The organism is Arthrobacter sp. CJL-S3 (assembly GCF_056711635.1).
Genome location: NZ_CM160046.1, coordinates 2,113,633 through 2,169,758 on the forward strand (window position 1 = coordinate 2,113,633; position 56,126 = coordinate 2,169,758).

The 56,126-nt window shown below is 68.8% G+C and carries 55 protein-coding genes (2 of these 55 only partly in view); 32 read left to right on the forward strand and 23 right to left on the reverse strand.

Annotated elements, in window-relative coordinates:
* The 10 genes from uvrC to AC06G6_RS09590 all read left to right on the forward strand — a co-directional run.
* Positions 1–1,707: the 3' portion of an excinuclease ABC subunit UvrC gene (uvrC, locus tag AC06G6_RS09545; RefSeq protein WP_479828448.1), read on the forward strand. Its footprint begins 324 nt before the window's first position; 1,707 of the gene's 2,031 nt are visible here — the last part of the coding sequence; its start codon lies off the left edge, out of view; its stop codon occupies positions 1,705–1,707.
* A 121-nt stretch (positions 1,708–1,828) separates the two neighbouring features.
* A complete protein-coding gene (gene rapZ / locus AC06G6_RS09550) occupies positions 1,829–2,752 on the forward strand; it encodes an RNase adapter RapZ (protein WP_479828449.1) in 924 nt (307 codons plus the stop codon).
* Positions 2,752–3,771, forward strand: coding sequence for a gluconeogenesis factor YvcK family protein (locus tag AC06G6_RS09555; RefSeq protein WP_479828450.1), 1,020 nt, complete (start codon positions 2,752–2,754; stop codon positions 3,769–3,771). The genes rapZ and AC06G6_RS09555 overlap by 1 nt, the downstream gene beginning before the upstream one ends.
* A 10-nt stretch (positions 3,772–3,781) precedes the next feature.
* Positions 3,782–4,762 carry a DNA-binding protein WhiA gene (whiA, locus tag AC06G6_RS09560; RefSeq protein WP_066438143.1) on the forward strand — a complete coding sequence of 327 codons (981 nt, stop codon included), beginning with the start codon at positions 3,782–3,784 and terminating at the stop codon, positions 4,760–4,762.
* Between the two features lie 172 nt (positions 4,763–4,934).
* Positions 4,935–5,558, forward strand: coding sequence for a superoxide dismutase (locus AC06G6_RS09565; protein ID WP_282379198.1), 624 nt, complete (start codon positions 4,935–4,937; stop codon positions 5,556–5,558).
* A 281-nt stretch (positions 5,559–5,839) separates the two neighbouring features.
* Positions 5,840–6,850 carry a type I glyceraldehyde-3-phosphate dehydrogenase gene (gene gap, locus AC06G6_RS09570; RefSeq protein WP_354170520.1) on the forward strand — a complete coding sequence of 337 codons (1,011 nt, stop codon included), beginning with the start codon at positions 5,840–5,842 and terminating at the stop codon, positions 6,848–6,850.
* A 10-nt stretch (positions 6,851–6,860) separates the two neighbouring features.
* A complete protein-coding gene (locus tag AC06G6_RS09575; RefSeq protein WP_479828451.1) occupies positions 6,861–8,087 on the forward strand; it encodes a phosphoglycerate kinase in 1,227 nt (408 codons plus the stop codon).
* Between the two features lie 80 nt (positions 8,088–8,167).
* The gene (gene tpiA / locus AC06G6_RS09580) at positions 8,168–8,983 is read left to right on the forward strand and encodes a triose-phosphate isomerase (protein WP_479828452.1); all 816 of its coding nucleotides are present in this window, start codon (positions 8,168–8,170) and stop codon (positions 8,981–8,983) included.
* Between the two features lie 49 nt (positions 8,984–9,032).
* Positions 9,033–9,287: a preprotein translocase subunit SecG gene (gene secG / locus AC06G6_RS09585; protein WP_307464003.1), complete on the forward strand. Its 255-nt coding sequence runs from the start codon at positions 9,033–9,035 to the stop codon at positions 9,285–9,287.
* Between the two features lie 117 nt (positions 9,288–9,404).
* A complete protein-coding gene (locus AC06G6_RS09590) occupies positions 9,405–9,785 on the forward strand; it encodes an RNA polymerase-binding protein RbpA (protein ID WP_307464002.1) in 381 nt (126 codons plus the stop codon).
* A gap of 36 nt (positions 9,786–9,821) precedes the next feature.
* Here AC06G6_RS09590 and pgl read toward each other — a convergent pair whose 3' ends face one another.
* The 6 genes from pgl to tkt form a co-directional block, all read right to left on the reverse strand.
* A complete protein-coding gene (gene pgl / locus AC06G6_RS09595) occupies positions 9,822–10,628 on the reverse strand; it encodes a 6-phosphogluconolactonase (protein WP_479828453.1) in 807 nt (268 codons plus the stop codon).
* Positions 10,618–11,559 (reverse strand): glucose-6-phosphate dehydrogenase assembly protein OpcA, encoded by a 942-nt coding sequence (locus AC06G6_RS09600; protein ID WP_479828454.1) that lies wholly within the window; start codon positions 11,557–11,559, stop codon positions 10,618–10,620. Before AC06G6_RS09600 ends, pgl begins: the two co-directional genes overlap by 11 nt.
* Positions 11,556–13,130 (reverse strand): glucose-6-phosphate dehydrogenase, encoded by a 1,575-nt coding sequence (gene zwf / locus AC06G6_RS09605; RefSeq protein WP_479828455.1) that lies wholly within the window; start codon positions 13,128–13,130, stop codon positions 11,556–11,558. The genes AC06G6_RS09600 and zwf overlap by 4 nt, the downstream gene beginning before the upstream one ends.
* Positions 13,131–13,145: 15 nt before the next feature.
* Entirely contained in the window at positions 13,146–14,780 is a 1,635-nt protein-coding gene (locus AC06G6_RS09610; RefSeq protein WP_479828456.1) for a glucose-6-phosphate isomerase, read from the reverse strand.
* A 4-nt stretch (positions 14,781–14,784) separates the two neighbouring features.
* Positions 14,785–15,915 (reverse strand): transaldolase, encoded by a 1,131-nt coding sequence (gene tal, locus AC06G6_RS09615; protein WP_479828457.1) that lies wholly within the window; start codon positions 15,913–15,915, stop codon positions 14,785–14,787.
* 69 nt (positions 15,916–15,984) lie between these two features.
* Entirely contained in the window at positions 15,985–18,102 is a 2,118-nt protein-coding gene (gene tkt / locus AC06G6_RS09620) for a transketolase (protein WP_479828615.1), read from the reverse strand.
* A gap of 518 nt (positions 18,103–18,620) precedes the next feature.
* Between tkt and AC06G6_RS09625 the strand changes: the two genes are divergently transcribed.
* Complete coding sequence (locus tag AC06G6_RS09625; protein WP_479828458.1) at positions 18,621–19,580, forward strand: heme o synthase; 960 nt, start codon at positions 18,621–18,623, stop codon at positions 19,578–19,580.
* Between the two features lie 70 nt (positions 19,581–19,650).
* Here the strand turns inward: AC06G6_RS09625 and AC06G6_RS09630 are convergent, their stop codons facing one another.
* From AC06G6_RS09630 to AC06G6_RS09640, 3 genes are read right to left on the reverse strand one after another with little or no spacing between them, the layout of a single operon-like run.
* Positions 19,651–20,595 (reverse strand): COX15/CtaA family protein, encoded by a 945-nt coding sequence (locus AC06G6_RS09630; protein ID WP_479828459.1) that lies wholly within the window; start codon positions 20,593–20,595, stop codon positions 19,651–19,653.
* A 7-nt stretch (positions 20,596–20,602) separates the two neighbouring features.
* Positions 20,603–21,427 (reverse strand): ABC transporter permease, encoded by an 825-nt coding sequence (locus tag AC06G6_RS09635; RefSeq protein WP_479828460.1) that lies wholly within the window; start codon positions 21,425–21,427, stop codon positions 20,603–20,605.
* Entirely contained in the window at positions 21,424–22,392 is a 969-nt protein-coding gene (locus AC06G6_RS09640; RefSeq protein ID WP_479828461.1) for an ABC transporter ATP-binding protein, read from the reverse strand. Before AC06G6_RS09640 ends, AC06G6_RS09635 begins: the two co-directional genes overlap by 4 nt.
* 160 nt (positions 22,393–22,552) lie before the next feature.
* Between AC06G6_RS09640 and AC06G6_RS09645 the strand changes: the two genes are divergently transcribed.
* From AC06G6_RS09645 to AC06G6_RS09670, 6 genes are all read left to right on the forward strand, one after another.
* A complete protein-coding gene (locus tag AC06G6_RS09645) occupies positions 22,553–23,452 on the forward strand; it encodes a helix-turn-helix transcriptional regulator (protein WP_479828462.1) in 900 nt (299 codons plus the stop codon).
* Positions 23,452–24,915 (forward strand): Fe-S cluster assembly protein SufB, encoded by a 1,464-nt coding sequence (sufB, locus tag AC06G6_RS09650; protein WP_282379218.1) that lies wholly within the window; start codon positions 23,452–23,454, stop codon positions 24,913–24,915. The genes AC06G6_RS09645 and sufB overlap by 1 nt, the downstream gene beginning before the upstream one ends.
* Positions 24,915–26,201: a Fe-S cluster assembly protein SufD gene (sufD, locus tag AC06G6_RS09655; protein ID WP_479828463.1), complete on the forward strand. Its 1,287-nt coding sequence runs from the start codon at positions 24,915–24,917 to the stop codon at positions 26,199–26,201. Before sufB ends, sufD begins: the two co-directional genes overlap by 1 nt.
* Positions 26,202–26,233: 32 nt before the next feature.
* On the forward strand, positions 26,234–26,593 hold the full coding sequence (locus AC06G6_RS09660; RefSeq protein ID WP_479828464.1) for a non-heme iron oxygenase ferredoxin subunit: 360 nt from the start codon (positions 26,234–26,236) through the stop codon (positions 26,591–26,593).
* 89 nt (positions 26,594–26,682) lie between these two features.
* Positions 26,683–27,480, forward strand: coding sequence for a Fe-S cluster assembly ATPase SufC (gene sufC / locus AC06G6_RS09665; protein WP_307463976.1), 798 nt, complete (start codon positions 26,683–26,685; stop codon positions 27,478–27,480).
* 12 nt (positions 27,481–27,492) lie between these two features.
* Positions 27,493–27,825, forward strand: a complete 333-nt coding sequence (locus tag AC06G6_RS09670) for a metal-sulfur cluster assembly factor (RefSeq protein WP_056434018.1) — start codon at positions 27,493–27,495, stop codon at positions 27,823–27,825.
* A 188-nt stretch (positions 27,826–28,013) separates the two neighbouring features.
* Here AC06G6_RS09670 and ypfJ read toward each other — a convergent pair whose 3' ends face one another.
* On the reverse strand, positions 28,014–28,901 hold the full coding sequence (ypfJ, locus tag AC06G6_RS09675) for a KPN_02809 family neutral zinc metallopeptidase (protein ID WP_479828465.1): 888 nt from the start codon (positions 28,899–28,901) through the stop codon (positions 28,014–28,016).
* A gap of 58 nt (positions 28,902–28,959) precedes the next feature.
* Between ypfJ and AC06G6_RS09680 the strand changes: the two genes are divergently transcribed.
* Positions 28,960–30,402, forward strand: a complete 1,443-nt coding sequence (locus AC06G6_RS09680) for an AMP-binding protein (protein ID WP_479828466.1) — start codon at positions 28,960–28,962, stop codon at positions 30,400–30,402.
* Positions 30,395–31,600: a thiolase family protein gene (locus tag AC06G6_RS09685; RefSeq protein WP_479828467.1), complete on the forward strand. Its 1,206-nt coding sequence runs from the start codon at positions 30,395–30,397 to the stop codon at positions 31,598–31,600. The genes AC06G6_RS09680 and AC06G6_RS09685 overlap by 8 nt, the downstream gene beginning before the upstream one ends.
* Before the next feature lie 246 nt (positions 31,601–31,846).
* Here the strand turns inward: AC06G6_RS09685 and AC06G6_RS09690 are convergent, their stop codons facing one another.
* From AC06G6_RS09690 to AC06G6_RS09700, 3 genes are read right to left on the reverse strand one after another with little or no spacing between them, the layout of a single operon-like run.
* On the reverse strand, positions 31,847–32,518 hold the full coding sequence (locus tag AC06G6_RS09690) for an energy-coupling factor transporter transmembrane component T family protein (RefSeq protein ID WP_479828468.1): 672 nt from the start codon (positions 32,516–32,518) through the stop codon (positions 31,847–31,849).
* Positions 32,515–33,315, reverse strand: a complete 801-nt coding sequence (locus AC06G6_RS09695) for an energy-coupling factor ABC transporter ATP-binding protein (RefSeq protein ID WP_479828469.1) — start codon at positions 33,313–33,315, stop codon at positions 32,515–32,517. Before AC06G6_RS09695 ends, AC06G6_RS09690 begins: the two co-directional genes overlap by 4 nt.
* On the reverse strand, positions 33,312–34,001 hold the full coding sequence (locus AC06G6_RS09700) for a biotin transporter BioY (protein WP_479828470.1): 690 nt from the start codon (positions 33,999–34,001) through the stop codon (positions 33,312–33,314). Before AC06G6_RS09700 ends, AC06G6_RS09695 begins: the two co-directional genes overlap by 4 nt.
* A 323-nt stretch (positions 34,002–34,324) precedes the next feature.
* On the opposite strand from AC06G6_RS09700, the gene AC06G6_RS09705 reads away from it, so the two are divergent.
* The gene (locus tag AC06G6_RS09705) at positions 34,325–35,923 is read left to right on the forward strand and encodes an ABC-F family ATP-binding cassette domain-containing protein (protein ID WP_282379235.1); all 1,599 of its coding nucleotides are present in this window, start codon (positions 34,325–34,327) and stop codon (positions 35,921–35,923) included.
* 70 nt (positions 35,924–35,993) lie between these two features.
* Here AC06G6_RS09705 and AC06G6_RS09710 read toward each other — a convergent pair whose 3' ends face one another.
* From AC06G6_RS09710 to AC06G6_RS09725, 4 genes are read right to left on the reverse strand one after another with little or no spacing between them, the layout of a single operon-like run.
* Positions 35,994–36,461 (reverse strand): YbaK/EbsC family protein, encoded by a 468-nt coding sequence (locus AC06G6_RS09710; protein WP_479828471.1) that lies wholly within the window; start codon positions 36,459–36,461, stop codon positions 35,994–35,996.
* A 12-nt stretch (positions 36,462–36,473) separates the two neighbouring features.
* Entirely contained in the window at positions 36,474–37,358 is an 885-nt protein-coding gene (locus AC06G6_RS09715; RefSeq protein ID WP_479828472.1) for an SURF1 family cytochrome oxidase biogenesis protein, read from the reverse strand.
* Complete coding sequence (locus AC06G6_RS09720; RefSeq protein ID WP_479828473.1) at positions 37,359–37,607, reverse strand: hypothetical protein; 249 nt, start codon at positions 37,605–37,607, stop codon at positions 37,359–37,361.
* Complete coding sequence (locus tag AC06G6_RS09725) at positions 37,604–38,101, reverse strand: DUF3099 domain-containing protein (RefSeq protein ID WP_479828474.1); 498 nt, start codon at positions 38,099–38,101, stop codon at positions 37,604–37,606. The genes AC06G6_RS09720 and AC06G6_RS09725 overlap by 4 nt, the downstream gene beginning before the upstream one ends.
* A 182-nt stretch (positions 38,102–38,283) precedes the next feature.
* Between AC06G6_RS09725 and fabG the strand changes: the two genes are divergently transcribed.
* On the forward strand, positions 38,284–39,009 hold the full coding sequence (fabG, locus tag AC06G6_RS09730) for a 3-oxoacyl-ACP reductase FabG (protein WP_479828475.1): 726 nt from the start codon (positions 38,284–38,286) through the stop codon (positions 39,007–39,009).
* Positions 39,010–39,105: 96 nt separating this feature from the next.
* Entirely contained in the window at positions 39,106–39,525 is a 420-nt protein-coding gene (locus AC06G6_RS09735; RefSeq protein WP_479828476.1) for an Hsp20/alpha crystallin family protein, read from the forward strand.
* A 125-nt stretch (positions 39,526–39,650) separates the two neighbouring features.
* Here AC06G6_RS09735 and AC06G6_RS09740 read toward each other — a convergent pair whose 3' ends face one another.
* Positions 39,651–40,016 carry a DUF5655 domain-containing protein gene (locus tag AC06G6_RS09740; protein WP_479828477.1) on the reverse strand — a complete coding sequence of 122 codons (366 nt, stop codon included), beginning with the start codon at positions 40,014–40,016 and terminating at the stop codon, positions 39,651–39,653.
* Positions 40,017–40,235: 219 nt separating this feature from the next.
* Here AC06G6_RS09740 and AC06G6_RS09745 point away from each other — a divergent pair, with 219 nt between their 5' ends.
* A complete protein-coding gene (locus AC06G6_RS09745) occupies positions 40,236–40,988 on the forward strand; it encodes an SDR family oxidoreductase (protein ID WP_479828478.1) in 753 nt (250 codons plus the stop codon).
* A 112-nt stretch (positions 40,989–41,100) separates the two neighbouring features.
* Here the strand turns inward: AC06G6_RS09745 and serB are convergent, their stop codons facing one another.
* On the reverse strand, positions 41,101–42,009 hold the full coding sequence (gene serB / locus AC06G6_RS09750; RefSeq protein ID WP_479828479.1) for a phosphoserine phosphatase SerB: 909 nt from the start codon (positions 42,007–42,009) through the stop codon (positions 41,101–41,103).
* A 155-nt stretch (positions 42,010–42,164) separates the two neighbouring features.
* Between serB and AC06G6_RS09755 the strand changes: the two genes are divergently transcribed.
* The 5 genes from AC06G6_RS09755 (at position 42,165) to lplAB (ending at position 46,233) form a co-directional block, all read left to right on the forward strand.
* Positions 42,165–42,950: an ABC transporter ATP-binding protein gene (locus AC06G6_RS09755; protein ID WP_479828480.1), complete on the forward strand. Its 786-nt coding sequence runs from the start codon at positions 42,165–42,167 to the stop codon at positions 42,948–42,950.
* An 18-nt stretch (positions 42,951–42,968) separates the two neighbouring features.
* The gene (locus AC06G6_RS09760) at positions 42,969–43,754 is read left to right on the forward strand and encodes a sulfite exporter TauE/SafE family protein (protein WP_479828481.1); all 786 of its coding nucleotides are present in this window, start codon (positions 42,969–42,971) and stop codon (positions 43,752–43,754) included.
* Between the two features lie 44 nt (positions 43,755–43,798).
* A complete protein-coding gene (locus AC06G6_RS09765) occupies positions 43,799–44,620 on the forward strand; it encodes a TrmH family RNA methyltransferase (protein ID WP_479828482.1) in 822 nt (273 codons plus the stop codon).
* Positions 44,621–44,769: 149 nt separating this feature from the next.
* Positions 44,770–45,027, forward strand: a complete 258-nt coding sequence (locus AC06G6_RS09770) for a type B 50S ribosomal protein L31 (RefSeq protein WP_282379259.1) — start codon at positions 44,770–44,772, stop codon at positions 45,025–45,027.
* Between the two features lie 93 nt (positions 45,028–45,120).
* On the forward strand, positions 45,121–46,233 hold the full coding sequence (gene lplAB, locus AC06G6_RS09775; RefSeq protein WP_479828483.1) for a lipoate-protein ligase LplAB: 1,113 nt from the start codon (positions 45,121–45,123) through the stop codon (positions 46,231–46,233).
* Between the two features lie 58 nt (positions 46,234–46,291).
* Here the strand turns inward: lplAB and pepN are convergent, their stop codons facing one another.
* Together pepN and AC06G6_RS09785 are read right to left on the reverse strand one after the other, a co-directional pair.
* A complete protein-coding gene (pepN, locus tag AC06G6_RS09780) occupies positions 46,292–48,919 on the reverse strand; it encodes an aminopeptidase N (protein WP_479828484.1) in 2,628 nt (875 codons plus the stop codon).
* Positions 48,920–48,923: 4 nt separating this feature from the next.
* Complete coding sequence (locus tag AC06G6_RS09785) at positions 48,924–49,955, reverse strand: YeiH family protein (RefSeq protein ID WP_479828485.1); 1,032 nt, start codon at positions 49,953–49,955, stop codon at positions 48,924–48,926.
* Between the two features lie 106 nt (positions 49,956–50,061).
* On the opposite strand from AC06G6_RS09785, the gene AC06G6_RS09790 reads away from it, so the two are divergent.
* The 3 genes from AC06G6_RS09790 (at position 50,062) to AC06G6_RS09800 (ending at position 53,465) form a co-directional block, all read left to right on the forward strand.
* Positions 50,062–51,618: a circularly permuted type 2 ATP-grasp protein gene (locus AC06G6_RS09790; RefSeq protein ID WP_307464945.1), complete on the forward strand. Its 1,557-nt coding sequence runs from the start codon at positions 50,062–50,064 to the stop codon at positions 51,616–51,618.
* A 72-nt stretch (positions 51,619–51,690) separates the two neighbouring features.
* The gene (locus tag AC06G6_RS09795) at positions 51,691–52,617 is read left to right on the forward strand and encodes an alpha-E domain-containing protein (RefSeq protein WP_226762129.1); all 927 of its coding nucleotides are present in this window, start codon (positions 51,691–51,693) and stop codon (positions 52,615–52,617) included.
* Positions 52,614–53,465, forward strand: coding sequence for a transglutaminase family protein (locus AC06G6_RS09800; RefSeq protein ID WP_479828486.1), 852 nt, complete (start codon positions 52,614–52,616; stop codon positions 53,463–53,465). Before AC06G6_RS09795 ends, AC06G6_RS09800 begins: the two co-directional genes overlap by 4 nt.
* An 82-nt stretch (positions 53,466–53,547) precedes the next feature.
* On the opposite strand, the gene AC06G6_RS09805 is transcribed toward AC06G6_RS09800, so the two are convergent.
* Positions 53,548–54,036 carry a pyridoxamine 5'-phosphate oxidase family protein gene (locus AC06G6_RS09805; protein ID WP_479828487.1) on the reverse strand — a complete coding sequence of 163 codons (489 nt, stop codon included), beginning with the start codon at positions 54,034–54,036 and terminating at the stop codon, positions 53,548–53,550.
* A 179-nt stretch (positions 54,037–54,215) separates the two neighbouring features.
* On the opposite strand from AC06G6_RS09805, the gene AC06G6_RS09810 reads away from it, so the two are divergent.
* Positions 54,216–55,907 (forward strand): GAF domain-containing sensor histidine kinase, encoded by a 1,692-nt coding sequence (locus tag AC06G6_RS09810; RefSeq protein ID WP_479828617.1) that lies wholly within the window; start codon positions 54,216–54,218, stop codon positions 55,905–55,907.
* A gap of 103 nt (positions 55,908–56,010) precedes the next feature.
* Here AC06G6_RS09810 and AC06G6_RS09815 read toward each other — a convergent pair whose 3' ends face one another.
* Positions 56,011–56,126, reverse strand: the 3' end of a protein-coding gene (locus AC06G6_RS09815) for a response regulator (protein WP_479828488.1). 613 nt of this gene lie beyond the right edge of the window; the window shows 116 of its 729 coding nt (coding positions 614–729); the start codon falls outside the window, past its right edge; the stop codon is at positions 56,011–56,013.

Consider the following 56,126-nt stretch of genomic DNA (forward strand, 5'->3'; position numbering starts at 1 on the left):
TCCATGGCGGAGAAGTTCCCCCGCGTCCAGGTCCTGCGCGGCGAACGCCGCAAGGGCACCCGCTACTTCGGCCCCTATACCGCCGGTGCGATCCGCGACACGATGGACACCCTGCTGCGTGTCTTCCCCGTCCGCAGCTGCAGCCCCGGCGTCCTGAAACGGGCCCAAGCCAGCGGCAGGCCCTGCCTGCTCGGTTACATCGACAAGTGCGCGGCCCCCTGCGTCGGCCGCATCTCCGCCGAGGACCACCGCGCCCTGGCCGAGGACTTCTGCACCTTCATGGGCGGCGAGGCCAAGCCGTTCGTCACGCGGCTGGAAAAGGACATGGCCGCCGCCGTGGCGGAACTGGACTACGAGCGGGCCGCGCGGATCCGCGACGACATTGTCGCGCTCAAGAAGGTGTTCGAGCGCAACGCCGTCGTCCTCGCCGAGGGCACCGACGCCGATGTCTTTGCCCTGCACGAGGATGAACTCGAAGCCGCCGTGCAGGTCTTCCACGTCCGCGGCGGCCGGATCCGCGGCCAGCGCGGCTGGGTCGTCGAAAAGGTCGAGGACTCCACCACGCCCGACCTTGTTGAGCACCTGCTCCAGCAGGTGTACGGCGAGGAGGCCGGCCTGCAGGGCAGGCTGCCCCGCGAGGTCCTCGTCCCGACGGAGCCCAGCAACGCCGCCGAATTGGCGCAGTGGCTCAGCGGGCTGCGCGGGGCGAGGGTCGATGTCCGCGTGCCGCAGCGCGGGGACAAGGCCGCCCTGCTGTCCACCGTCCGGGAAAATGCCGAGCACGCCCTCAAGCTGCACAAATCCCGCCGCGCCGGCGATCTGACCCTGCGGTCCCAGGCGCTGCAGGAACTGCAGGAGGCCCTCGAACTGCCGGTCGCGCTGATGCGAATCGAATGCTTCGACATCTCGCACGTCCAGGGCACCAATGTGGTCGGGTCCATGGTGGTGGTCGAGGACGGGCTGCCGAAGAAGTCCGAGTACCGGAAGTTCTCCGTCACCGGCGCCGCCGCCACGGACGACACCGCGGCCATGCATGACGTCCTGACCCGGCGGTTCCGGAACTACCTCCAGGAGAAGACCGCACTGGCGGACGCCGCCCGGCAGCCGGGCCATCAGGCCCTGCTCAACGCCACGGCCGACGCCGCCGTCGCGGCTCCCTCCGCGGTGGCCGTCGCCGACACAACGACCCCCGCGCCGCGGACCAGGTTCGCCTACCCGCCCAACCTCGTGGTGGTCGACGGCGGCAAGCCGCAGGTCAACGCGGCCGCCCGCGCCCTGGCCGAACTGGGCATCGACGATGTCTACGTCGTCGGGCTCGCCAAACGGCTCGAGGAGGTCTGGCTGCCGGACAGCGACTTCCCGGTGATCCTGCCGCGCGCCTCGGCCGGGCTGTACCTGCTGCAGCGCGTCCGCGACGAGGCCCACCGCTTCGCGATTTCCTTCCACCGGCAGAAGCGCGGCAAGGCGATGACCGTGTCCGCGCTCGACGGCGTGCCCGGCCTCGGCGAGTCCAAGCGCAAGGCCCTGCTCGCCCAGTTCGGCTCGGTCAAGAGCATCAGGACGGCCAGCGTCGAGGAACTCACCGGCGCCAAGGGGATCGGCCCGTCGCTGGCTGCGGCGATCGTCCGGCACTTCAGCGACGACGACGGCGGTTCCGCCACCGTCCCCGCCATCAACATGACCACCGGCGAAATCCTGGAAACTTAGCTAGCCCCGGCAAACTTAGCTAGGGTAGGGACTTGGGAAACGGCGCGCTGCGGTTCATCGCACCGCGGGCCGCGCCCGGCAGAAATCGCGAACAACAGCACAGCAGAACGGGGCTTCACTGATGGCAGAGTCGACGGCAGGATCCGGAACGGAGCCGGACGGCATGACGCCGGTCAAACCCGTCGAGGCCGAACTGCTCGTGGTGACGGGCATGTCGGGAGCCGGCCGGAGCACTGCCGCGGACGCGTTGGAGGACCACGGCTGGTACGTCGTGGAAAACCTCCCCCCGCAGATGCTCGGCACGCTCGCGGAAATCGTGTCCCACGCGCCGGGTTCCATTTCCAAGCTCGCGGTCGTGATGGACGTGCGCAGCAAGGAGCTGTTCGCTGACATCCGCACCGCCCTGCGCAACCTGGAAGCCAGCGGCGTCGGGTTCCGGGTGCTGTTCCTCGACGCGAACGACGACGTCCTCGTCCGCCGCTTCGAGCAGGGCCGGCGCCCCCACCCGCTGCAGGGCGGCGGCAGGATCCTGGAAGGCATCGCCGCCGAACGCGAACTGCTGCACGAACTCCGCACCTCCGCCGACATCGTGCTGGACACCTCCACCCTGAACGTCCACGGCCTCGCCACCGCGATCACCGAACTGTTCAGCGAAACCGGGCCCGTGGCCCTCCGCCTGAACGTGATGAGCTTCGGCTTCAAATACGGGCTCCCTGTCGACGCCAACTTCGTCGCCGACGCCCGCTTCATCCCCAACCCGCACTGGGTGCCGGCGCTGCGCCCGCACACCGGGCTGGACCCGGACGTTAGCGACTACGTGCTGGAGGCTCAGGGCGTCAGCAACTTCGTGGAACGCTATGTGCTGGCCCTCGAACCGGTCCTCGACGGCTACCGCCGGGAGAACAAGCACTACGCCACCATCGCCGTCGGCTGCACCGGCGGCAAGCACCGCTCCGTGGCCGTCGCGGTCGAGCTGTCCCGCCGGCTCGCGCAGTACCCGCGGGTCACCGTGACCACCACCCACCGGGACCTGGGCCGCGAATAATGGCGCTGCTTACCGGGCCACTGCCGCTCGTCCCTCCGGCCAGCGCCGCCTTCGCCAGCCAGCAGGACAAGGGTCCCTCCGTCGTGGCGCTCGGCGGCGGCCACGGCCTTGCCGCCTCGCTGTCCGCGCTGCGCCTGCTCACGTCCGAGCTGACCGCCGTCGTCACCGTCGCGGACGACGGCGGGTCCTCGGGCAGGCTGCGCGAGGAGTACGGCGTCCTGCCGCCCGGCGACCTCCGGATGGCGCTGTCGGCGCTCTGTGACGACACCGACTGGGGCCGCACGTGGCGCGACGTCATGCAGCACCGCTTCGCGCCCGGCAAGGGCCGCGGCGGTTCCCTCGATGAACACGCCATGGGCAACCTCCTGATCGTGACCCTGTGGGAGCTCCTGGGCGACACCGTGGCGGGCCTCAAATGGGCCGGCGCGCTGCTGGGCGCCCGCGGGGAGGTCCTGCCGATGTCCAGTGTCCCGCTGACCATCGAGGGACAGGTCCGGGTCACCGCGCCGGACGGCAGCCAGGCGCTGCAGACCCTGACCGGCCAGGCGAAGTGCGCCGTCGCCGGGTCGCTGGAACGCGTCCGGCTGCTGCCGGAGAACGCCCCCGCCTGCATCGAGGCGCTCACCGCGATCGAACTGGCCGACTGGGTCATCCTGGGCCCCGGCTCCTGGTACACCTCCGTGCTCCCGCATTTGCTGCTGCCGGAAATGCGCGATGCCCTCTGCAGCACGGCCGCCCGCCGGTGCCTCACCATGAACCTCGCCACGGACACCAAGGAAACCCTCGGCATGTCCGCCGCCGACCATTTGCGGGTGCTCCGGGACTACGCCCCGGACTTCACGATCGACGTCGTCCTGGCCGATCCGGCCTCCGTGACGGACCGCGCCGATTTCGAACGGGCGGCCGGGATGCTCGGCGCGGAGGTGGTGTTGGGTAAAGTGGGGGCGTCGAGCCGCCGGCCGATCCACGACCCGCTGCGTCTGGCAACGGCGTACCACGACATTTTCGGGAACAGGTAGGAAAAGTGCCATGGCACTGACAGCATCAGTCAAGGAAGAACTTTCCCGGCTGGACATCAAGAAGTCCTCGGTCCGCAAGGCTGAAGTGTCCGCCATGCTTCGCTTCGCCGGCGGACTCCACATCATCTCCGGCCGGATCGTGATCGAGGCCGAAGTGGACCTCGCCTCGACCGCGCGGCGGCTGCGCGCCGCCATCGCCGAGGTTTACGGGCACCAGAGCGAGATCATTGTCGTCTCCGGCGGCGGGCTGCGCCGCGGCAGCCGCTACGTCGTCCGGGTGGTGCGCGACGGCGAGGCCCTCGCGCGCCAGACAGGCCTGCTGGACGCCAGGGGCCGCCCGGTCCGGGGGCTGCCCTCGGTTGTGGTGAACGGATCCGCCGCCGACGCCGAGGCCGTCTGGCGCGGCGCCTTCCTGGCCCACGGCTCCCTCACCGAACCCGGCCGGTCCTCCGCCATGGAGGTCACCTGCCCCGGCCCCGAATCGGCCCTGGCCCTCGTGGGCGCGGCCCGCCGGCTGGGCATCCAGGCCAAGGCCCGCGAGGTCAGGGGAGTGGACCGCGTCGTGATCCGCGACGGCGACACGATCGCGGCGCTGCTGACCCGGATGGGCGCCCACGACGCGCTGATGGTGTGGGAGGAACGGCGGATGCGCAAGGAAGTCCGGGCCACCGCCAACCGACTCGCCAACTTCGACGACGCCAACCTGCGGCGGTCGGCGCAGGCTGCAGTCGCAGCAGGCGCCCGCGTGGACCGTGCCCTGGAGATCCTCGGCGACGACGTCCCGGACCACCTGAAGTACGCCGGTGAACTCCGCGTGGCGCACAAACAGGCCAGCCTCGACGAACTCGGCCGGCTCGCGGACCCCGTCATGACCAAGGACGCCATCGCCGGACGGATCCGCCGCCTGCTGGCCATGGCGGACAAACGCGCCCAGGACCTCGGCATCCCCGGCACGGAAGCCAATGTGACGCCGGAAATGCTCGACGAGTAGCCTCACCGGAGAAACATCTGCAGAATCGGATCGGGCCGGCGGGAATACCTCAGCGAGACCGGAGGCTATGCCCACTGGATTCCGATCCAGAGACTTCCGGGTGCCACAACATCCGGATGCACAATCCGAGAGTTACCCAACGGACAACCAGTCCACGACATTGGAGGATTTTGTGACCGAGTACGTACTGCCCGAACTCAGCTATGACTACGCAGCGCTGGAGCCCCACATTTCCGCGCGGATCATGGAGCTGCACCACAGCAAGCACCACGCCGCCTACGTGGCCGGCGCCAACAACGCCCTCGCCCAGCTGGCCGAGGCACGCGACAAGGGCGACTTCGCCAACATCAACCGCCTCTCCAAGGACCTCGCGTTCCACACCGGCGGCCACATCAACCACTCGGTGTTCTGGAACAACCTCTCCCCGGACGGCGGCGACAAGCCCGAGGGTGAGCTGGCAGCCGCGATCGACGACGCGTTCGGCTCCTTCGACGCGTTCCGCGCCCAGTTCAGCGCCGCGGCGCTGGGCCTGCAGGGATCCGGCTGGGGCTTCCTGGCCTACGAGCCCATCGGCGGCAACCTTGTCATCGAGCAGCTCTACGACCAGCAGGGCAACGTCGCACTCGGCACCACCCCGCTGCTGATGCTGGACATGTGGGAGCACGCCTTCTACCTGGACTACGTCAACGTCAAGGCCGATTACGTCAAGGCCTTCTGGAACATCGTGAACTGGGCCGACGTCGCCAAGCGCTTTGACGCCGCCCGCAAGAACGCCACCGGGCTGATCACGCTCTAACACGCCGTGACCTAATCCGTGTGACGGAGTTCACGCGCCTGTAACAAACTTCACAATTCGGGCCGGTTGGCTCAAATCGTGGACGGCCTGCCCCCGCACTTGCGGGGGCAGGCCAAGTTAAACGTAAGATGGGTCACGGAAGGCGGTTAGCCTTCAGCAATGTGGCTGGTCGCCCTCCGATCTGTTAATCATCTCTGCCCAATGGCGTGCGGGATCTGTTAGTTGGCTTGAGCGCCTTCTCAACTAGTCGTGCTTGCAAAAGCACCAAGGAGACTGAAAACGTGACCACCCGTATTGGTATTAACGGCTTCGGCCGTATTGGCCGCAACTACTTCCGCGCCGCACTTGCCCAGGGGGCAGACCTCGAGATCGTGGCCGTGAACGACCTCACCAGCCCGGAAGCCCTGGCCCACCTCTTCAAGTACGACTCCGTGGGCGGCCGCCTGCAGGAGACGATCGAGGTCAAGGACGGCAACATCGTCGTCGACGGCAAGACCGTCAAGGTCCTCGCCGAGCGCGATCCGGCCAAGCTGCCCTGGGGCGAGCTCGGCGTTGACATTGTGATCGAATCGACCGGTTTCTTCACCAAGGCCGCCGACGCGCAGAAGCACATCGACGCCGGCGCCAAGAAGGTCCTGATCTCCGCCCCCGCCTCGGACGAGGACATCACGATCGTGATGGGCGTCAACGACGGGCTCTACGACCCCGCCGCGCACCACATCATCTCCAACGCCTCCTGCACCACCAACTGCCTCGGCCCGCTGGCCAAGGTGGTCAACGACGCCTTCGGCATCGAGCGCGGCCTGATGACCACCATCCACGCCTACACCGCCGACCAGAACCTGCAGGACGGCCCGCACAAGGACCTCCGCCGCGCCCGCGCCGCCGCCATCAACATGGTCCCCACCTCCACGGGTGCAGCCAAGGCAATCGGCCTGGTCCTGCCGGAACTCAAGGGCAAGCTCGACGGCTACGCCATCCGCGTTCCCGTTCCGACCGGCTCCGCCACTGACCTGACCGTCGTCGTCTCCCGCGAAACCACCGTCGAGGAAGTCAACGCAGCCCTCAAGGCCGCCTCCGAGACCCCGGAACTCAAGGGCCTGCTGACCTACACCGACGAACCGATCGTCTCCTCGGACATCGTCGGCGATCCGGCGTCCTCCATCTTCGACTCCGGCCTGACCAAGGTGATCGGCAACCAGGTCAAGGTTGTTTCCTGGTATGACAACGAATGGGGCTACTCCAACCGCCTCGTGGACCTCACGGAGCTCGTCGCAGCCAAGCTGGGCTAGGGTAAGACTCATGACATTCCACACCCTCAACGAACTGATCGCTGATGGTGTCCGCGGGCGGTACGTTCTGGTCAGAAGTGACCTGAACGTGCCGCTCGACGGCTCTACAGTGACTGACGACGGCCGTATCAAGGCCTCCCTGCCAGTGCTGGCGAAGCTCACGGACGCCGGTGCCCGCGTGCTGGTCACAGCACACCTTGGCCGCCCCAAGGGCGCACCCGAGGACAAGTACTCGCTCAAGCCCGCCGCGGCGCGGCTGGCCGAGCTTGCCGGCTTCAAGGTTTCCCTGGCGGAGGACACCGTCGGGGAGTCCGCCAAGGCATCCGCCGCGGCGCTGCAGGACGGCGAAGCCCTGATCCTCGAAAATGTCCGCTTCGACGCCCGCGAGACGTCCAAGGACGACGCCGAACGCGGCGCGTTCGCGGACGAGCTGGTGGCCCTCACCGGTGCCAACGGCGCCTTCGTGGACGATGCCTTCGGCGCCGTGCACCGCAAGCATGCCAGCGTGTACGACGTCGCCACCCGGCTGCCGTCCTACCAGGGCGACCTGGTCCGCACCGAGGTCGAGGTGCTGCGCAAGCTCACCACGGACACGCAGCGCCCCTACGTCGTCGTGCTGGGCGGTTCCAAGGTCTCGGACAAGCTCGCCGTGATCGACAACCTGATCGGGAAGGCTGACACCATCCTGGTCGGCGGCGGCATGCTGTTCACCTTCCTCGCCGCCGCGGGCCACAAGGTGGCCGGCAGCCTGCTGGAAGAGGACCAGATCCCGGTCGTGCAGGACTACCTCAAGCGCGCCGCGGACGCCGGCACCGAGTTCGTGGTTCCCACCGACGTCGTCGTGGCCAGCAAGTTCGCCGCCGACGCCGACCACGAGACTGTGCGGGCCGACGCGATTGAAGGCAGCAGCTTCGGAGCCCAGGGCATCGGCCTGGACATCGGACCGGAATCAGCGGCAGCCTTCGCCGAAAGGATCAAGGGCGCCAGGACGGTGTTCTGGAACGGCCCCATGGGCGTGTTCGAGTTCGCGGCCTTCGCCGCGGGCACCCGGGCCATCGCCCAGGCGCTGACCGAGACCGGGGCGTTCACCGTGGTCGGCGGCGGCGATTCCGCCGCCGCAGTCCGGACCCTCGGATTCGCCGACGACCAGTTCGGTCACATCTCCACCGGCGGCGGCGCCAGCCTCGAGTACCTTGAAGGCAAGGAACTCCCCGGCCTGAGCGTCCTGGACCGCTAGACCCTCCAGCCGGCAGGACGCCCATCCCAGGACGGGCGCCCTGCCGGCTGTTCCACTGCTACGACCTTTTGGGAGACCACGTGACTACTTCAACCAACGGCACCTTCGACCGCACGCCCTTCATCGCGGGCAACTGGAAGATGAACATGGACCACGTCCAGGGCATCACCCTCCTGCAGAAACTGGCCTGGACCCTGTCCGACGCCAAGCACGACTACAGCCGGGTGGAGGTCGCCGTATTCCCGCCGTTCACCGACCTCCGCGGCGTCCAGACCCTGGTCCAGGGCGACGAGTTGAAGATTGTCTACGGCGGCCAGGATCTCTCCCCGGCCGACTCCGGCGCCTACACGGGCGACATCTCCGGGCAGTTCCTCGCCAAGCTCGGCTGCAGCTACGTCCTCGTCGGCCACAGCGAACGCCGGACCATCCACCACGAGTCGGACGAGGTGCTGAACGCCAAGACCAAGGCCGCCTTCCGTCACGGCATCACCCCGGTGCTCTGCGTCGGTGAAGGTCTGGAAATCCGGCAGGCCGGAACACACGTCGATCACACGCTTGCGCAGCTCCGCGCCGGCGTCGAGGGCCTCACCCCCGAGCAGGCCGCCGAACTCGTCGTCGCCTACGAGCCGGTCTGGGCCATCGGCACCGGTGAAGTTGCCGGGCCGGACGACGCCCAGGAAATGTGCGCCGCCATCCGCGCCGAGCTCGCCACGCTCTTCGGCGCGGACGTCGCCGCCAAGACCCGGCTGCTCTACGGCGGCTCGGTCAAGGCCAACAACGCCGCCTCGATCCTCAAGGAACGCGACGTGGACGGACTGCTGGTCGGCGGTGCCAGCCTGGACGCCGCCGAGTTTGCTAATATTGTCAGGTTCGAGAGTCACCTGCTGACGGATTAGTCCGGACACCGTAGTGGCCCCCGCAATCCAAATCTTCTGAAAGGCCGTCGTGGACGTTCTTCATGTCATTCTGCAGGTCCTCCTGGGCATCACCAGCCTCCTGCTGACCCTGCTCATCCTGCTCCACAAGGGTCGTGGTGGCGGTCTGTCCGACATGTTCGGCGGCGGCATGAGCTCCGGCCTTAGCTCCTCCGGGGTGGCCGAGCGGAACCTGAACCGCTTCACGGTCATTCTTGGTATCACGTGGGGCCTCGTGATCGTCGGCCTCGGCCTGATCATGCGGTTCAGCGGCGGCGACTCCTAAGTCCCCACCGAAAAACTTCATAGGGGGTCCTTTTGGCCCTGCTCTACATCGGGAACTCCGAACTACACTGTGGCAGACTGCACGAGCATTCCGTCCCCAAGTAGCCAGGAGTTCCCGATGCTGCATTCCGCCTCCGGATTCCGGGGCATCCGCGTAGGAGCCACCGAAGGGGCCTCGCCCCGCCACGAACCGCTCGACGGCTCCGCCGTCCGCACACCCCGCATCCGCGTCAGCTACCGCTGCGCCAAAGGCCACGAAACGCCGCTCGTCTTCGCCCAGCTGCCCGACGACCAGATCCCCGGGGTCTGGGACTGCCGCCGCTGCGGCGGGACCGCCACCCGGGACGAGGCGCAGTTCGCGCTCGAGGAAGTTCCGGTGGAAGGCTTCAAGAGCCACCTGGAATACGTTAAAGAGCGGCGCTCCAGCCAGGACGCCGAAGACGTGCTGGCCGGAGCGCTCGAGAGACTGCGGGCCAGCCGCGCGCTCCCGGAGGGATAGCGCAGAGGGATAGCGCAGCGGCGCAGCCCTGCCGGGCTAACTCTTCCGGACCAGCTGCGCCGGGACCCGGGCGGCCGCGTTTTCGTCGATCAGCCAGAGGGTTTCGTTCCGGCCCCGCGGGCCGGCCGCCGGTACCTGCACCGGGTTGGCGCCCGCAAGGGCCAGCCCCACGGCGCCGGCCTTGTCCTCACCGGCGACGACCATCCAGATTTCCGAGGCCGTGTTGATGGCGGGCAGCGTCAGGGACACCCGCAGCGGCGGCGGCTTGGGGGAGTTGCGGACGCCCACCACGGAAAGTTCCTTCTCCCGGATGCCGGCCTGTTCGGGGAAGAGCGACGCAACGTGTGCGTCCGGCCCCACCCCCAGCAGGACGATGTCGAAGCGGGGGAGCGCTGACGGGTGTTCCGGCCGGTCATCGGACATGTCCGCGGCGTGTTCGGCGGCCGCCGCCTCGCCGAGCCGGCGGGCGTAGTCCGCGGCCGCCTCCTCCGGCGTGTCGAACTCGTTGGTGGACCCGGGCACGTGGATCCTTGCCGGGTCCGCGTTGATGCGCGAGAGCAGCGCCTCGTGGGCCTGGTAGGCGTTGCGTTCGGGGTCGTCGGCGGCGACGAAGCGCTCATCGCCCCACCAGAAATTGACCTTGGACCAGTCGACGGCGGGGGATGCCGGCGACTCGGCCACGGCCTTGAGCGAACCGATGCCCATCGACCCGCCGGTAAGCACCACCGTCGCCTCACCGTGTTTGTCCTGGATGTCCACCAGCTTGGTGATCAGGCGCGCCGCGATGGCTGCCATCAGGACGGACGAGTCGGGATGGATGCTTACTCTGGGGTCAGCGCTCACTGGGACGGACACTCCTTAGGTTGGTACGTGGCAGTCCAATAGTAATCACTTCACCGAAGACTTCGTCCGGGTCGAGTCGGCGCAGCTCTTCGGCGAGGCAGTCCTTAAGGCTGCGGCGCGGCAGCGAGATGCGCTGCACCGGCTGCCCGGGCTGGCTCAGTTCCGCCACGGTGAGGCCGGGCCGGAACAGCTGCACGTCCCCGGCGGCGCGGGTGAGCCGCACCCGCCGGATCCCGGTGCCGGCCGGGTCCGCGACGATCGTGACCGGCGCGTCCAGGGCCAGGGTGAGCCAGGCGGCCAGCAGGATGGTGCTGGGGGAGTCCGAGGCGCCTTCGACGGCGACCGCCGTCACCGGGGATCCGTTCACCTGGTCCAGGACTGCGGCCAGCTGGATCCGCCAGTTGGTCAGGCGGGTCCAGGCCAGGTCGGTGTCGCCGGCCTTGTAGGTGCGGCGGATGTTCTCCAGGGCGCGCTGCGGGTCGTTCTCGTTGGCCGAGTCCGTGATCCGGCGGTGCGCGATCCGGCCGATGGAGGTCTCGCAGGCGTTCTTCGGCGCGCCGTGCGGCCACCAGGCCACGATAGGCGCGTCCGGCAGCAGCAGGGCCGCGACGAGCGATTCGCTTTCCTCCGCGAGCTCACCGTAGCCGCGCAGCAGGATGACCTCGGAGGCTCCGGCGTCGCCGCCCACCCGGATCTGCGCATCGAGCCGGGTCGGGGCCTTGGCGCCGGCGTCGGCGAGGACGATGATCCGGCACGGGTGTTCCCGGCTGGCCTCGTTGGCGGCCTCGATGGCCTCCTCTTCCAGCCCGGACTTGGTGACGACCACGAGGGTCAGCACCCGGCCCAGGGCGATCACGCCGCCCTGCTCGCGCAGCGCCATGATCTTCTTGGAAATCTTGGAGGTGGTGGTGTCGGGAAGATCTACGATCATGGCCTTCTCCAGGTTCGTCCGTCGCGGGCAAGGAGCTCGTCGGCGGAGGGGGGTCCCCAGCTTCCGGGGGCGTAGGGTTCGGGCTGCTCGGCCAGGGACGCCCAGTAGTCCTCGAACGGGTCCAGGATCTTCCAGGACAGTTCGACTTCCGCGTGGCGCGGGAACAGCGGCGGCTCGCCGAGCAGCACATCAAGGATGAGCCGTTCGTAGGCCTCCGGGCTGGACTCCGTGAAGGAGTGGCCGTAGCCGAAGTCCATGGTGACGTCGCGGACCTCCATCTGGGTGCCCGGGACCTTGGACCCGAAGCGGATGGTGGCGCCCTCGTCGGGCTGGACCCGGATCACGACGGCGTTCTGGCCGAAGTCATCCTCGCCGTGGTCGGTGAAGAGCAGGTTGGGGGCGCGTTTGAGGACGACGGCGATCTCGGTCACCCGGCGCCCCAGCCGCTTGCCGGCGCGCAGGTAGAACGGAACCCCGGACCAGCGGCGGGTGTTGATATCGACCCGGATCGCGGCGAACGTCTCGGTGGTGGAGTCGGCGGGGATGCCGTCTTCCTCGAGGTAGCCGACGACTTTTTCGCCGCCCTGCCAGCCGCCGGTGAACTGCCCGCGCGCCGAGTGGGTGGAGAGGTCCTCGGGGAGCCGGACGGCGGCGAGGACCTTTTCCTTCTCCGCGCGCAGGTCATCGGCGTTGAAGGAAATCGGTTCCTCCATCGCGGTCAGCGCCAGGAGCTGGAGCAGGTGGTTCTGGATGACGTCGCGGGCCGCGCCGACGCCGTCGTAATAGCCCGCCCGGCCGCCGGTGCCGATGTCCTCGGCCATGGTGATCTGGACGTGGTCCACGTAGTTCGCGTTCCAGAGCGGCTCGAAGAGCTGGTTGGCGAAGCGCAGCGCCAGGATGTTCTGCACCGTCTCCTTGCCCAGGTAATGATCGATCCGGAAGACCGCGTCCGGCGGGAAGACCGACTCGACGATGTCGTTGAGCTGCCGGGCCGACTCGAGGTCGTGCCCGAACGGCTTCTCGATCACCACGCGCCGCCACTTGTCCCCCTCGGCCTGGGCCAGGCCGTGCTTGGAGAGCTGCCGGCAGACGAGTTCGAACGCGTTCGGCGGGATGGAAAGGTAGAACGCGTGGTTGCCGCGCGTCCCCCGCTGCTCATCGAGTTCGTCGATCGTTTCGGACAGCCGCTTGAAGGCGTCGTCGTCGTCGAACTCGCCCTGCACGAAACGGATGCCCTTCGCGAGCTGCTCCCACACCGTCTCATCGAACGGGGTGCGGGCGTAGGCCTTCACCGCGTCCTTGACCTCGGAGGCGAAATCCTCGTTGTCCCATTGACGCCGGGCGAAGCCCACCAGGGCGAAGCTGGGCGGGAGCAGGCCGCGGTTGGCCAGGTCGTAAACGGCCGGCATGAGCTTCTTGCGTGCGAGGTCCCCCGTGACCCCGAACAGGACCAGCGACGACGGTCCGGCAATACGGTTCAGGCGGCGGTCCCGCGGGTCGCGGAGCGGGTTGCCGGCACGCCTTCCCGAACGAGTCGCGGAACTGCGGCCGTCATTGTGTTTGTCTGGCATGGTTGCGTGGGTGCCTTAGCTTTCGGAGGAGGGGACTGCCTGGCCGGCCAGCGTGGAGACGATCTCCTGCAGCTGGCGGACGCCGGCGGCGCGGTCCGTGAGGTGCAGGCGGAGCACCGGGCGGCCGTGTTCGGACAGCACCTGCGCATCGCCGGCGGCCTGCGCGGAGATCAGCTCGCCGAAAGTGAAGGGACGGTCCGGGATGGCCAGGTCGGTGGCGGACGCGGCCGTCACCTGCAGGAAAACGCCGATCGCGGGTCCGCCCTTGTGGAACTGCCCGGTGGAGTGCAGGAACCGCGGACCCCAGCCGAAGGTCACGGGACGGCCGCTGAGCGCTGCCAGCTGGTCCCGGACCCCCTCGAGGGGCGCGTAGGCGAGCCGGTCGAAGTAGGCCTGGACACTCAGGTAGCTGTCCGGGCCCAGCTCGCCGAGCAGCGCGCTGACAGCCCCGGCCGCGGTGCTTGCGCCGCCGAGCCAGTCCCCGCCGCGGACCTCGATGGCGCCGTCAGTGAAGGCCGCCGGCGTCGGTTCCGGCTGGGCGTCCAGCAGGCCGCGGGCGGCCACCTTGGCGGCCTCGACGTCGGGCTGGTCATAGGGGTTGATCCCGAGGAGCCGCCCGGCGACCGCGGTGGCGAACTCCCACGTCATCATCTGGGTCGGCAGGCCGCCGGCGATCGCGACCTCGTTTTCGCCGAGTTCGACGTCGGCGTCCGCCGCGACAAGGCGGACCACCAGGACGTCGGGGGCGCCGAGGGTGGCCTCCGGAGAGGACGGCCCGGCGACGACCGGCAGCACGCCGGTGCCGAGCTTGCCGGTGGACTCGGCGATGAGCTGTTCGGCCCAGTCCGCGAAGCCCTTGATCCCGGAGCCGTCCTCGGCGATGACGATCTTGTCGCGCAGCGGGCTGGTGCCGCCCAGCGCCGCGCCGAGGGCGAGGCCGATGTTTTCGTCGCCGTCCTCGTTGAGGACCTCGGCGGCTTCCTCCGCCTCGTCCAGGAAGGCCTGGATGTCCACGCCGGCCAGTCCGCACGGCACCATCCCGAACGCGGTGAGCGCCGAGTAGCGTCCGCCGACGGTGGGGTCAGCGTTGAAGACGGCGCGGTAGCCGGCCTCCCGGGAGGCCTTGTCCAGCGGCGACCCCGGGTCGGTGACGATGATGATGCGGCTCTTCGCGTCGAGCCCGGCCTCGGTGAAGGCGTGCTCGAAGACCCGGCGCTGCGAATCCGTCTCCAGGGTGGAGCCGGACTTGGAGGACACCACAATCGCGGTTTCGGCCAGCCGGTCCGCGAGTGCGGCGGCGACCTGTTCCGGATCGGTGCTGTCCAGCACGGTCAGCTCGACGCCGGCGGTCCCCGCGATGACCTCGGGGGCCAGCGAGGATCCGCCCATGCCGCACAGGACAATCCGGCTGACGCCGTCGGCGCGCAGGGCGTCACGGAGGGCCAGGATGTCCGCGACCAGACCCTGGGAGACGGTGGCCGCCTCGACCCAGCCGAGCCGGACGGAGGCCTCGGCCTCCGCGTCGGGACCCCACAGGGTGGGGTCCTTGGCGAAGATCCGGGTGGCGACCTTGTCTTCCAGCAGGGCGGGCAGGTGCTGTTCGTGGGCGAGGCGGGCGGCGCCGGTGGCGTCGTAGCTGAGAGTGGTCATGGGACTATGCGTCCTTCCGTGCAGCGGCGAGGGCTGCCTCGACGTCGGCCAGCAGTTCCTTCCAGCTTGCCACGAACTTGTCGAGGCCTTCGGACTCGAGCACCGCGACGACCTCGTTGTAGGAGATGCCGAGCGCATCGAGGGCGTTCAGGGTGGCGTTGGCGTCGTCGTAGCCGCGGCTGATCGTGTTGCCCGTGACGGTGCCGTGGTCGAAGGTCGCGTCGAGGGTCTTTTCCGGCATGGTGTTCACGACGCCGGGGGCGACCAGTTCCGTGACGTACAGGGTGTCCGGGTAGGCCGGGTCCTTGACGCCGGTGGAGGCCCACAGCGGACGCTGCGGGAGGGCCCCGGCGTCGGCCAGGAGGGCCCAGCGTTCGGTGGAGAACAGCTCCTCGTAGACCTGGTAGGCGAGGCGGGCGTTCGCGAGGCCGGCTTTGCCCTTGAGGGCGCGGGCCTCGTCGGTGCCGATGGCGTCGAGGCGCTTGTCGATTTCGGCGTCGACGCGGGAGACGAAGAAGGACGCGACCGAGTGGATCTTGGAGAGGTCGTGGCCGTTGTCCTTGGCCTGCTCCAGGCCGGACTGGAACGCGTTGATGACGGCGCGATAGCGCTCCAGCGAGAAGATCAGCGTGACGTTGACGCTGATGCCGGCGGCGAGGGTGGCGGTGATGGCTTCCAGGCCCTCGAGGGTGGCCGGGATCTTGATCAGGACGTTCTCTTTGTTGACCTGTGCGTGGAGTTCCTTGGCCTCGGTGATGGTGCCGGCGGTGTCCCAGGCCAGGCGCGGGTCAACCTCGATCGAGACGCGGCCGTCGACGCCCTTGGTGGCTGCGGCCACCGGGGCGAAGAGGTCGCAGGCGTCGGCGACGTCGGACGTGGTGATCGCGAAGACGGTCTCCTCGACGCTGGCGCCGGAGGCGGCCTTGGCGGCGATGATGTCGTCGTAGTCGTGGCCGGTGGTGATGGCCGCGTGGAAGATCGACGGGTTCGTGGTGACGCCGACGACGTTCTTCTCTTCAATCAGCTTGCGCAGCGTGCCGGTGGAGAGGCGGCCGCGGGACAGGTCATCGAGCCAGATGGAGACGCCGGCGTCGGAGAGCTGCTGCGTGGGGGTCGTGCTGGGGGCGGTGCTCATGTGTAACTCCTGAAGTCTGGGGCCGCCGCCGTCAGTTGGAGCGGCGGCCCGGAAAGCGTGAAGTTGGGGTCAGGCCGGAAGGCCCGCGAGGGATTCCCTGGCTGCGGCGGCAACGGCCTCCGCGGTGATGCCGAATTCCTGGAACAGGCGCTTGTAGTCCGCCGAGGCGCCGAAGTGCTCAAGGCTGATGGAACGGCCGGCGTCGCCGACGAATTCCTTCCAGCCCAGGGCGAGCCCGGCCTCGACGGATACCCGTGCCTTGACTGCCGCCGGGAGCACCGCTTCGCGGTAGGCGGCGTCCTGCTTGTTGAACCACTCCACGCAGGGCATCGACACCACGCGGGTGGGGATGCCTTCGGCCTGGAGCGCTTCGCGGGCGTGCACGGCCAGCTGGACTTCCGAGCCGGTGCCGATCAGGATGACCTGCGGCGTGGCGGTCCGGCCGTTGGCCGAGGCTTCCGCCAGGACGTAGCCGCCCTTGGCGACCCCGGCGGTGGAACCGAAGGTGTCGCCTTCGGCGTCGGAGGTTCCGCGCGCATAGGTGGGAATGTTCTGGCGGGTCAGCACGATGCCGGCAGGGTTCTCGTGGTTCTCGAGCATGACCTTCCAGGCCGCTGCGACCTCGTTCGCATCGCCCGGGCGGACGACGTCCAGGCCCGGAATGGCCCGGAGGGTGGCGAGCTGTTCCACCGGCTGGTGGGTCGGTCCGTCTTCGCCGAGGCCGATCGAGTCGTGCGTCCAGACGTACAGCGACGGGACCCCCATGAGGGCACCGAGGCGGATGGCCGGGCGCTGGTAGTCGCTGAAGATCAGGAAGGTGCCCGAGAACGCGCGGGTGCGGCCGTGCAGGGCGATGCCGTTGACAATCGACGCGGCGGCGTGCTCGCGGATGCCGAAGTGCAGCACCCGTCCGTAGGGGTTGCCCTTCCAGGCGGCCGTGGAGCGGGAGGCCGGGATGAACGACGGCGAGCCCTCGATCGTGGTGTTGTTCGATTCGGCGAGGTCGGCGGAGCCGCCCCACAGCTCCGGCATGACCGGGCCGATCGCGTTCAGGACCTTGCCGGACGCGGCACGGGTGGAGACGTCCTTGCCGGCCTCGAAAACCGGGAGCGCGGCGTCGAGCTCGGCCGGGAGCTTCTTGGCTTCGACGCGTTCGAGCAGCGCGGCGGCCTCGGCGTTGGACGACTGCCAGGCATCGAAGGCTGCCTGCCATTCGGTGCGGGCGGCCGCGCCGCGGTCCACGGCTTCACGGGCGTGGGCCAGGACGTCGTCGTCGACCTGGAAGGTGCGCTCTGGGTCGAAGCCGAGGACCTTCTTCAGCGCGGCGACTTCCTCGGCACCGAGGGCGGAGCCGTGGATCTTCCCGGTGTTCTGCTTCTTGGGCGCCGGGTAGCCGATGATGGTGCGCAGCGAGATGATGGACGGCTTGCCCGTCTCGGCCTTCGCGGCCAGGAGCGCGGCGTGCAGTTCCTGCACGTCCTCCTTGTATTCCCCGGTCCGGGTCCAGTCCACGCGCTGGGTGTGCCAGCCGTAGGCCTCGTAGCGGGCCAGGACATCCTCGGTGAAGGCGATGTCGGTGTCGTCCTCGATCGAGATGTGGTTCTCGTCGTAAATCACCACGAGGTTCCCGAGTTCCTGGTGTCCGGCGAGCGAGGAGGCCTCGGAGGTCACGCCTTCCTGGAGGTCGCCGTCGGAGGCGATGACCCAGACGGTGTGGTCGAACGGGCTGGTGCCTTCGGGGGCGTCGGCGTCGAACAGCCCGCGCATGCGGCGCTGGGAGTAGGCGAAGCCGACGGCGGAGGCGAGGCCCTGGCCGAGCGGGCCGGTGGTGATCTCGACGCCGGCGGTGTGCTTGTATTCCGGGTGGCCGGGGGTCAGAGAACCCCAGGTGCGCAGCGCCTCAAGGTCCTTCAGTTCCAGGCCGTAGCCGGAAAGGAACAGCTGGATGTACAGCGTGAGGGAGGTGTGGCCGGGGGAGAGGACAAAACGGTCCCGTCCCAGCCAGTCGGGGTTCTTCGGGTCGTGCCGCATCAACTTCTGGAAGAGAAGGTAGGCGGCCGGAGCCAGGCTCATGGCGGTGCCGGGGTGGCCGTTGCCGACCTTCTCCACCGCGTCGGCGGCGAGGACACGGATGGTGTCCACGGCGCGCTGGTCCAGACTGGTCCAAGACAGTTCTTGCTCTTCCAAATGTGGCACGAAAACCGGGCCCCTCTCTGTGCTGATGGCGGGTGGTATGGTCAGTCCCGTCCGGGGCACAGTTCGGTGCCCGCTGCGGTACGTACCAGCCGTTCACCATCGAAACGTTGATCTATCATTCAGCGGCATTCGCCAGTGCACACCTGCAGGAATCTGCAGGAAGGTACATCCAGCACTAGCTCAGGCCTTTTGGCCGTTCCTGTGCGCGCTGATCTGCAGACAGCTTAGCCCTATTCCACCGGGCGGGTGCTGTATATCTCACCAATTGGACCGGATTTCGGCTTATATGAATCACCGGCGTCCGCGGCGGCTGTGAGCCCGCGTTAATCTGTTCGAATCACGGGTATCCGCCGGGAGTGTTCCCGGGACCGGTCGGGCTGTGCCTGCACGGTATGATGGTTCGTGGCTACCAACGGGGGCGGGGACACGCCTGCGCGCTGCGCGCGGACCCCTCCGATATGCACCCCGCGTTGCGGAACCAGCCGGACTGAACAGCCAGACAGAACAGAGTGACTGCCACCGTGAGCACAACAGATACGCCGCTGAACGCCTCTCCCATCCGCGGAAGAATCGGCTTCGCCCGCAAGGCCAAGGCCTATCTGGCGCTCACGAAACCCCGCGTCATCGAGCTCCTGCTGGTCAGCACCCTGCCGACCATGATCTACGCCGAGCGCGGCTTCCCGTCGATCGGCCTGATCGTGGCAACCCTGGTGGGCGGTGCCTTTGCCGCCGGCAGCGCGGGCGCCTTCAACTGCTACATCGACCGCGACATCGACAAGCTCATGCACCGCACCGAGAACCGGCCGCTCGTCACCGGCGAGGTCACGCCCCGCGAGGCGATGGTGTTCTCCTGGCTCCTCGGCGCGGCCGCGATCGCGATCCTCTGGTTCGGCGCCAACCCGCTCGCCGCCTGGCTCGGGCTGGGGGCGATCGTCTTCTACGTGGTCATCTACACGATGATCCTCAAGCGCCGCACGGCCCAGAACATCGTCTGGGGCGGGGCGGCCGGCTGCTTCCCGGTGCTGATCGCCTGGGCCGCAGTGACCAACACGGTCGAGTGGCCCGCCGTGGTGCTCTTTATGGTCATCTTCCTGTGGACGCCGCCGCACTACTGGCCGCTGTCCATGCGCTACGGCGAGGACTACCGCAACGCCAACGTGCCGATGCTCGGTGCGATCGCCGGGGCCAAGGTCGTCTCCGTCCAGGTGGTCCTGTACGCGTGGGCCATGGTCGCGTGCTCGCTGCTGCTCGTCCCGGCCGGCGGCGCCGGCTGGGTCTACACCGTCACCGCGGTCCTCGCCGGTGCCTGGTTCCTCTACGAATCGCACGCCCTGTACAACCGGGCGCAGGCCGGCGACGTGTCCAACAAGGGCGCCATGAAGGTCTTCCACGGCTCGATCAGCTACCTGACCCTGCTCTTCATCGCCCTCGCCGTCGACCCGTTCATCGGTTCCCCCATCATGGGCTAGGTACTCTTTCGCAGACAAGACAGAAGCACCCCGGCCCAAGCGGACCGGGGTGCTTCTGTCTTGTCTGCGGTTACTTGACCGGGCTGCTGCGGGCCAGGTCGGCGGCGTTCGTGGCCGCGCTCATCAGCAGGGCGGCGGCGAGCATGTGCGCCGCGACCAGGAGCGCCGGGATGCCGTTGTAGTACTGGGTGAAGCCGATGGCCGCCTGCAGCACGGTGACGCCCAGGAGCATCACAACGGCGGTGCGGAACGGGCCGGGGATCCGGTCGCGGAGGACGAGATAGAGCGCGAACAGCGCCCCGGCGGTCACCAGGTAGGCCGGCGCCGCGTGGATGTGCGAGAACAGGTCCCAGTCCAGGTTGTTGCGCGGCGCATCGGCGTCGCCCGCGTGCGGTCCCGCACCGGTGACCACGACGCCCAGGCAGACGGCCAGGGCGGCGAACAGCGCGACGGCGGTCATCAGTGGGCGCGCGACACCCGGCAGGGCCGGCAGCTCAGCGGCCCGGAAGCGGCCCGTCCGCCCGTAGGCTCGGTTGACCAACAGGGTGGCCACCACCACGAGAGCCATGGAGACCAGGAAGTGCAGGCCCACGACCCAGGGGTTCAGCTGGGTCAGCACCGTGATGCCGCCGATGACGGCCTGCGCCGGGATGCTGGCGAGCAGGCCCAAGGCCAGCAGGAAGAGGTCGCGGCGTTCCCTGCGGAGGTTCCAGAGATACACGAGCATGGCGACGGCGACGGCGGCCAGTGCGAACGTCAGGAGGCGGTTGCCGAACTCGATGATGCCGTGGATGCCCATTTCCGGGGTGTTCACGAGCGAGGAGTCCGTGCAGCGCGGCCAGGTGGGGCAGCCCAGGCCGGACGAGGTGAGACGCACCGCGCCGCCGGTCACGATCAGGACGGTCTGGCCGATCAGGGACAGCACCGCCAGCCGCTGCACCGTCTTGTTGACGGTGACGGGCAGCCAGGCTATGTTCCGGGACGCGGTCCGGGGAGTGCGGGAGTCCGTGCTCACAGTTTTCTCAATTCCATTTGAACCAACGGGTGGCTGCGCCGCCGGCGATCGCCGTCCAGAGCAGCAGGACAAGTACCGGGACCGGGCTGACGGTCCCCGACAGGAAGGCTTCCCTCATGGCCTGTCCCAGGGCGCCGGAGGGGAGGAACTGCACGATCGACTCCAGCAGGGCGGGCAGCCGCTCGGCCGGGATCACGATCCCGCCGAGGGCACCGAGCAGGATCCACAGCAGGTTGGTGATCGCCAGGGTCGCCTCCGGCCGGACGGTCCCGGCAACAAGCAGGCCCAGGGCGGTGAAGGCCGCCGCGCCGAGCACCAGCAGCGCCAGCCCCGGGACCCAGCCCAGCGGATCCGGCTGCCAGCCCAGCACCAGGGCCACGGCCGTGACCACCAGCACCTGCAGCGCCAGGACCGCGAGGACCGCGAGGACCTTCCCGGCGATCAGCCCGGTGCGCCCCAGGGGGGTGGTGGAGAGGAACCGCAGGACCCCGTAGCGGCGGTCAAAACCCGTGGAGATGCCCTGGCCGGTGAACGCTGTGGACATGGCACACAGCGCGAGGATCCCCGGCACGGCAACATTTATCCGGCTCGCGCCGAAGCCGTCCAGCAGGGGCGTGACCGTCAGTCCCACCATGGCCAGCAGCGGCAGCACGACCGCCAGGATCAGCTGTTCGCCGTTCCGGAGCATGGTGATCGTCTCGTACTTGCCCTGCAGCACGATGCGCCGCAGCAGCGGGGCCGGGGCACTGCCAAGGGAACGGTCCGGCACGGCGCTGCCGGGCCGTGCGCTGCCGGGCGGTGCGCTGCCCAGGGCGGCACTGTCGCGGGTCATCGGATCTCCCTTCCGGAGATGTCGAGAAAGACGTCCTCAAGGCTGCGGGCTTCAAGGCTCAGCGAGCGGGGCATGATGCCCCGCGCGGCCCACCACGCGGTGATCGCCGCGAGGTCCGCGGCGGTCAGCGCGCCGGTGGCGGCGTAGCTGCCGGCCCGCGCTTCGGTGACGTTGACGCCGTCGGGCAGCACTCCGGTGAAATCCAGTCCGGGGTCGGTCTCGAAGAGCAGGGTGCGGATGTGCTGCTCCCCGGCCTCTGGCGGGAGGGGGTGCTGCAGGAGCTGCGCGACGGTCCCCTCCGCGACATTGCGGCCGGCGTCGATGATGTAGACGTAGTCGGCGAGGCGCTGGGCGTCGTCCATGAGGTGGGTGGTCAGGACGATGCCCATCCCGCGGTTCCGGAGTTCGGAGATGAGCTCGAACACAAGCTGGCGCGACTGCGGGTCCAGGCCGGCGCTCGGCTCGTCCAGGAAGAGCACCTCGGGGTTGCCCACCAGCGCGGCCGCGAGCGCGAGCCGCTGCTTCTGCCCGCCGGAGAGGCGCCGCACGGACGTCCGGCTGAACGTGTCGATCCCCAGCCGCTCGATGAGCTCCCCGACCGGCCACGGGTCCTGGTACATCCCGGCAATATGCTTAAGCAGGGGAACGGGACGGGCCGACGGCGGCAGCCCGCCGTCCTGCAGCATCACCCCGACGCGGGCCCGCAGCCCGGCCCCCGCGGTGTCCGGGTCCTCACCGAGGAGGCTGATGCTGCCGTGCGTGCGTTTCTGCAGGCCCTGCGCGCACTCGATGGTGGTGGTCTTGCCCGCGCCGTTGGCCCCCAGCAGGGCCGTAACCTGTCCGCGTTCGGCGACGAGGGAAAGGCCGCTGACCACGCGCAGCATTTTGCCGTCGAGGGTGGGCAGCGGCCCTACATCCTTGACTAGCCCGCTGATGGACAGGACGGGGGATTCGGGGGATCGCACCACAGCATTCTACGGGATGTAGTACGTCCGGGTCGGGCCGGCGGCCGGACCGGACCGGGGAACGGCACGCGGCGGCGGTTCAAGGCCGCCGCTCCCGCCGGGGGCCGAGGATAGCCATGCCTTACTGGCCGGGGGGACTAAATTACGACATGATTGTGTTGTGTATTCCATGAGCCCCTCAACTTCTGTTGCGCCCGCCGGGCGCGGCCGCCTGCGCGCCGCCTCGGGCGCATCGGCGCCAGCGGGATCAGCGCCAGCGGGATCAGCGGCAGCGGGATCCGCGGCAGCCCAGGCGGCCACCGCCTTCCCGGCGGTCGACGCCGAAGAGCGCACCCGGGACCGCGTGCTGAACGCAGTACTGGAACACGGCCCCATCAGCGCCGCCGAACTCGGCGACCTGCTCGGGTTCACCCCCGCCGCGGTCCGGCGGCACCTGGACCACCTCTCACGCAGCGGCGTGATTGAGGTCAAGCGCGCAGCCCGTGCCGGCGCCGGGGCAGGGCGCCCCGCCCGACGTTATGTTCTCAGTTCCCAGGGCCAGTCCACGCTCGGCAACGACTACCTGGACATCGCCACCCTGGCCCTGCAGCGCCTCGGCGAAATGGCCGGGCCCGACGCCGTGCGGCAGTTCGCCGTCGAACGCTTCGGCGAGATGGAACGCCGCTACGCGCCGGAAATCGACGCCGCCGGCCCGGACATCACCGCCCGCGCCCAGGCGCTGTCCGAGGCGCTGAGCCGCGACGGGTTCGTGGCCTCCACTAACTCGATCGAAGCCAAGGCCCCCCTCCCGGCGGCGCTCTCCAGCGTCCAGCTCTGCCAGGGGCACTGCCCCATCCAGCAACTGGCCGCGCAGTTCCCCGTGTTCTGCGACGTCGAGACCGACGTGTTCTCCCGGCTGGTCGGCGTCGATGTCCGCCGGCTCTCCACGCTGGCGCGCGGCGGGCACGTCTGCACCACCCACATACCTACAGGCCGTCCGGCGGCCAGGGGGCCTCACAGCCCCGCAACCACCCCGGGCAGCCTGGACGAAGTATCCAACCATCTGCAAGAAAGGCCGTGATGACGGACCAACTATCAGAGAAGAAGGTTGCTGAATCCACTGTGATTTCGGAGATTCTGGAAAAGAATCCCGAGCTCCACGGAATCGGAACCTATGAGTACGGCTGGTCCGACAAGAACGACGTCGGAGCCAACGCCCGCCGCGGCATCAACGAGGACGTCGTCCGCGATATTTCGGCCAAGAAGAGTGAGCCGAAGTGGATGCTGGACCTGCGCCTCAAGGGTCTGAAGTACTTCGACCGCAAGCCCATGCCGACCTGGGGCGCAGACCTCTCCGGCATCGACTTCGACAACATCAAGTACTTCGTGCGGTCCACGGAAAAGCAGGCCAACACCTGGGAAGACCTCCCCGAGGACATCCGGAACACCTATGAGAAGCTGGGCATCCCGGAAGCCGAGCGCAGCCGCCTCGTCTCCGGTGTCGCCGCCCAGTACGAGTCCGAGGTCGTCTACCACCAGATCCGCGAGGACCTGGAACAGCAGGGCGTCATCTTCCTGGACACGGACACCGCGCTGCGTGAGCACCCGGAGATCTTCCAGGAGTACTTCGGCACCATCATCCCGGTGGGCGACAACAAGTTCGCCTCGCTGAACACGGCTGTCTGGTCCGGCGGTTCCTTCGTGTACGTCCCCAAGGGCGTCCACGTGGACATCCCCCTGCAGGCCTACTTCCGCATCAACACGGAAAACATGGGCCAGTTCGAGCGCACGCTGATCATCGCGGACGAGGACTCCTACGTCCACTACATCGAGGGCTGCACCGCGCCGATCTACACCTCGGATTCGCTGCACTCCGCCGTGGTGGAGATCATCGTGAAGAAGGGCGCCCGCGTCCGCTACACGACCATCCAGAACTGGTCCACCAACGTGTACAACCTGGTCACCAAGCGCGCCATCTGCGAAGAGGGCGCCACGATGGAGTGGATCGATGGCAACATCGGCTCCAAGGTCACCATGAAGTACCCGGCCGTCTACCTCGTCGGCGAGGGCGCCAAGGGCGAGACCCTGTCGATCGCGTTCGCGGGCGAAGGCCAGCACCAGGACACCGGCTCGAAGATGGTCCACATCGCGCCGAACACCAAGAGCTCGATCGTCTCCAAGTCCGTGGCCCGCGGCGGCGGCCGCGCCGCCTACCGCGGCCTGGTCCAGGTCCGCGAAGGCGCCAAGCACTCGGCCAACACGGTCCGCTGTGACGCGCTCCTGGTGGACACCATCAGCCGTTCGGACACGTACCCGTACATCGACATCCGCGAGGATGACGTCACGATGGGGCACGAGGCCACGGTCTCGCGCGTCAGCGAAGAGCAGCTGTTCTACCTGATGTCCCGCGGCATGCGCGAAGACGAGGCCATGGCGATGATCGTCCGCGGCTTCATCGAGCCGATTGCCCGTGAACTGCCGATGGAATACGCCCTCGAGCTGAACCGCCTGATTGAACTGCAGATGGAAGGATCGGTCGGTTAATGACTGACATCACTACTGAAAAGGCCCGCATCGGCGCGCCCTCAGCCAAGCCGTTCATCAACGGCTTCACGGAGGAAGGCGAAAGCCTCTCACCGCTGAACGCCAAGGAGTCCAAGTCCCCGCTCGCCGGCGAGGCCGTCAAGCGGCACTCGCACGGCGGCGGCGTCGGCATTCCGGACAGCTCACGCGCCGGACGCCTGACCTCCTACAAGCTGGCGGACTTCAAGCCGCTGACCGGCATGGAGGAGGACTGGCGCTTCACCCCGCTCAAACGCCTCCGCGGCCTGCACACCGAGGTCCTCAACGGCACCGCACCGTCCGTGAGCGTCACCGCCCCGGACAGCGTCACCGTGGAGACCGTCGGCCGTGACGACCGCCGGATCGGCTCCGCAGCGATCCCCGAGGACCGCGTCTCCGCGAACGCCTGGGAGAACTTCACCGAGGCCACCGTCATCACGGTCCCGGCCGAGGCCCAGGTCGACGGCGAGGTCAGCGTCCTGCTGACCGGCCAGGGCACCGAGGCCTCCGCCCAGCACGTGGTGATCGTCGCGGAGAAGTTCTCCAAGTCCGTCGTGGTCCTAGACCACCAGGGCACCGCGGTCGTGGCGGAGAACGTCGAAATCCTCGTGGAGGACGGCGCGCAGCTCACCGTCATCTCGCTCCAGGAATGGAACGACGACGCCGTGCACGCCTCCTCCCAGCAGGTCAAGCTCGGCCGCGACGCCAAGTTCAAGCACATCGTCGTCAGCCTCGGCGGCGACCTCGTGCGCGTCACCCCGTCGGCGCGCTTCACCGCCCCGGGCGCCGAGGTGGAACTGTTCGGCCTGTACTTCGCCGACGCCGGCCAGCACCTGGAGCAGCGCCTCTTCGTGGACCACGCCGTCGCGAACTGCAAGTCCAACGTCCTGTACAAGGGCGCCCTGCAGGGCCGGAACGCGCACACCGTCTGGGTGGGTGACGTCCTGATCCGTAAGGAAGCAGAAGGCACCGACACCTACGAGGCCAACCGCAACCTGGTCCTCACCGACGGCGCCCGCGCCGACTCGGTGCCGAACCTGGAAATCGAGACCGGCCTGATCGCCGGCGCCGGCCACGCCAGCGCCACCGGACGGTTCGATGACCAGCACCTGTTCTACCTGATGGCCCGCGGCATTCCGGAAAAGGTGGCCCGCCGCCTGGTGGTCCGCGGCTTCCTGAACGAGATCATCCAGCAGATCAAGGTTCCGGCCATCGAGGAGCGCCTCACGGCCGCCGTCGAGCGCGAGCTCGCGGCAACGGACAACTAGTTCGCAGCACTAGAGAACACGGAAACTTTTCAATGACTGAACAGCCAAGAGGCGAGCTCGTCTGCAACGCCAGTGAGATCGAACTCAAGCAGGCGCTGCGGATCCTGGTCGACGACTACCCTGTCGCGATCGTGAAGGACTCGATGGGCGAGATCCACGCCATCGGCGACACCTGCTCGCATGCGGACATCTCCCTCTCCGAAGGTGAGGTGGAAGGCTGCATGATCGAGTGCTGGGGCCACGGCTCCCAGTTCGATCTGCGCAGCGGCGAGCCGCTCCAGCTGCCGGCCTATGATCCTGTCCCTGTGTTCGCCGTGACCGTCCTGGATGACGAGGTCTACGTGGACTTCACCAACGTCCTGAACGGTGCCGCGGCCCCGAACTTCAGCTAGCTGCCCGCAGCCGGCAACCCGCACAACAGAACTTATCGACAAGAAACCGCACGGTGCCGGAGGGCACGGTGCAGAGGAGAACAAGGCACATGTCTACTCTTGAGATCAAGGACCTGCACGTCAGCATTGACACCGAGCAGGGCACGAAGGAAATCCTGAAGGGCGTCAGCCTGACCATCCGGACCGGCGAAACCCACGCCATCATGGGCCCGAACGGTTCCGGCAAGTCCACCCTGGCGTCCACCATCGCCGGGCACCCGCGCTACAACGTCACCACCGGCACCATCACGCTGGACGGCGAAGATGTCCTCGCGATGAGCGTGGACGAGCGCGCCCGCGCCGGCCTGTTCCTGGCCATGCAGTACCCCGTCGAGGTTCCCGGCGTCAGCATGACGAACTTCCTGCGGACCGCCAAGACCGCCATCGACGGCGAAGCGCCCAAGCTGCGGACCTGGACCAAGGATGTCAAGGCCGCCATGGCGCAGCTGCGCATCGACGCCGACTTCACCCAGCGCAACGTCAACGAGGGCTTCTCCGGCGGCGAGAAGAAGCGCGTCGAGATCCTTCAGCTGGAGCTGTTCAAGCCCAAGTTCGCCATCCTGGACGAGACCGACTCCGGCCTGGACGTCGACGCGCTCAAGGTCGTCTCCGAGGGCGTCAACCGCGCGCACTCCGAGGGCAAGATGGGCACGCTGCTCATCACGCACTACACCCGGATCCTGCGCTACATCAAGCCGGACTTCGTGCACGTGTTCGTTGACGGCCAGGTAGTGGAAGAGGGCGGCCCGGAGCTCGCCGACCGCCTCGAAGAAGAAGGCTACGACCGCTACGCCACCGGCGCCGGAGCAGCCACCATCGCTGCGGCTTCCGCTGCAGCACAGGCCTAGATAGGACTGGCAATGACCGAACTCAATGTGGCCCGCACGGGCCTCGAGGATGTCGAAGAAGCACTCAAGGATGTCATCGACCCCGAACTGGGTGTGAACATCGTGGATCTGGGCCTGCTGTACGGCCTGAAGTACTCGGACGACGACGGCGCCCTGCTGATCGACATGACGCTCACCACGGCCGCCTGCCCGCTCACCGATGTGATCGAGGAGCAGGTCGGCAAGGCCCTGGACGGGGTCGTCGACGAATGGCGCCTCAACTGGGTATGGATGCCGCCGTGGGGTCCGGAGCGGATCACCGAAGACGGCCGCGACCAGATGCGCGCGCTGGGCTTCAACATCTAGATCCCCACCGCCTCCCTTGCCTCGCTTCGCTCGGCCAGGGAACCCTCGGCGGCGGAGGCCCCTGACGTGAAACGACGGCGGCCGGTCAACTTCCATGGAAGGTGACCGGCCGCCGTCGTCGTTCATCGAGTGCTCCGCAACCGCCCTTTGGACAGCCCATAACGGCAGTTACGGAGCAGCGGACGGGGTTACGGGGTGGCGACGCCGAACGTGTCGCACTGGTTGATGTCGCCGGTCTTGTACCCCTGGTAGAACCACTTCTGGCGCTGCGCGCTGGAACCGTGGGTCCATGCCTCCGGGGACACCCGGCCGGTCGCAGCCTCCTGGATCCGGTCATCACCGACGGCCGAGGCCGCCGACAGGGCATCCTGCAGATCCTGTTCCGTCAGCGGATCCAGGAACGGCAGCCCGGTCTGGGGGTCCTCCTGGGTCGTGGCGTAGCGGACCCACAGGCCGGCATAGCAGTCAGCCTGCAGCTCCACGCGGACGGCACCGGATTCCGGTCCCTGCGGGTCCTGCTGGGCCCGGTCCAGGTTGCCGAGCACGTTCTGGACGTGGTGGCCGAATTCGTGCGCCACCACATACTCCTGCGCCAGCGGCCCGCCGGAGGAACCGAAGCGGTCCACGAGGTCCTGGAAGAAGCCCGGGTCGAAGTACGCGGTGGAATCGGCCGGGCAGTAGAACGGCCCCACCTCCGAGGTCGCGGCGCCGCAGCCTGTATTAGTGCCGCCTTCGAAGATCACCGTGCCGGGCTGCGGGTATTCCCGGTCGTACTGGGCCAGGTAGGCGGGCCAAAAGGCGTTCAGGCTGTTGACCGTGCCGGTGATGCGGCAGTCGAGCCGGGCGTCGGCGTCGGCGCCGGTGGTGCAGGCCGGGGCGGTGCCCTGGCTCTGCGTCCCGGGATCCTGCGTGCTGCCGGCCAGGCCTTCCAGCAGGCCCGGATTGATGCCGAGCAGCGAGGCAATCAGCAGGATGATGCCGCCGCCGAGGCCGATCCCGACTTTTCCGCCGCGGCCCATGCCGCGCCGGTCCTGGACCTGCGAGGGGTCCAGTTGAACGTTGTCATTGAAACTCATGCTGTCACAATATCGCGTCCCTGCTTTCGGGCCGCCCCGGCCCGGTAAAGTTGGTCTGATGCCTTTTCTCGACAGACTCCAGCGCTGGGCCGATGACCGCCCCGACGGGACCGCCGTCGTCGTGGCCGGCCAGCGCCTGAGCTGGGAAGAGCTGCGGGACACCGCCTCCGGCCTGCTGCCGGGCACCCCGGCCGTGACCGTGCTGTCCGAGGAGAACTCGCTGCACTTCGCCGCGGCCTTCGCGGCCGCCGTCGCGGGGGAGCGGCAATGCGCCGTGCTGGACCCGACGTGGCCGCCGCCGCTGCAGGACAGCATCAGGGACCGGATCCGCGGGTCCGTCGTTCCCGCGCCGGGTGCCGCTTCCGTGGCGGGTGCCGCGTCCGTGCCGGAGCCTGCTGACAGTTTGGAATTGGTCGACGGGCCGCCCGGGACCCCGTTCCTGATCGGCCTGACCTCCGGCACCACGTCTGTCCCCAAAGCCTTCAGCCGCTCGCGCCGGTCCTGGCAGCTGTCCTTCGACGCGTCGGTGGAGTTCTTTGGCCTGGCCGCGGACGACCGGACCCTGGCGCCCGGGCCCCTCGCCGCCAGCCTGAACCTCTACGCGCTGGCCGAATGCCTCTACGCCGGCTCGGAGTTCCACACCCTGGCCCGGTTCGACGTCGGCGACGCGCATGCCGCCGTCAGCCACGACGGCATCACCCGGCTGGTCCTGGTCCCCACGATGCTGCGGATCCTCAGCGAACGGGGACTGAGCGGCGGCGTCGACGCCTCGGGCATCCGCAGCATCATCTGCGCCGGCTCAAAACTGGACGCCCGGACCCTCGAAGCCGCCCGCCGCTGGGCTCCCAACGCGACCATCTTCGAGTACTACGGCGCTTCGGAGCTCAGCTTCGTATCCGGCGCCGGACTCGCCCCCGGGCAGCAGCCCGAACAGCGCGGCACCGGGATCGGCAAGCCGTTTCCCGGCGTCGAGATCCGCATCCTCGACGACGGCGGAGCCCCGCTGCCGGGCGGCACCGACGGCAACATCTGCGTCCGCAGCGGCATGGTCAGCGACGGCTACCTCTGGGGCGACGACGGCCAGGCCCTGCAGAGCTTCGACGGCTGGCACACCGTGGGGGACCAGGGCTACCTCGACGGCGGGACCCTGCACATGCTGGGCCGCCGCTCGGACATGATCATCACCGCCGGCACCAACGTCTACCCGCATGAGGTCGAGCTGGCTCTGGCTTCGGTGCCCGGTGTGGCCGCCGCCGTGGCCGCGGGCCTCGCGGACGATCTGCGCGGCCAGAAGGTCGTCGCCGGCATCGTTCCCTCCCACGGCGGGCTGACCGCGACCCAGCTGAAGGCGGGCGTCGAGGACGTGCTGGCCCGCAGTAAGCGGCCGCTGGAGTACTTCGCCCTGGCCGAACTTCCCGTGACGGACCGCGGCAAGCTCAGCCGGGAGCTGCTGCTCGACTGGATTGCCCGCGGCGACCCCCGGATCCGGCGCCTTGGCTGAGACCCATCCGCGGAGTCTTCCCGACGACCGGCAGCCGGTCATCATTGCCGCCCGGCGCACGCCGATCTGCCGCGCCCACGGCGCTCTGAAGACCCTGCACGCCCACGGGCTGCTGGCCCCCGTGCTCCGCCGCCTGCTCAGCGACGCGGGCGTGGCCCCGGCGTCCGTGGCGGATGTGGTGATCGGCAACGCCGTCGGCGGGGGCGGGAACGTCGCCCGGCTCGCGGCCCTCGAGGCTGGCCTGCCCGTCAGCGTCCCCGGCCTCACGGTGGACCGGCAGTGCGGGTCCGGGCTCGACGCGATTGCCTTGGCCTCCCGTCTCGTGGCGGCCGGCGGCGGCGGCGTGTACCTGGCCGGCGGCGTGGAGAGCATCAGCACGGCGCCGCTCCGGGCCCGCCGGGATGCCGGAGGTGCCCCGGAATTCTTCGCGCGGGCACAGTTCGCCCCCCTGGGCCTCGGCGATCCGGACATGGGGGTGGCGGCCGAAAATGTCGCCGCACGCTTCGGGGTCAGCCGGGAACGGCAGGACGCACTGGCGCTGCGCAGCCACCGGCGCGCGCTGGCGTCCGCCGCGGCGGGCCTCTTCGACGCCGAGATCGTCCCCCTGCCCGGTGTGTCCGGACCGGACGGCCCCCGCACTGTCGGTGGCGACGACGGGCCGCGGCGCGGGTTGACCGCAGCGGTGCTGGCCCGGTTCCCTCCGGTGTTCGCCGCCGGCGGGACCGTCACCGCCGGGAATTCCTGCTTCGACGCGGACGGTGCCGCCGCCGTCGTGGTCACCTCGGTGGAACGCGCCCGCGGGCTGGGGGCCGCCGACGGCCTCCTCGTGCGCGGGACGGACACGGCGGGCGTGGACCCGCAGCTGCTGGGCATCGGGGCGGCCCGCGCGGCCAAGCGCCTGCTGGAAGACACAGGGGTCACGGCCGCGGAGCTGGGCCTGGTCGAGTTCAACGAGGCGTTCGCATCCCAGACCATCGCGTGCCTGGATGAGCTGGGCATCGACCCGGAACGCGCCAACGCCGACGGCGGCGCCCTGGCCCTGGGGCACGCCTACGGCGCGTCCGGCGCGGTGCTCGTCACGCGGCTGCTGGCCCAGGCGCGCCGCAGCCCGGCCGAGGGGCAGCTGGGGCTGGCCCTGATCAGCATCGCCGGAGGCATGGGGACCGCCGCGCTGCTGGAGTACCGCAGGCTCACCTGACTCGGTCTCGCTCCAGCCTCCTCCGGGGGACATGCCCAGTTTTGGGCCCGGCCAGTGGACAGGGTGGGCCTATGTCCGCTCGCCGCGGTCAGGCGGGCGCATGTCCGGTGGTCCCGCGGTTTCGGAGCCCGGATCCCCGCTACCCCTCCGGGGGACATGCCCAGTCCTGGGCCTGCCCAGTGGACATAGTGGGCCTATGTCCACTCGCCGCGCACAGGGGAGGGCATGTCCGGTGGGAGCGCAGGGTCAGGGGAGGGCATGTCCCGTGGCAGGGGCGGGCGGGGGTGCATGCTCCTCCGCGTCCGCCTCACCTAGGCCGCGGGCGGCGAGCGCGTCGCCGGTCTGCCGGGCGAAGGCGACGGTGGTGATGAAGACCGGGAGGATCAGGGCCCGGGGGTTGCGCTCCAGCCCGCGGGCCCGGGCGGAATCGCGCACATCGCTGTAGGCGCCGGCGATGAACGGGATGCTGCGCAGCATGATGGCGATGGTCAGTGCGAAGCGCTCCGGATCCGCACCGAAGCGCTGGAACGGCTTCGCCAGGGACGCCACACCGTCGAGCAGACGCTGCACCGGGGTGGTGGCCGTGAGGATGGACGCCGCCACAATACAGACCAGCACGTTGAGCACAATCCGCGCCGCGGTCGGGCCGCCGAGCTGCCACCACTGGAACAGCCCGATCGCCGCCAGGACCGGCAGCACGGGCCGGACCGCCCGGTACAACCGCGACACGCCCGCCCCGCTGAGCAGGAACAGGGTGCACATCACGGCCAGGGCCGCGGCGGCCACCGCCCAGTCCACAATCAGGAACGACGCCATACCGCAGCCGACGACCAGCAGGAACTTCAGCCACAGCGGCGCCCGGTGCAGCAGGGAGTTGCCCGGCACATAGTTGGCCAGCAGGAAGCCGTGGCCGCTCACGGCTGCCCCGGATGCTGCCGCGCCAGGTCCGGATTCCCACCGTGCGGACCCTCCGCCCCCGGCCGGGCCTCGTCCGACGCCCCGGAAGCCGGGAGCCCCGCCGCGCACAGCGCCCGGTAATGCGCGACGGCGGCGGCCGGCCCGCCGTCGAACACCACCGCGCCGGCGTCGACCACAAGGACCCGGTCGAGGTCCAGCGCGAGCCCAAGATCGTGGGTGGAAAGGATGACCTGCTGGCCCAGGCCGGCCAGGGTCCGGCGCAGCAGCTCCCGGTTGCGCAGGTCCAGCAGGGTGGACGGCTCGTCCAGGACCAGCACCTCCGGGTCCACGGCGAGGACCGCGGCGAGGGCCAAGAGCTGGCGCTCCCCGCCGGAAAGCTCGTAGATGCTCTGGTCGGCCAGCGGCAGCAGCCCGAAGCGGTCCAGGGTTGCCTCCGCCTGGCGGCTGCGTTCGCGGGCGTTCCGGACCGAGCGGCGGAGGGAGAGTTCCACGTCCTCCCGCCCGGTCGGCATGACCAGCTGGGACAGCGGGTCGGTGAAAACGAAACCGACGCGCCGACGCACCTCCCGGACCGCGCGGACCGTGTCCCACTTGTCCACCGTCACGGTCCCGCTGCTGGGCAGCACAAGCCCGTTGAGGAGGCGCAGCAGGGTGGACTTGCCGGAGCCGTTGGCGCCGATGATGCCAATCCGCTGCTCGGTGAGCCGCAGGGTAAGCTCCGCCAGCAGGGTCTTCGGCCCGGGGCGGCCGTCAACGGCCACCCGCACCGCAACCCGGTCCAGCGAGATGATGCTCACGGCCGGTGATCCACCGTGGCGTGGGGAGCGGGCGCGCCTGCCGGGGCTCCGGCCCCGGTCCGGACGCGGCGGATCAGCAGATCCGGAAACGCCTTGTGCAGGGCCAGTGCAATGGTCACGGCCAGTACGTTCTTGATCACATCTCCCGGGTAGAACACCAGGTCCGCGAGGAACGCCTTTGAGAAGTCCAGCTTTGCGTTGACCACCATGCCGAGGATGCCGAGGCCGTGGACGAAGATGATGCTGCTCACCATTGCGGCCGCGAAAAGCAGGACCGCGCGCAGCCTGCCGGGACGGCCTGCCGTGCGGCGCAGCACGAGGACGGTCAGCCAGCCCACCGCCGTCGCGGCGAAGACGAAGCCGATGATGTAGCCCGCCGAGGGACCGGCCAGGACCCCGAGCCCGCTGCGTCCGCCGCTGAAGATCGGCAGCCCGGCGAGACCGAGGAGCACGTAGAGCCCGACGGCGGCGAACGCCCTGCCGGGGCCCAGGGCCAGGCCGGTGAGCATCACAGCGAGCGTCTGCACGGTGATGGGAACGCCCATCCCGGCCACCGGAATGGCGGCAATCAGGGCGGAGCCGGCCACGAGCGCGGCGAAGACCGCGATCAGTCCGAGGTCGGTGGCGTTCCAGCGGTTCCGCTGCCGGGAGGGGGTGGCGGCTGAGCTGCCGGCGGTCTGCGTCATGGGGAGTTCCTATCGCGAGTGAATCGGTACTGCTGCTGATTCTGACTTTACGAGCATGCCGGGACGGGTTTTTTGTAGGGGCTCCACTAACCGGGGGCCCGGTAGCTGGAGGGCCGCACCAACGGCCTCCGGCGGCGCCGGGCAGCCGCACGTCCGGCACCGCCGTCGTCCGGGTTTTCCGGCAGCCGGCGGGGGACTTGTCAACGGGCGGAGGCAGGGCCGGTAGACTTAGAGAGGCCGTTCTCTCGGCCACACTGCCCCGGCCCCCTTCAGATACCACCGTTGTGCCGCGGCGTTCCCTGTTGTGAAAGGCCTTAGCTGCATTGATTACCGTCCAGGATCTCGAACTGCGCGCCGGCGCCCGCCTCCTTATGGACCAGGTGAGCTTCCGGATCGACAAGGGAGACAAGATCGGCCTTGTGGGCCGTAACGGTGCAGGCAAGACCACGCTGACCCGGGTGCTCGCGGGCGAAGGCCTGCCCGCCGGCGGAAAGGTCACCCGCAGCGGTGAGATCGGCTACCTGCCGCAGGACCCCCGGACCCCGGACATGGAACAGCTCGCCCGCGACCGGATCCTCTCCGCCCGCGGCCTGGACATCGCCGTCGGCAAACTCCGGCAGTCCCACGAGGACATGGCGAGCGACGACGCCGAGGTCCAGCGCAAGGCGATGAACCGGTACGACCGGCTCGAATCCGAGTTCCTGGCTGCCGGCGGCTACGCCGCCGAGGCCGAGGCCGCAGCGATCTGCTCCAACCTCGCCCTCCCGGACCGGCTGCTGAACCAGCCGCTCAAGACACTTTCCGGCGGCCAGCGCCGCCGTGTGGAGCTCGCCCGCATCCTGTATTCGGACGCCGAAACGATGCTCCTGGATGAGCCCACGAACCACCTCGACGCCGACTCCATCACCTGGCTGCGCGAGTTCCTGAAGAACCACCAAGGCGGCCTGATCGTGATCAGCCACGACACGGAGCTGCTCGAGGCCACCGTGAACAAGGTGTTCCTGCTCGATCCCAACCGTGCGCAGATCGACTTCTACAACATGGACTGGAAGCGCTACCTCCAGCAGCGCGAAACCGACGAGCGTGCCCGCAAGCGGGAGCGCGCCAACGCGGAGAAGAAGGCCCAGGTCCTCTTCGACCAGGCCAACAAGATGCGCGCCAAGGCCACCAAGGCCGTCGCCGCGCAGAACATGGCCAAGCGTGCCGAACGCCTGCTGGGCGGCCTCGAAGCCGTCCGCGCGACCGACCGCGTGGCAGCCCTGCGCTTCCCGGATCCGTCGCCCTGCGGCAAGACCCCGCTCACCGCGGACGGCCTCAGCAAGTCCTTTGGCTCACTGGAAATTTTCACCGACGTTGACCTCGCGATCGACCGCGGCTCCAAGGTTGTCATCCTGGGCCTGAACGGCGCCGGCAAGACCACCCTGCTGCGGATGCTCGCCGGCGTCGACAAGCCGGACACCGGACAGGTCGTTGCGGGTCACGGCCTGAAGGTGGGCTACTACGCCCAGGAGCACGAGACGCTGGACGTGGACCGGACCGTGCTGCAGAACATGCGCTCCTCCGCCCCGGACATGAATGACGCGGAAGTCCGCAACATCCTGGGCTCGTTCCTGTTCTCCGGCGACGACGTCGACAAACCCGCCGGTGTGCTGTCCGGCGGCGAGAAGACCCGCCTGGCCCTGGCCACCATCGTCGCGTCCAGCGCGAACGTGCTGCTGCTCGATGAGCCCACCAACAACCTCGACCCCGCCAGCCGCGCCGAAATCCTCGGCGCCCTGAGCAACTACACCGGCGCCGTGGTGCTGGTGAGCCACGATGAAGGTGCCGTTGAGGCGCTGAATCCGGAGCGCGTGGTGCTGCTGCCGGACGGCATCGAGGACCACTGGAACGAAGACTACCTGGACCTCATCACCCTCGCGTAGCCTACCCAACTGACTCGCATGTGAGGCCGTTTAGAGCCCTCAAAACGGCCACAACTGCGAGTCAGTTGGGTCAGCGGACGGGCATTTCCTCCGCGGCCGTGATTCTCTGTAGCTCGCCGTAGCTGATGGAGAACATCGAGTGGTGGTCTCCGGCTCCGGCCCAGAGGACCGGGTGGAATTTCAGCGACTCGTCCAGCAGCGTCTTGATTTTCGCCGGATGCCCGACCGGGGCCACCCCGCCCACTTCTTGGCCGGTGTGTTCCAGGACGAACTCGGGGGAGGCCCGGCGGATTCTTCCGGCGCCCAGCTGCGCGGCGACCTTCCGGACATCGACCCTGGCGGCGCCGCTGGCCAGGATCAGCAGCGGCGCGCCCTCAAGGTCGAACACGAGGCTGTTGGTGATTGCCGCGACCTCGCAGCCCAGCGCCGCAGCCGCCGCGGCCGCCGTCGGGACGGTCGAATCGAACACCGTGACGGTGTCCTCGGCGCCGAGCGCGTTCAGTGCGTGCTTTACCCGGGCCACGGGCTCCGGGACCACGGGGGCCACTCCTCAGAGCCCCTGGGCGTCCAGGATGGCGTCTTCCTCTTCCTCCGCGGTCGCGTTCTTCCGCTTGCGGGGGGCAGGGCGACGGCGGGCCACCGGGCCGCTGGAGTGCATAAAGACAGCGTCGGCGTCGGCGGCCTGGGCTTCGGCGTCCTCGGCGTCGATGGCGGCGTTTCGGGCCTGCTGGCGGGCCGCGTAGCCGAAACCGATGAACATCAGCACGCCGAAGGCGAACCACTGCAGCGAGTAGGACAGGTGGGTGCCCTCTTCGGTGGAGGGCTTGGGGAACGGGAAGGGCATGTCCGCTGCAGCCGGGCTCTCCGAGGCAAGCTGCCCGTACGCGCCCGTCAGCAGGGGGTAGCCCAGTTCCGCGGAGTACCCGGCGAGATCGATGGAGGCCAGCTGCCCGTCCGGGGCGCCGCGCTGGAGCTCGGGCTCGGCGGGCTTGAGCCGGGCGACGACGGTCACGGTCCCCTGCGGGGGCGCAGGGACCGCGTCGGGGCTGCCCGGGTTCTTGTTGCCGATCGGCAACCAGCCGCGGTCAATCACGACGGTCTCGCCGGTGACCAGCCTGAAGGGGACGACAACTTCGTAGCCGGGCTGACCGTTAAGCGGGCGGTTGCGGACGATGCGCTGCCCGGCGACGTCGTAACTGCCCTTCAGCTCCACCTGGGTCCACTCGCGTTCCGCCGCCAGCGAGCTGAACTGGTCCTTGACCTGGGCGAACGGCACGGGCGTGGCGGAATAGTTCGAGGTGACCCGGTTGATCTCGGCGAGCGTCTCGGCGCGGCGGTCCATCTGCCAGCGGCCCAGTCCGACGCAGGCCGCGGCAAAAATCGCGGCCAGCAACAGATACCCCAGCCACTTGCTGGAGAAAAGAAAACGGTACATTCAGCCTGCCCTGCCTGCCGGGTTCAATGCCACGGTGTCCTTCCAGAGCCCGCGGGTCTGCAGATAGTCCTCGAGCCAGGCCCGGTGCTCTCCGCAGGCCAGCCAGATCTTGCGCCGTTCGGGGGTGTGGATCTTGGGGTTGTTCCAGAGCAGCTGCCATTCGGCGCCGTTCCGGCACGCCTTGCGGGAGCAGACGGCTTCCGCCGGTCCGGCGGCCCCGCCGTTCCCGGTGAGGTCAAAAAGGTTCATGACGCGGCCCTTCCGCGGCCGCCGTCGTCGTCGGCGTGTCCGCCGGGGACGTCGGGGCCTCCGGGGGCGCCGGGGACTTCCGGACCGCCGCGGCCATCCGTCGGGGAGTCATCTTCGTCGACGAGTTCGCCCTGCAGCAGCGTCATCGACGGGTCGTCCGGCGCCGCGCCGCCCTGGCCGGCCGGCCCGGCGGCCGGTGCATCGAGCTGGGCCAGCGGCGCGGAGTCCAGCAGCGAGTCGGCATGGACTTCCGCCGTGTCGCTGCCGTTGGCGATGATGACGGCGAACCAGGGCAGGAACACGGCCCCGATGACCGGGAGGATCTTCAGCCAGCCGTCCACGACAAAAATCAGGATCAGACACACCATGCGGATACCCATCGCCACGGCGTACTTGATCATCCGCTGGCGCATCTCTTCGGAGTGCGCGGCGGCGGCGTCCGTGATGCTGTGAACCTCGGAATCACCGGACGGTACGTCCGGGCTCCCGGGCACAGGTACACCGGGTCGGTTTTTGAGTGTCAAGGCTGTTAGATCACGCTCCCAAGGCTTACTGCAATTCTCTCACCAACGGGAGAGCCGCCCAAACGCGGGCGGCACCGGGCGCTAAGATCGGAGGCAGGAAAATCCCGCCCCCAGCGCGGCACCGCCCCGCCGCAGAATTCCGGAGCCCCACCATGTCTGAAACAGCAACCACCGGCCGCAGTGTCCTGATCACCGGCGGAAACCGTGGAATCGGCCTCGCCATCGCCGAAGCCTTCCTCGCCAACGGCGACAAGGTGGCCGTCACGTACCGCAGCGAGTCCTCGCTGCCGGCAGGCATCCTCGGCGTCAGGGCCGACGTCACGGACGAGGCCTCCGTGGACGCCGCGTTCACCGAAGTGGAAGCGGCCCACGGCCCTGTCGAGGTGCTGGTGGCCAACGCCGGCATCACCAAGGACACGCTGCTGATGCGCATGAGCGAGGACGACTTCACCTCGGTCATCGACACCAACCTCACCGGCGCCTTCCGTGTGATCAAGCGGGCTTCCAGGGGCATGATCCGGGCACGCAAGGGCCGGGTGGTCCTCATCTCCTCCGTCTCGGGCCTTTACGGCGCTCCCGGCCAGATCAACTACTCGGCGTCCAAGGCCGGCCTCGTCGGCATCGCCCGCTCGCTGACCCGCGAGTTGGGCGCCCGCGGCATCACCGCGAACGTCGTGGCCCCGGGCTTCATCAACACGGACATGACGGCGGAACTGGCCGAAGCAACCGCGAAGGACTACCTCTCCAAGGTTCCCGCCGGCCGCTTCGCGGAGGCCTCCGAGGTCGCCAATGTGGTCCGCTGGATCGCCAGCGACGAGGCCGCCTACATCTCCGGCGCCGTGATCCCGGTCGACGGCGGCCTGGGCATGGGCCACTAGGACTTTCAGCCCTTAGCGCGGGCGCTGCCGCGGTGTGTAATGGGGCTACAGCCCCTGACCACACCTCGGCAGGGGCATGGAATCAGGAGGACAATCGTGGCTGAACTGAACAAGTGGGTCCCGTCGGACGTGCTGGATCCGATCAAGCGTTTCCTCGACGGGGACCTGACCATGACACCGTCCATCAAGGTCGAACAGTTTGTGGACGGCACCACCCTGGTGGTGCGCGCGGAGGTTCCGGGGATTGATCCCGACAAGGACGTCGACGTCTCCGTGAGCGAAGGCATGCTGCACATCAGGGCGGAGCGTGAGGAGAAAACCGAGCACAAGAGCAAGGACGGCTACCGCTCGGAGTTCCGCTACGGCTCCTTCTCGCGCAGTGTTGCGCTGCCGCCGGGCGCCAAGGAAGAGGACATCACGGCCACCTACAAGGACGGCGTGCTGGAGGTCCGGGCACCGGCCCCCGTTACCGCCCCCGACACGACGGCCAAGAAGATCCGGATCGACCACATGTAGCAGGCGACGCGGCCGGGCGGGCGGACCATCCGGTCCGCCCGCCCCCGTGCTGCCACCAGCTGCCCCGCACCGCCTGAGGCCGCCGGCAAGGGCTGAGCCCGCCCGGCGCCGCCGCTGCACGGGCCTCAGCCCGCCGCAGCGCGAGCCTCCCGCAGCCAGCCGGCAACTTCGGCGTCGAGCTCCTGTTCGTTGTGTAGCTCCAGATGGTGCATCCACACCCCGGGTGACGGGTTGGCGATCTCCTTGAACCTGGCGGAATCGATGCGCCGCGGGAGTGCGATCGACAGCACGGCGGGCACTCGGGAATCCAGGTACCGCCCCGGCCACCAGACGTACGCGAAACCGCGCTTCTCCCGGAAGGCCGCCTGGCTTTTCGTCACGCGAAGCACCGGCGGCGCGGGCACGGCCAGCAGCCTTTCCACGGCATGGAACAGTTCCAGCCCCAGGGGGGAGCCGCTGAAGACCTGCTCCGGTGTGGACTCCTCACTCACGCCCCGCGGCACCGGGACCCCTGATATCGGGACCTCTGCCCGGCCTTCCGGCACACTCCGCACGGTCGTTCCATGCCCGCGATCGTACGCCCGCGGGCCGGGCCGGAACTAGCCGGTTGCGGCTTCTTTGTGGAACCCGGACAACGAAAAACACCCGCACCGCTGGCATGATGGACTGCAGACTCACCGTTTTTGGACGTTTGGAACAAAGGAGCTCATATGGGACTGCTGGACAACAAGACTGCAATCGTGACCGGATCATCGCGGGGCATCGGCGCCGAAGTCGCCAAGATCCTCGCCGCTGAGGGTGCCGCCGTCGTCGTGAACTACCGCCAGAAGGCGCCCCGCGCCAACAAGGTGGTTGCGGAGATCGAGGCAGCCGGCGGCCGTGCCGCCGCCGTCGGCGCCGACCTCACCACCCAGGAAGGCGTCCAGGCCCTGGCCAGCGCCGCGATGGAGAACTTCGGCTCGCTGGATGTCCTGGTCCTCAACGCCTCCGGCGGGATGGAATCCGGCATGGAGGAGGGCTACGCGCTCAAGCTAAACCGTGACGCCCAGGTGAACATGCTCAACGCTGCCGTGCCGCTGATGCAGGAAGGCTCCCGGGTGGTCTTCGTGACGAGCCACCAGGCGCACTTCATCAACACCGTGCCCACCATGGAGAACTACGAGCCTGTGGCCCGCAGCAAGCGTGCCGGCGAGGACGCACTGCGCGAACTCATCCCGAACCTTGCCGAGAAGGGCATCTCCCTCGTCGTCGTTTCCGGCGACATGATCGAGGGCACTGTCACGGCCACCCTGCTGGACCGCTCAAACCCGGGCGCCATCGAGGCCCGCCGCGCCGAGGCAGGGAAGCTGTATTCGGTCACGGAATTCGCCGCCGAGGTCGCCAAGATGGTCACCGCCGACGTCGAATCCGGCCACACCGAGTACGTCGGCGGATCCGACTACTTCGACAAGAGCAGCAACTAACACGCATCCTCGGCACGCGGGAATGAGAACCGCGGCCGTAGCGCAGTAAACAGGCGAAGGCCGGGGCAACCGCCCCGGCCTTCGCTGCTGTTCCCGGTTGCCGGGAAACGCCTCAGACGCCGGCGATGTGCCTCACGGCGTCGAGATAGGGCATGTTCACGGCGGCATCCGCGACCGCGCGGACGGCCGGTTTGGCGTTGAACGCCACGCCGATCCCCGCAGCGCCCAGCATGTCCAGGTCGTTGGCGCCGTCGCCCACGGCAATCGTGTGCTCCATCGGGATGCCTTCCCTGGCGGCCCATTCCCGCAGGTACTTTTCTTTCGCCGCCCGGTCAATCACCTCGCCGATGACCTTTCCGGTCAGCGCGCCGTCGACGATTTCGAGTTCGTTGGCAACCCAGTAATCCAGTCCGAGGCCCTCCGCGATCGGCCGCAGGATCTGGTTGAAGCCGCCGGAGACCACCGCCACCACATGGCCCGCGGCGTGGAAGGCGGCCACGAGCTCCGCCGCACCGAGGCTCAGTTTCACTTCGGCACGGACGGCCTCGACGACGGCGGCCGGGAGTCCTGCGAGCACCGCCACCCTCGCGTGCAGGCTCTGGGCGAAGTCGAGTTCGCCGCGCATGGCGGCCTCCGTGACCGCCGTGACTTCCTCGCGCTTGCCGGCGTAGGCGGCGAGGAGCTCGATTACTTCCTGCTGGATCAGGGTGGAATCCACGTCCATGATGAGGAACTTCCGCTGCGCGTTCCGGAGGGCGGCGGGGACGATCGCCGTGTCCACTCCGGCGGGGCCGTGATCCGCCGCGGCCCGGCGCAGTTCCGCCAGCGCCGTCAGCCCGTGGTCTGGGCCGGGGGCCAGCTCCATGCTGCCGTCGGCCGTGTAGACCTCGAAGCGGTCGTCTCCGGTGCGGGTTTCCGCGTCCAGCGCCACCCCCGCGGCTGCGAGCAGCGAACGGAGCCGCTGCACCTCGGGATGGGTCAGTTTCGGGGCATAGCTCACGGCGGTCACGAACAGGTTCATGGCTGCAATCCTAGCGATCACGCCGATGCGGGCCCGAATTCGTTGCGCTCCGGTGACGCCGCGGCAGCCGGGCCGCCGGCACGCCGCGCGGGCCCGACTCCGTCCCGGCGCTCCGGTTATCAGTCGTCCGCTGTTTTGTCCTAGTGTCTACTCCTATGAGTGATGTTCTTGAAATGGCCGCCGTCAGCGTTGTACGTGGGGCAAAGACACTGCTGGACAAGGTCGACTGGCAGGTCAAGGAAGGCGAGCGTTGGGTGATCCTGGGCCCCAACGGCGCCGGCAAGACCACTCTGCTTCAGCTCGCGGCCGCGCGGATCCATCCCACCAGCGGCATGGCCGGCATCCTCGAGGAGATCCTTGGCGCCGTCGACGTCTTCGAACTCCGGCCCCGGATCGGCCTGTCCTCGGCCGCACTGGCCAACCAGATCCCGGAGCATGAGAAGGTCCTTAACGTCGTTGTCACCGCAGCCTACGGCGTGACCGGACGGTGGCGCGAGGGCTATGAGAAGGACGACGAGCGCCGCGCCTTCGCCCTGCTGAACGAGTGGGGCATGGGACCGCTGCTGAACCGGCCGTTCGCCTCGCTGTCCGAGGGGGAGCGCAAGCGCGTCCAGATCGCCCGGGCCCTGATGACCGATCCCGAGCTCCTGCTCCTGGACGAACCCGCGGCCGGACTCGACCTGGCCGGCCGCGAGGACCTCGTGCACCGGCTCAGTGAACTCGCCCGCGACGAGGCCGCCCCGGCCATCGTCCTGGTCACGCACCACCTCGAAGAGGTCCCGCCGGGCTTCACCCACGCCATGCTGCTGCGGGACGGCGGCGTGGTCGCCCAGGGCCCGATCGAAGGCGTCCTCACGGCCGAGAACCTGAGCCGGACGTTCGGGCTGCCCCTGGACGTCAGCGTTGCCGCCGGCCGGTACACGGCCACCGCGCGCCGCTGACCGGGCCGCTGACCGCGCGTGGAGTTCCTCAATAGTGTCTTCATTTTCTTCGCTGGGCTCTGGGCCGGCACCATCAACAGTGTGGTCGGTTCCGGCACCCTGGTGACCTTCCCGGTGCTGATCGCCCTCGGCTACGCACCGGTCACGGCGTCCATCAGCAACGCGATGGGCCTGGTGGCCGGGAGCGCCGCCGGCGCCTGGGGCTACCGCAAGGAACTGTCGGGACGCGGCAAGCAACTGCTTAAGCTGCTGCCCGCCTCGGTGCTGGGCGGCATCTCCGGGGCCTACCTGCTGCTGCACCTGCCCGAGAAGGTCTTCCACTACGCCGCCCCCGTCCTGATCGTGCTCGCGCTGCTGATGGTCGCCTTCCAGCCCCGGCTGCAGCAGTGGGTCCGGGACCGCGAGCAAAACCCCGAACACGCCATCCGGGACCGCCGCCACGGCGTCCTCCTTGTGGTCCTCGTGTACCTCGCGGGCGTCTACGGCGGCTACTTCGTCGCGGCGCAGGGCATTCTGCTGGTCGGGATCCTTGGCATCTTCATGACCGGGACCATCCAGAACGCCAACGCCATGAAGAACTTCCTGGTCCTGGCCGTCAACATGGTGGCGGCGGCCTCCTACCTGCTGTTCGCCGCCGGCCGGATCGACTGGACCGTCGTGGGCCTGATCGCCGTGAGCTCACTGATCGGCGGCGTGATCGGCTCCAAGGTGGGCCGCCGGCTGTCCCCGGTGGTGCTGCGCGGTGTCATCTTCGTCCTGGGCCTCGTCGCGCTGGGGTTCATGATCGCCAACCTGTTCAAGTAACCCGAGCCCGTGACCGCACGAGCTCCCGCTGAAATGACCCGCCTGTGACCTTCCACCGCCTTGAATCCGCCGCTGACCCCCGGGTCGCGGACTACACGCAGCTGACGGACGTGCACCTGCGCAAGCTCCGGGAACCCGCCGAGGGCATGTACATCGCCGAGTCCTCCCGGGTCCTCCGCCGGGCCCTTGCGGCCGGCCACACGCCACGGTCCTTCTTCCTCGCCGAGAAATGGCTCGCCGACCTCGCGGACATCTTCGCGCAGTACCCGGACGTCCCCGTGTACATCGGATCCGCCGCGCTCCTGGAGGAGATCACCGGCTTCCACCTGCACCGCGGCGCGATGGCGGCCATGCAACGCCCGGAGCCCGTGCCGCTGCCGGAGCTCCTCGCCGGCGCTCGCCGGGTTGCCGTGCTGGAGGACATCGTGGACCACACCAACGTCGGCGCGATCTTCCGCTCCGCCGCGGCCCTGGGCATCGACGCCGTCCTCGTCTCGCCGCGCTGCGGGGACCCGCTGTACCGCCGCAGCGTCCGGGTCAGCATGGGTACGGTGTTCCAGGTGCCCTGGGCCCGGCTGGCGGACTGGCCGGGGGACCTTCAGGTGCTCCGCCGCGAGGGCTTCACTGTGGCCGCCCTGGAACTTACGGGCGACGCCCTGGACCTCGACGCGCTGGCGGCGCGCCGGCCGGAGAAACTCGCGCTGGTGCTGGGCACCGAGGGTGCCGGGATGAGCGCGGACACCCTCGCCGCCGTCGACCTCGCCGTGAAGATCCCGATGCGCGCGGGCGTTGACTCCCTCAACGTCGCGGCGGCGTCCGCCGTCGCCTTCTGGGAGCTGCGCCCCAGGGATGAACCGCTGCACTGAACAGCTGCATCAGCCAGCGCCGCTGGTCAGGCGGCGAAGGCGCTGACTTTCCGCTATGATTGATAGCTGGCCGTCCGGTGCATTCCGCCGGCCATCCCATTCATACCTGGCAGCTGGCAAAATCCAGTTGTGCGAACGAAGGTCCAATTATGAAGACTAATACTCACCCGAAGTACGAAGCTGTTGTTTTCAACGACCTGGCTTCCGGCGTCAAGTTCCTGACCAAGTCCACCGTGTCTTCCAAGAAGACCATCGAGTGGGAAGACGGAAACACCTACCCGGTTATCGACGTCGAAATCTCCTCCGAGTCCCACCCGTTCTACACGGGCAAGCAGCGCATCATGGACTCTGCAGGCCGCGTCGAGCGCTTCAACGCTCGCTTCAAGGGCTTCGGCGGCAAGAAGTAACTACTTCTCCCCAAGGTCTTTTGGAAAAGCCCGCACCGGTGACGGTGCGGGCTTTTTGCGTCCGGCACCGGTGCGCGTGGCAGGATTAACGCCATGACAACCCAACACCCGGTTCCCGGTTCCAGTGGTTCCAGCAACACTGACGGCGGGGCCCACCGCCACGGGGAGTACAAGGTTCCCGGCGGCAAACTCGTCGTGGCCGATTTCGACGTCGCCGACGGCGTCCTCACCAACGTCTCGCTCAGCGGGGACTTCTTCCTGGAGCCGGATGAGGCGCTGCTGGAGATCAACCGGGCGCTCACCGGCCTCCCGGCGGATGCCGGGGCGGCGGACATCTCCGCCGCGGTCGAAGCTGCCCTGCCGGCCGGGGCCGTGCTGTTCGGCTTTTCCGCCGACGCCGTGGCCGTCACCGTCCGCCGCGCCCTCGCGAAAGCCACCGGCTGGGCGGACCACCACTGGAACATCATTGCGCCGTCCGTGCTGCCCACCCACGTCAACGTCGCACTGGACGAGGTCCTGGCCGAAGAAGTCGGAGCCGGGCGCCGCAACCCGACACTGCGGTTCTGGGACTGGGAGGAACCGTCCGTGGTGATCGGCAGCTTCCAGTCCGTCCGCAACGAACTGGACCCGGCCGGCGTCGAACGCCACGGCATCAGCGTGGTCCGCCGGATCAGCGGCGGGGGAGCGATGTTCATGGAGGCGGGCAACTGCATCACCTACTCGCTGTACCTGCCGCAGACCCTGGTGGACGGCATCAGCTTCGCCGACTCGTACGGCTTCCTGGACGCGTGGGTGATGGCGGCCCTTGAGAAGATGGGGATCGGCGCCTTCTACGTCCCGCTCAATGACATCGCCACCGAACACGGCAAGATCGGCGGCGCCGCGCAGAAGCGGCTCGCGAACGGCGGCATGCTGCACCATGTCACCATGAGCTACGACATCGACGCGGACAAGATGGTCGAGGTCCTGCGGATCGGCAAGGAGAAGCTCTCCGACAAGGGCACCCGGAGCGCGAAGAAGCGGGTGGACCCGCTCCGGCGCCAGACCGGCCTGGCCCGCACCGAGATCGTCGCGGCCATGATCGAGGTCTTCGCCGAGCGCTACGCCGCGACCCCCTCGGAGCTCACCGCCGCCGAGCTCGCCGCCGCGCAGCACCGGGTCGACGCCAAGTTCGGCACGCCCGAGTGGCTGCACCGCGTCCCCTAAGCCCCCGCCACCCCGTCGATTGCTCCGTAACGGCCGTTTAGGACCCCCAAAAGGGCGGTTACGGAGCAGCCGATGGGGGGTTCGTGGCCAGGGTCTGCGCCGTGAGGGCCCGGTGCAGGTGGCTGCGCTGTTCGATGATGATGCGGCGCAGCGCCCGGGGGGCGTCCGGGTGGGCGGCCAGCCAGTTGTCCGTCCGGACGGTGACCGGGTGCGTGTCCGGAGTGCCGCCGTCCAGGTCCTGCCCGGCCGGGTAGAGCCCGCGGACAATCCGGCTGGCGATTTCGATGCTGCGCCCGGCCCAGACGTCCTCCAGGCAGTCGAAGTACCGGTCAATGAAGCCGTGCAGCAGCGCTGCCGGGCCGGTGTTGAAACCCGCAATGGTCGCGCTGAGCAGCTGGTTGGAGAGCGCGGTGCCGTGCACCGCTTCCGTCCAGCCCGCCTCCTTGACGGCAGGCTCGGGGCGGGCCGCGAGGGCGGTGGCGTGTCCGGATCTTCCGGCGGCGGTGTTGTCGCGGGCCAGCTCCCCGTCGAGCTGCGCCTCGGTGGCCTCACCGTTGGCTGCCAGGGCGTGCCAGAAGTTCCAGCGCAGCTCCGCATCCACGGCCAGGCCCTCAATGACCGTGCTGCCGGCCAGGACGCCGCGGACCAGGTCCAGCCGGCTGCGGTCATAGCGGCTGGCGGCGGCGACCGTGCGCGCCCACGCCAGCTGGTGGTCGGAACCGGGCGCGGCCCGCCGGAGCTCGTCCGCGGCGAGGGACAGGAAACCGTGACGGACGTCGGCCCGCTCCGCCGCGGGGACGTAGCGTTCGATCGCCGTGGCCGCGTTGCCCAGGACAGTGAGCAGCACGCCGATGCCGGCTTCCGCGGGCCCGAAGCGCTTGACGGCGTCCACGTACAGGGACGACGGCGTGACGGCGTCACGGGCCGAGTCCCAGAGGGCGGTCCAGCACAGGGCCCGGGCCATCGGATCACCGAGCGCGCCCAGGGACGCCCGGACGGTGGCTTCGGAGTGCGGGTCCAGCCGGACCTTGGCATAGCTGAGGTCCTCGTCGTTGACCAGCAGCAGGGCCGGCCGCGGTTTCCCGGACAGGGCCGTCACCTCGGTCCGGGCCCCGGTGACGTCGGTCTCGACACTGTCGGTGCGAACCAGGGCGCCAGCGTCGTCCGTCCCGTACAGGCCGATCCGCAGCCGGTGCGGCCGCGGCTCCTGCCGGCCCGTCGTCGGGTCCGCGGCGTCCTGGATGATCGTGATGGTGCCGAGGACGCCGTCGTGCTCCTCGATCTCGCTGGTGAGGGTGGAGATGCCGGAGGTCTGCAGCCACTGGCGGGCCCAGTCCGCGAGGTCCCGGCCGGAGGCGGCGCTGAGCGCGGCCAGCAGTTCCGCGAGGGTGGTGTTGCCGTAGGCGTGGTCCTTGAAGTACTGGCGCGAGCCGGCCACGAACGCCTCGAATCCCACATAGGCGACCAGCTGCTTGAGGACCGAGGCCCCCTTGGCGTAGGTGATGCCGTCGAAGTTCTGCTTCGCAGCCTCGAGGTCGGGGATGTCGGCGACGATCGGGTGGGTGGTCGGCAGCTGGTCCTGGACGTAGGCCCAGGCCTTGCGGTTGTTGGCGAAGTTCACCCAGGCCGTGGCCCAGTCCGTCGTGCGGTCCACGCCGAGGGTTCCCATGTAGTCCGCGAAGGACTCCTTGAGCCACAGATCGTCCCACCACTGCATCGTGACGAGGTCGCCGAACCACATGTGCGCCATCTCGTGCAGGAGGGTGTTGGCGCGGGCCTGGTACTGCGAATCGGCGGCCCGGGAGGTGAAGACGTAGCTTTCCGTGAAGGTCACCAGCCCGGGGTTTTCCATGGCGCCGAGATTGTACTCGGGCACGAAGGCCTGGTCGTACTTCCCCCACGGGTACGGGAAGTCGAAGAGCTCGTTGAAGAAGTCCAGGCCGTTCCTGGTGAGGGTAAAGAGGGCCTCGGGGTCGAAGGACGGCGCCATCGAGGCGCGGCAGTAGAGGGCCAGCGGCACGTCCAGCCGGGTGCCGTCGTCGAGCTCCCTGCTCCAGGAGTCCTCGGCCTTGAAGTACGGGCCGGCCAGCACCGTGGTGATGTACGTGGACATCGCCTTCGTCGGGGCGAAGTCCCAGCGGCTCGTGTCCGGGTCTCCGGTCAGGGGCGTGCGCTGCGTTTCGATGCCGTTCGAGGCCACCTGCCAGGCCGAGGGCGCCATGACGTGGAAGGTGAATTCCGCCTTGAGGTCGGGTTGTTCGAAGTTGGCGAAAACCCGGCGGGCGTCGGCGGGCTCGTACTGCGTGTAGAGGTAGCACTGGCCGTCGGCCGGGTCGAAGAAGCGGTGCATGCCCTCGCCGGAGGTGCTGTACAGCGCGGTGCCCGTGACGGTGACCTGGTTGTCCGCCTGCAGGTGGTCGAGCCGGATCCGGGAGCCGTCCACGACGTCGGCGACCGCGAGTTCCTTGCCGTTCAGGACGACCTTGTGCACCCCGCCGCTGATGAAGTCCAGGAAGGTCGAGGCGCCGGGTTCGCCCGCGGAGAAGGTGATCACGCTGCGGCTCGGGTAGCCGGCGATGTCCGGATCCGCGGCCTGCCGGACGTCCAGGGAGACGTCGTAGCTGTGGGTGGTGATCAGGGCTGAGCGGGTTGCGGCTTCATCGCGGCGCAGGTTCTGGTTCGACACCCCGCTATCTAATCATGAGGAACGCGGCGCCCAGCCCCAGCCCGGCGATCAGCAGCCAGGACGCCAGGGCGGCCAGCAGGGCCCGCGCTCCGGTGTGCAGCAACTCGCCCACGCGCACCGCCGAGCCGAGGCCGAAGAGGGCCATCCCGAGCAGCACGTCCTGCAGGACCGCGGCGGCGTCGAGGACGCCGGGGGAGAGCCAGCCCGTGGTGCGCAGGGCTGCCAGGGCGACGAAGCCGAGCACGAACAACGGGACGATCGGCGGCCGCTTCAGCCCGTCGCCGGCGTCGGCGCTGCTGCGGTGGTGCAGCCCGGCGGCGGCGACCATGGGCGCCAGCAGGATCACCCGGGTGAGCTTGACGACGACGGCGACGGCCAGCGCCGACGCCCCGGCGGTCTGCGCGGTGGCCACCACCTGGCCCACGTCGTGCACGGACGCCCCGGCCCAGGCGCCGAAGACCGCGGGGCTGAGGCCCAGCGGCCGGATCAGCAGCGGCAGCACCCCGATGGCGAGGGTGCCGCACAGGGTCACGAGGGCCACCGGGAGCACGGTGTCGTGCTGTCGGATCCGGCGCGCCGCGGCCATCGCCCCGATCGCGGAGGCCCCGCAGATGGAAAAGCCGGTGGCGATCAGCAGCGCTACCGGCGGCGGCAGCCGGAACAGCCGGCTGATGCCGTAGGTTCCGGCGAAGGCGGCCAGGACCACACCCGTGATCAGCAGCAGCGCGGCCCCGCCAAGTCCGAGCACATCAACGAGGCTGACCTTCAGGCCCAGGACCACGATCCCGGCGCGCATCAGGTGCTTGCCGGCGAAGTCCAGGCCCGGCCGGCCCCGGCCCGCGGTCCAGCCGGACAGCCCCGGGACATTCGCGGCGAGGAGCCCGAACGCCACGGCCAGCGTCATGGCCGGGAGCACCGGAACCATGCTGTGGACGGCGAGGGCAAGCACGACGGCGGCGGCCGCGGAGAGCAGCCCGGGCAGCAGGCGCGGCAACGGGTCGGCCCGGAGCAGCGGTGTGAGCGTAAACGGTGGCACCTGTCTACCTTGACGCAACCGCGGGGAAAAGCCGTCACCGCCACGGCGGCCGCCGCCGGGTGCGCGCCGAAATGATTTCGCAACAAAAAGGTGATTGTCTAGTGACATGTCTGACCTATTCCAGGATTACTCAGTGGCCGCCGAACGCTCCGGTGCCTACGACGAGATGTTTACCCCCGAGCAACAGCCCCGGCAGTCCTACGGGCAGGTCGCCGAAGCCCTGCGTGAACTCTCGCTGGCCGATGTCACCGCCCGCGCCGATTCCATGGCCCGGACCTTCCTGGACCGCGGTGTCACGTTCGACTTCGCGGGGGAGGAGCGGCCCTTCCCGCTCGACATCGTGCCCCGGGTCATCCCGGCCGACGAGTGGACCGTGCTGGAGAAGGGTGTGGCGCAGCGCGTCCGGGCCCTGGAGGCGTTCCTCAACGACGTCTACGACAAGATGACCGTGGTGGCCGACGGCGTCATCCCGCGCCAGCTCGTCACGACGAGCGCCCACTTCCACCGCCAGGTGCACGGCTTCGAGCCCGCCGGCGGGGTCCGCGTCCATATCTCCGGCATCGACGTGGTCCGCGACGCCGCCGGGACGTTCCGGGTCCTGGAGGACAACGTCCGGGTCCCCTCCGGCGTCAGCTACGTCCTGGAGAACCGCCGCGCGATGGCCAAGGGCCTGCCCGAGGCCTTCGGCCAGCAGCTCATCCGGCCGGTCGAAGAGTATCCCCGCCGGCTGCTGTCCGCCCTGCGCAAGACCGCACCGACCGGCGTCGACGACCCCACCGTGGTGGTCCTGACCCCCGGCGTCTTCAACAGCGCCTACTTCGAGCACACCCTGCTCGCCGGCCTGATGGGTGTGGAACTCGTCGAGGGGCGCGACCTCATCTGCCGCGGCAACCGCGTCTACATGCGCACCACCGCCGGTGAACAGCGCGTGGACGTGATCTACAAACGCATCGACGACGAATTCCTGGATCCGCTGCAGTTCCGCGCCGATTCCATGCTCGGCTGCCCGGGCCTGGTCAACGCGGCCCGCGCCGGCGGCGTGACCATCGCGAACGCCGTCGGCAACGGCGTCGCCGACGACAAGCTCGTCTACAGCTACGTCCCGGACCTGATCCGCTACTACCTCAACGAAGAACCCGTGATCGCCAACGTGGACACCTTCCGGCTCGAAGAAAAAGCGGCCCGGGAAGAGGTCCTGGACCGCCTGGACGAACTGGTGGTCAAGCCCGTGGACGGCTCCGGCGGCAAGGGCCTGGTGATCGGCCCGGACGCGACCAAGGACGAGCTTGAGGCCCTTCGCAAGCGCGTCATCGCGGACCCCCGCGGCTGGATCGCGCAGCCGGTGCTCCAGCTGTCCACGGTTCCCACGCTCAGCGGCGACAGGTTCGGCCCGCGGCACGTGGACCTGCGCCCCTTCGCAGTCAACGACGGCGACGACGTCTGGGTCCTGCCCGGCGGCCTGACCCGCGTGGCGCTCAAGGAAGGCTCCCTGATCGTCAACTCCAGCCAGGGCGGCGGCTCCAAGGACACCTGGGTGCTCGCGGATTCCCCGGAGGTTCCGGTGGAGGCCCTGCCGCGCCCGGCCATCACGGTCCGCGAACGGGTCTCGGTCTGGCCCGTCGAGAGCAACTGGCGCGACAGCCAGAAGGAGCAGCAGCAGTGACCCGCACCGCGTCGATCATTGTTCCGCCGACCCATTCTTTTCAGATTTCCGATGCGCTGGAGGTAACCGCGAATGCTTAGCCGTATCGCCGAGTCATTGTTTTGGATCGGCCGCTACGTGGAACGGGCTGACGGCACCGCCCGGATCCTCGACGTCCACCTTGAGCGGCTCAACCACCTGCCGATGGAGGAACAGCGCAGCGTGGCGCAGGAACTCCTCGCCGTCATGGGCGCCCGGGCGCAGAGCGAGGATTTCGGCCTCCCCGAACTGCTGAATGCGCTGGCGTACGACAAGCAGAGCGCCACGTCCATTGCCGGTTCCCTCGGCGCGGCGCGGGAGAACGCCCGGCGCGCCCGGGAAACCGTGTCGTCCGGGCTCTGGGAGAGCCTGAACACCACGTACTACGGGCTCAACCAGCACCGCAAGGACGTCGTCGGCACCTACCGCTTCTGCAACTGGGTGCTGGAACGCACGGCCATGGTCAGCGGCCTCGCGGACACCACGGTCAGCCACGACGAGAGCTGGCAGTTCCTCGTCCTGGGCCGCTCGCTGGAACGCGCCGACATGACCGCGCGGATGCTCTCCACCCGGGATGTCCTCTCCGCGGGTATGTCGTGGGTGAACATGCTCCGTTGCGCCGGCGCCTACGAGTCGTTCCTGCGGACCCGCCGCGCGGCCTTCGGCGACCAGCACGCCGCCGAGTTTCTGCTGCTGGACCGGTTGTTCCCGCGGTCCATCGTGTATGCGCTGCGCGACGCCGACGAGTGCCTCGCCATGCTGGACCCCTCCGCCCAGCGGGTCGGCTTCATCAACGACGCCCGCCGGATCGTGGGCCAGGCCCGCACCTTCCTGGAGTTCCACCGCACCGATGACCTCATGTCGGAACTGCCGGAGCACATGGAGCGCGTGCAGAAGGCCGTCTCGCAGGCCTCGGACGCCATTTCCCGTAAGTACTTCAATCAGGCAGACGAACTGGCCTGGGTGGGAGAAGTTTCATGACCCGGCTGAGCATCATCCACAAGACGGCGTACAAGTACAACAAGCGCGTCACGCTCTCGTACAACGAGGCCCGCATGACGCCGCTGACGGATCCCCAGCAGGTGGTGCTGGAATCCTCCCTGAAGGTCTCGCCGTCCCAGGCCGCGCTGAGCAGCTACCGCGACTACTGGGGCACCCGCGTCACTGCCTTTGACATGCAGATGCCGCACGAGCACCTCGAGGTCCTGTCCACCACCACCGTCGAGGTGCACCGCTCGGAAAGGATCCCGGCGGAGGCGGACATCGTCGGCTGGGATGTCCTGGACGCCCCGGAGACACTCAACAAGTTCAGCGACTGGATCCCGCAGTCGCAGCTCACCGGGCCGGGCACCGAAGTGCTCGGGATCATCCCCGGCGTCGTCGAGGGCCGCAACCCGCACGAGGCCGCCCTGGCGGTCTTCGACTGGATGCGCGGCGAAATGACCTACATGAAGGGCTCCACCGGCGTCACCACGAACGCCGAGGAGGCCTGGAACCAGCGCCAGGGCGTCTGCCAGGACCTGGCGCACCTGGCCATCGGCGCGCTGCGCAGCCGGGGCATCCCGGCGCGCTACGTGTCCGGCTACCTGCACCCGCGCTCGACGGCGGAACTCGGCGAGACGGTCGCCGGGCAGTCCCACGCCTGGCTGGAATGGTGGGACGGCGAATGGCGCAGCTGGGACCCAACCAACCATAAACCGGCCGGGGACTTCCACGTGACCGTGGCGAGGGGCCGTGACTACCGCGATGTGCCCCCGCTCAAGGGAATCCTGTCCGGCGGCGGCGGCTCCGCACTCAGCGTGAGCGTGGAGATCACCCGCCTGGCCTGATTCCCCGATGCGCTATCACTTCCCGCTGTTCTGGGGCCCCAGAACAGCAGGGTGTGATAGCGCATCGAGGGTTAAGCGGGGCTTATTCGAGTCCGGAGCGGGTGGCGTCGTCCAGCGGGGTCCACCAGGTCAGCGGCGGGACCACCTTGAACCGGCGTCCCGTCACCGTTTCCGGGGTGATCCTGACGAAGTGCTCCTTCTTGCCGGCCTGCCACGGGAACAGCAGCAGCCCCACGGTGTCCAGGACCTCCTGCTGGTTCTGCACCGGCGCGGCCTGTCCCTTGATCACCACACTCCAGGCGATGCCGCTGTCGGCGTCGACGCCGTCGGCCTCCACCGCGACCGGAGTGTCGCTCGTGGCGGCCTGGAGCTTGGTGCCGTCCGCCGTGCGGAACACCAGGGTGCCGTGGTCCACCTTGTAATTGATCGGGAAAATGTCAGGATGGTCGTCCACCCAGACAGCGAGCCTGCCCACGCTGACGCCGCGTAACAAACGCCAGCATTCGTGATGGTCAAGGTTTTCAACTTCGTGTGCCTGCTGGTTTTTTCCCGGCTTCGGATCAGTACTCATGCCGGCGAGCCTACGCCAGCCACGCGGCGGCGGGGTAGGGGATAAGGTCACAATCCAAAGCAATATCGTCCGACGTCTAGGGCCTTTGCCCCCGCTTCAGGGTATTCTGGCATCAACATCGTCAGCGCGGACGATCGTTGTGTTCGTTGTATCGAATTGGGGCCATGAGCATGCATTCAATGGGGGAACGCCCAGACCAGACCGCCACTGAGCCACAACCCATGATCGATGGTGTCCTCCGGGGCTTCGTTTCCAGGGCCGAGGAACTGCTCCAGTCCCAGGAACGGATGGCCGGGCTGCTGGAGGCAGTTGTCGCCGTTGCCGAGGACCTCAGCCTCGATGCTGTGCTGGAACGCGTGGTGCAGTCCGCCTGCCGCCTGCTTCATGCCCGGTATGGCGCCTTGGGCGTCATCGGCGACGACCAGGCGCTCAGCCACTTCATCACGGTGGGCATCGACCAGGAGATGGCCCACCGGATCGGGCCGCTGCCCACCGGCCACGGCGTCCTGGGCCTCCTGATTTCCGATCCCCGCCCCCTTCGGCTCCATGACCTGCACACCCACCCGGAATCCTACGGTTTCCCGGCGAACCATCCGCCCATGAAGTCCTTCCTCGGCGTCCCCGTGCGGGTCCGGGACGTGGTCTTCGGGAACCTCTATCTGACGGAAAAAGAAGACGGCAGCGACTTCACGGCCGAGGACGAGGGCCTGGCCGTCGCCCTGGCGGCCGCCGCGGGCGTTGCCATTGAGAATGCGCGGCTCTACGACGACGCCCGGCGCCGGGCCCGCTGGCTGGAAGCCTGCATGGACGTCTCCGGGCTGATGCTCAGCAGCGACCGGGACTACACCTCCGGCGGGCTGGATCCCATTGCCAGCCGGGCCCTGCAGGAATCGGGGTCGCAACTGGCCCTCCTCGTCGCGCCCGCCACGGACGGCAGCGGCCATATCGTCGCAGGCGCCGCCGGCATCCGCAGCCCGCAGTTCTCCGGCCGTACGCTGAGGCTCGATTCGCCGTTGCTGGAAAGTGTCCTGGACGGCGGCGAGCCCGTGGTCCTGGACAACGCCTCCGCTCTCTTCGGCGAGATCGACGGCGGGATCACCGGCCCGCTGCTGGCGGTGGCCCTGAGCACCCAGGGCGCGCACCACGGGCTCCTGCTGCTGATCCGGGACCCGAACGCGCTGCACTACGCCCGCACGGACATCGAGATGGGGGCCGTCTTCGGTTCCCACGTCGCACTAGCCCTGGAACTCGCCCGCGTTCACCGGCTCCGCGAGGAGCTGCTGGTCTTCACCGACCGGGACCGGATCGCCCGCGACCTGCACGACCTGGTGATCCAGCGGCTGTTCGCGGCCGGCCTCAGCGTCCAGAGCCTCACCCGTTTTACCAAGGACGAACTGGCCACCGAGCGGATCCGGAACATCACCAACGAGCTCGACGAGGCGATCCGGAGCCTGCGGGACACCATTTACTCGCTCAAGAGCAGCAGCGGGGAAACGGAGCTGCTCAGCGGACGGATCCGGCGGGTCACGCGCAGCTCGGCGAAGTCCATGCCTTTCACGCCGCGCCTGATCATCACCGGCCCGGTGGACGCCGTCACGCCGGACAAGGCGGACAATGTCGTGGCGGTGGTCTCGGAGGGGCTCAGTAACGCCATCAGGCATTCCGGCGCGGACACCATTTCCGTGTCGGTGGGTGTGGTCAAGGGCCGCGTGACAGTGGTCATCACGGACAACGGCGCCGGCTTCGCCGAACCCGAAAAACGCCGGGGACTCGCCAACCTCGAGGACCGCGCCCGGATGCTCGACGGCGAATGCACCATCACCAGCGCCCCGGACGCCGGCACGAGCCTTGAGTGGTCGGTGCCGCTCTAGCCTGGGGCGGCGCGGGCTTCACCGCGGGCTGCACGGCGTCAGCCGGGCGCGGACTTCACGGCGTCAGCGGGCACTTCACGATCTCAGCCAGCGGACGCTGCGGCTAGCGGACACTGTGCGGGCGGCTGGTTTCGGCATGGCTTCCGGACGGTACCGGTGCTGAGGGGCCGGCGATGAAAACCGCGGCCTGGGTCCGGCGTTCGAAGCCCAGCTTGGCCA

Bases quoted from the DNA above. Each gene is read 5' to 3' on its own strand.
- AC06G6_RS09610 (WP_479828456.1), bottom strand. From the start codon at position 14,780: ATGACCACTCTCAGCTACGACGCCACCGGCGCCGCCCGCCTCGCCCAC.
- AC06G6_RS09720 (WP_479828473.1), bottom strand. From the start codon at position 37,607: ATGAACCTTTTTGACCTCACCGGGAACGGCGGGGCCGCCGGACCGGCG.
- sufC (WP_307463976.1), top strand. From the start codon at position 26,683: ATGTCTACTCTTGAGATCAAGGACCTGCACGTCAGCATTGACACCGAG.
- AC06G6_RS09680 (WP_479828466.1), top strand. From the start codon at position 28,960: ATGCCTTTTCTCGACAGACTCCAGCGCTGGGCCGATGACCGCCCCGAC.
- sufD (WP_479828463.1), top strand. From the start codon at position 24,915: ATGACTGACATCACTACTGAAAAGGCCCGCATCGGCGCGCCCTCAGCC.
- AC06G6_RS09805 (WP_479828487.1), bottom strand. From the start codon at position 54,036: ATGAGTACTGATCCGAAGCCGGGAAAAAACCAGCAGGCACACGAAGTT.
- ypfJ (WP_479828465.1), bottom strand. From the start codon at position 28,901: ATGAGTTTCAATGACAACGTTCAACTGGACCCCTCGCAGGTCCAGGAC.
- rapZ (WP_479828449.1), top strand. From the start codon at position 1,829: ATGGCAGAGTCGACGGCAGGATCCGGAACGGAGCCGGACGGCATGACG.
- AC06G6_RS09590 (WP_307464002.1), top strand. From the start codon at position 9,405: ATGCTGCATTCCGCCTCCGGATTCCGGGGCATCCGCGTAGGAGCCACC.
- sufB (WP_282379218.1), top strand. From the start codon at position 23,452: ATGACGGACCAACTATCAGAGAAGAAGGTTGCTGAATCCACTGTGATT.
- AC06G6_RS09715 (WP_479828472.1), bottom strand. From the start codon at position 37,358: ATGTACCGTTTTCTTTTCTCCAGCAAGTGGCTGGGGTATCTGTTGCTG.
- AC06G6_RS09575 (WP_479828451.1), top strand. From the start codon at position 6,861: ATGACATTCCACACCCTCAACGAACTGATCGCTGATGGTGTCCGCGGG.
- AC06G6_RS09800 (WP_479828486.1), top strand. From the start codon at position 52,614: ATGACCCGGCTGAGCATCATCCACAAGACGGCGTACAAGTACAACAAG.
- AC06G6_RS09660 (WP_479828464.1), top strand. From the start codon at position 26,234: ATGACTGAACAGCCAAGAGGCGAGCTCGTCTGCAACGCCAGTGAGATC.
- AC06G6_RS09810 (WP_479828617.1), top strand. From the start codon at position 54,216: ATGGGGGAACGCCCAGACCAGACCGCCACTGAGCCACAACCCATGATC.
- AC06G6_RS09555 (WP_479828450.1), top strand. From the start codon at position 2,752: ATGGCGCTGCTTACCGGGCCACTGCCGCTCGTCCCTCCGGCCAGCGCC.
- serB (WP_479828479.1), bottom strand. From the start codon at position 42,009: ATGAACCTGTTCGTGACCGCCGTGAGCTATGCCCCGAAACTGACCCAT.
- AC06G6_RS09600 (WP_479828454.1), bottom strand. From the start codon at position 11,559: ATGATCGTAGATCTTCCCGACACCACCACCTCCAAGATTTCCAAGAAG.
- AC06G6_RS09700 (WP_479828470.1), bottom strand. From the start codon at position 34,001: ATGACGCAGACCGCCGGCAGCTCAGCCGCCACCCCCTCCCGGCAGCGG.
- AC06G6_RS09795 (WP_226762129.1), top strand. From the start codon at position 51,691: ATGCTTAGCCGTATCGCCGAGTCATTGTTTTGGATCGGCCGCTACGTG.
- fabG (WP_479828475.1), top strand. From the start codon at position 38,284: ATGTCTGAAACAGCAACCACCGGCCGCAGTGTCCTGATCACCGGCGGA.
- AC06G6_RS09790 (WP_307464945.1), top strand. From the start codon at position 50,062: ATGTCTGACCTATTCCAGGATTACTCAGTGGCCGCCGAACGCTCCGGT.
- AC06G6_RS09770 (WP_282379259.1), top strand. From the start codon at position 44,770: ATGAAGACTAATACTCACCCGAAGTACGAAGCTGTTGTTTTCAACGAC.
- AC06G6_RS09670 (WP_056434018.1), top strand. From the start codon at position 27,493: ATGACCGAACTCAATGTGGCCCGCACGGGCCTCGAGGATGTCGAAGAA.
- tal (WP_479828457.1), bottom strand. From the start codon at position 15,915: ATGAGCACCGCCCCCAGCACGACCCCCACGCAGCAGCTCTCCGACGCC.
- AC06G6_RS09755 (WP_479828480.1), top strand. From the start codon at position 42,165: ATGAGTGATGTTCTTGAAATGGCCGCCGTCAGCGTTGTACGTGGGGCA.
- whiA (WP_066438143.1), top strand. From the start codon at position 3,782: ATGGCACTGACAGCATCAGTCAAGGAAGAACTTTCCCGGCTGGACATC.
- zwf (WP_479828455.1), bottom strand. From the start codon at position 13,130: ATGCCAGACAAACACAATGACGGCCGCAGTTCCGCGACTCGTTCGGGA.
- AC06G6_RS09745 (WP_479828478.1), top strand. From the start codon at position 40,236: ATGGGACTGCTGGACAACAAGACTGCAATCGTGACCGGATCATCGCGG.
- lplAB (WP_479828483.1), top strand. From the start codon at position 45,121: ATGACAACCCAACACCCGGTTCCCGGTTCCAGTGGTTCCAGCAACACT.
- AC06G6_RS09635 (WP_479828460.1), bottom strand. From the start codon at position 21,427: ATGACCCGCGACAGTGCCGCCCTGGGCAGCGCACCGCCCGGCAGCGCA.